The organism is Rhizobium sp. BR 362 (genome assembly GCF_036528765.1).
GTDB lineage: Bacteria > Pseudomonadota > Alphaproteobacteria > Rhizobiales > Rhizobiaceae > Rhizobium.
The window spans coordinates 1-57,671 of sequence record NZ_JARWGH010000007.1; the positions used below are offsets into that span (position 1 = coordinate 1).

At 59.2% G+C, this 57,671-nt stretch carries 42 protein-coding genes (1 of these 42 running past the window's edge); 16 read left to right on the forward strand and 26 right to left on the reverse strand.

Annotated elements, in window-relative coordinates:
- From QDY28_RS12235 to QDY28_RS12250, 4 genes are all read left to right on the forward strand, one after another.
- Nucleotides 1-290 (forward strand): fatty acid desaturase (locus QDY28_RS12235; protein ID WP_331381954.1); only part of this gene is annotated, 290 nt, incomplete at its 5' end.
- 49 nt (nt 291-339) lie between these two features.
- A complete protein-coding gene (locus QDY28_RS12240; RefSeq protein WP_331381955.1) occupies nt 340-654 on the forward strand; it encodes a MocE family 2Fe-2S type ferredoxin in 315 nt (104 codons plus the stop codon).
- A 124-nt stretch (nt 655-778) separates the two neighbouring features.
- Nucleotides 779-1,339: an NADPH-dependent FMN reductase gene (locus QDY28_RS12245; RefSeq protein WP_331381956.1), complete on the forward strand. Its 561-nt coding sequence runs from the start codon at nt 779-781 to the stop codon at nt 1,337-1,339.
- Between the two features lie 121 nt (nt 1,340-1,460).
- Entirely contained in the window at nt 1,461-2,348 is an 888-nt protein-coding gene (locus tag QDY28_RS12250) for a DMT family transporter (protein WP_331381957.1), read from the forward strand.
- A gap of 5 nt (nt 2,349-2,353) precedes the next feature.
- On the opposite strand, the gene QDY28_RS12255 is transcribed toward QDY28_RS12250, so the two are convergent.
- The 8 genes from QDY28_RS12255 to QDY28_RS12290 form a co-directional block, all read right to left on the reverse strand.
- Entirely contained in the window at nt 2,354-4,690 is a 2,337-nt protein-coding gene (locus tag QDY28_RS12255; RefSeq protein WP_331381958.1) for a polysaccharide biosynthesis tyrosine autokinase, read from the reverse strand.
- An 84-nt stretch (nt 4,691-4,774) separates the two neighbouring features.
- Nucleotides 4,775-5,680, reverse strand: coding sequence for a UTP--glucose-1-phosphate uridylyltransferase (locus QDY28_RS12260; RefSeq protein ID WP_331381959.1), 906 nt, complete (start codon nt 5,678-5,680; stop codon nt 4,775-4,777).
- Nucleotides 5,681-5,684: 4 nt separating this feature from the next.
- Nucleotides 5,685-6,752 carry a glycosyltransferase family 2 protein gene (locus QDY28_RS12265; protein WP_331381960.1) on the reverse strand — a complete coding sequence of 356 codons (1,068 nt, stop codon included), beginning with the start codon at nt 6,750-6,752 and terminating at the stop codon, nt 5,685-5,687.
- Nucleotides 6,749-7,690: a glycosyltransferase gene (locus tag QDY28_RS12270; RefSeq protein ID WP_331381961.1), complete on the reverse strand. Its 942-nt coding sequence runs from the start codon at nt 7,688-7,690 to the stop codon at nt 6,749-6,751. The genes QDY28_RS12265 and QDY28_RS12270 overlap by 4 nt, the downstream gene beginning before the upstream one ends.
- Nucleotides 7,687-8,685, reverse strand: coding sequence for a glycosyltransferase family 2 protein (locus tag QDY28_RS12275; RefSeq protein ID WP_331381962.1), 999 nt, complete (start codon nt 8,683-8,685; stop codon nt 7,687-7,689). The genes QDY28_RS12270 and QDY28_RS12275 overlap by 4 nt, the downstream gene beginning before the upstream one ends.
- A complete protein-coding gene (locus tag QDY28_RS12280) occupies nt 8,682-9,887 on the reverse strand; it encodes a glycosyl transferase family 1 (RefSeq protein WP_331381963.1) in 1,206 nt (401 codons plus the stop codon). The genes QDY28_RS12275 and QDY28_RS12280 overlap by 4 nt, the downstream gene beginning before the upstream one ends.
- A gap of 107 nt (nt 9,888-9,994) precedes the next feature.
- The gene (locus QDY28_RS12285; protein WP_331381964.1) at nt 9,995-10,798 is read right to left on the reverse strand and encodes a glycoside hydrolase family 16 protein; all 804 of its coding nucleotides are present in this window, start codon (nt 10,796-10,798) and stop codon (nt 9,995-9,997) included.
- Nucleotides 10,799-10,818: 20 nt separating this feature from the next.
- Nucleotides 10,819-11,073 carry a hypothetical protein gene (locus tag QDY28_RS12290; RefSeq protein WP_331381965.1) on the reverse strand — a complete coding sequence of 85 codons (255 nt, stop codon included), beginning with the start codon at nt 11,071-11,073 and terminating at the stop codon, nt 10,819-10,821.
- A gap of 794 nt (nt 11,074-11,867) precedes the next feature.
- Between QDY28_RS12290 and QDY28_RS12295 the strand changes: the two genes are divergently transcribed.
- Both QDY28_RS12295 and QDY28_RS12300 read left to right on the forward strand, forming a co-directional pair.
- Nucleotides 11,868-12,827 (forward strand): glycosyltransferase family 2 protein, encoded by a 960-nt coding sequence (locus tag QDY28_RS12295; protein ID WP_331381966.1) that lies wholly within the window; start codon nt 11,868-11,870, stop codon nt 12,825-12,827.
- A gap of 89 nt (nt 12,828-12,916) precedes the next feature.
- Nucleotides 12,917-13,861: a polysaccharide pyruvyl transferase family protein gene (locus tag QDY28_RS12300; protein WP_331381967.1), complete on the forward strand. Its 945-nt coding sequence runs from the start codon at nt 12,917-12,919 to the stop codon at nt 13,859-13,861.
- A gap of 13 nt (nt 13,862-13,874) precedes the next feature.
- Here QDY28_RS12300 and QDY28_RS12305 read toward each other — a convergent pair whose 3' ends face one another.
- Complete coding sequence (locus QDY28_RS12305; protein ID WP_331381968.1) at nt 13,875-14,885, reverse strand: glycosyltransferase family 2 protein; 1,011 nt, start codon at nt 14,883-14,885, stop codon at nt 13,875-13,877.
- An 89-nt stretch (nt 14,886-14,974) separates the two neighbouring features.
- The gene (locus QDY28_RS12310) at nt 14,975-15,265 is read right to left on the reverse strand and encodes an exopolysaccharide production repressor protein (RefSeq protein ID WP_331381969.1); all 291 of its coding nucleotides are present in this window, start codon (nt 15,263-15,265) and stop codon (nt 14,975-14,977) included.
- A gap of 747 nt (nt 15,266-16,012) precedes the next feature.
- Here QDY28_RS12310 and QDY28_RS12315 point away from each other — a divergent pair.
- The 4 genes from QDY28_RS12315 (at nt 16,013) to QDY28_RS12330 (ending at nt 20,350) form a co-directional block, all read left to right on the forward strand.
- Nucleotides 16,013-16,693: a sugar transferase gene (locus QDY28_RS12315; protein WP_331381970.1), complete on the forward strand. Its 681-nt coding sequence runs from the start codon at nt 16,013-16,015 to the stop codon at nt 16,691-16,693.
- A gap of 82 nt (nt 16,694-16,775) precedes the next feature.
- Nucleotides 16,776-18,050: a polysaccharide biosynthesis/export family protein gene (locus tag QDY28_RS12320; RefSeq protein ID WP_442967507.1), complete on the forward strand. Its 1,275-nt coding sequence runs from the start codon at nt 16,776-16,778 to the stop codon at nt 18,048-18,050.
- A 9-nt stretch (nt 18,051-18,059) separates the two neighbouring features.
- Nucleotides 18,060-19,352, forward strand: a complete 1,293-nt coding sequence (locus tag QDY28_RS12325) for an O-antigen ligase family protein (RefSeq protein WP_331381971.1) — start codon at nt 18,060-18,062, stop codon at nt 19,350-19,352.
- Entirely contained in the window at nt 19,349-20,350 is a 1,002-nt protein-coding gene (locus tag QDY28_RS12330) for an acyltransferase family protein (protein WP_331381972.1), read from the forward strand. Before QDY28_RS12325 ends, QDY28_RS12330 begins: the two co-directional genes overlap by 4 nt.
- Before the next feature lie 100 nt (nt 20,351-20,450).
- Here the strand turns inward: QDY28_RS12330 and QDY28_RS12335 are convergent, their stop codons facing one another.
- From QDY28_RS12335 to QDY28_RS12355, 5 genes are all read right to left on the reverse strand, one after another.
- Entirely contained in the window at nt 20,451-21,422 is a 972-nt protein-coding gene (locus QDY28_RS12335; RefSeq protein ID WP_331381973.1) for an ABC transporter permease, read from the reverse strand.
- Nucleotides 21,423-21,456: 34 nt separating this feature from the next.
- Nucleotides 21,457-23,007, reverse strand: coding sequence for a sugar ABC transporter ATP-binding protein (locus tag QDY28_RS12340; RefSeq protein ID WP_331381974.1), 1,551 nt, complete (start codon nt 23,005-23,007; stop codon nt 21,457-21,459).
- 112 nt (nt 23,008-23,119) lie between these two features.
- Nucleotides 23,120-24,109: an ABC transporter substrate-binding protein gene (locus tag QDY28_RS12345; protein WP_331381975.1), complete on the reverse strand. Its 990-nt coding sequence runs from the start codon at nt 24,107-24,109 to the stop codon at nt 23,120-23,122.
- 234 nt (nt 24,110-24,343) lie between these two features.
- Complete coding sequence (locus QDY28_RS12350; RefSeq protein ID WP_331381976.1) at nt 24,344-25,363, reverse strand: aldo/keto reductase; 1,020 nt, start codon at nt 25,361-25,363, stop codon at nt 24,344-24,346.
- 91 nt (nt 25,364-25,454) lie between these two features.
- Entirely contained in the window at nt 25,455-26,960 is a 1,506-nt protein-coding gene (locus tag QDY28_RS12355; RefSeq protein WP_331381977.1) for a UxaA family hydrolase, read from the reverse strand.
- Nucleotides 26,961-27,200: 240 nt separating this feature from the next.
- On the opposite strand from QDY28_RS12355, the gene QDY28_RS12360 reads away from it, so the two are divergent.
- The gene (locus QDY28_RS12360; RefSeq protein ID WP_331381978.1) at nt 27,201-28,127 is read left to right on the forward strand and encodes a GntR family transcriptional regulator; all 927 of its coding nucleotides are present in this window, start codon (nt 27,201-27,203) and stop codon (nt 28,125-28,127) included.
- 64 nt (nt 28,128-28,191) lie between these two features.
- On the opposite strand, the gene QDY28_RS12365 is transcribed toward QDY28_RS12360, so the two are convergent.
- The 4 genes from QDY28_RS12365 to QDY28_RS12380 all read right to left on the reverse strand — a co-directional run bounded on the left by QDY28_RS12365 (nt 28,192) and on the right by QDY28_RS12380 (nt 32,873).
- On the reverse strand, nt 28,192-28,959 hold the full coding sequence (locus QDY28_RS12365; RefSeq protein ID WP_331381979.1) for a response regulator transcription factor: 768 nt from the start codon (nt 28,957-28,959) through the stop codon (nt 28,192-28,194).
- A 278-nt stretch (nt 28,960-29,237) separates the two neighbouring features.
- A complete protein-coding gene (locus tag QDY28_RS12370; RefSeq protein ID WP_331381980.1) occupies nt 29,238-29,945 on the reverse strand; it encodes a Crp/Fnr family transcriptional regulator in 708 nt (235 codons plus the stop codon).
- 232 nt (nt 29,946-30,177) lie between these two features.
- Nucleotides 30,178-31,440, reverse strand: a complete 1,263-nt coding sequence (locus QDY28_RS12375) for a polysaccharide pyruvyl transferase family protein (RefSeq protein WP_331381981.1) — start codon at nt 31,438-31,440, stop codon at nt 30,178-30,180.
- Nucleotides 31,437-32,873 (reverse strand): hypothetical protein, encoded by a 1,437-nt coding sequence (locus QDY28_RS12380; RefSeq protein ID WP_331381982.1) that lies wholly within the window; start codon nt 32,871-32,873, stop codon nt 31,437-31,439. Before QDY28_RS12380 ends, QDY28_RS12375 begins: the two co-directional genes overlap by 4 nt.
- Nucleotides 32,874-33,029: 156 nt before the next feature.
- Here QDY28_RS12380 and QDY28_RS12385 point away from each other — a divergent pair, with 156 nt between their 5' ends.
- The 5 genes from QDY28_RS12385 (at nt 33,030) to QDY28_RS12405 (ending at nt 48,372) form a co-directional block, all read left to right on the forward strand.
- Entirely contained in the window at nt 33,030-33,872 is an 843-nt protein-coding gene (locus QDY28_RS12385; protein ID WP_331381983.1) for a glycoside hydrolase family 16 protein, read from the forward strand.
- A 336-nt stretch (nt 33,873-34,208) separates the two neighbouring features.
- Nucleotides 34,209-36,119, forward strand: a complete 1,911-nt coding sequence (locus QDY28_RS12390; RefSeq protein WP_331381984.1) for a non-ribosomal peptide synthetase — start codon at nt 34,209-34,211, stop codon at nt 36,117-36,119.
- Nucleotides 36,116-44,248, forward strand: a complete 8,133-nt coding sequence (locus QDY28_RS12395) for a non-ribosomal peptide synthetase/type I polyketide synthase (protein WP_331381985.1) — start codon at nt 36,116-36,118, stop codon at nt 44,246-44,248. The genes QDY28_RS12390 and QDY28_RS12395 overlap by 4 nt, the downstream gene beginning before the upstream one ends.
- Entirely contained in the window at nt 44,245-46,722 is a 2,478-nt protein-coding gene (locus tag QDY28_RS12400) for a condensation domain-containing protein (RefSeq protein WP_331381986.1), read from the forward strand. The genes QDY28_RS12395 and QDY28_RS12400 overlap by 4 nt, the downstream gene beginning before the upstream one ends.
- Nucleotides 46,723-46,770: 48 nt before the next feature.
- On the forward strand, nt 46,771-48,372 hold the full coding sequence (locus tag QDY28_RS12405; protein ID WP_331381987.1) for a glucosamine inositolphosphorylceramide transferase family protein: 1,602 nt from the start codon (nt 46,771-46,773) through the stop codon (nt 48,370-48,372).
- A 124-nt stretch (nt 48,373-48,496) separates the two neighbouring features.
- Here the strand turns inward: QDY28_RS12405 and QDY28_RS12410 are convergent, their stop codons facing one another.
- From QDY28_RS12410 to QDY28_RS12440, 7 genes are all read right to left on the reverse strand, one after another.
- Nucleotides 48,497-49,267, reverse strand: coding sequence for a 4'-phosphopantetheinyl transferase family protein (locus QDY28_RS12410; RefSeq protein ID WP_331381988.1), 771 nt, complete (start codon nt 49,265-49,267; stop codon nt 48,497-48,499).
- Complete coding sequence (locus QDY28_RS12415; protein ID WP_331381989.1) at nt 49,254-50,438, reverse strand: DegT/DnrJ/EryC1/StrS family aminotransferase; 1,185 nt, start codon at nt 50,436-50,438, stop codon at nt 49,254-49,256. Before QDY28_RS12415 ends, QDY28_RS12410 begins: the two co-directional genes overlap by 14 nt.
- A 333-nt stretch (nt 50,439-50,771) precedes the next feature.
- Nucleotides 50,772-51,593: a methyltransferase, TIGR04325 family gene (locus tag QDY28_RS12420; protein ID WP_331381990.1), complete on the reverse strand. Its 822-nt coding sequence runs from the start codon at nt 51,591-51,593 to the stop codon at nt 50,772-50,774.
- A 52-nt stretch (nt 51,594-51,645) separates the two neighbouring features.
- Nucleotides 51,646-53,166 (reverse strand): oligosaccharide flippase family protein, encoded by a 1,521-nt coding sequence (locus QDY28_RS12425; protein ID WP_331381991.1) that lies wholly within the window; start codon nt 53,164-53,166, stop codon nt 51,646-51,648.
- A 436-nt stretch (nt 53,167-53,602) separates the two neighbouring features.
- Nucleotides 53,603-54,295: a sugar transferase gene (locus QDY28_RS12430; protein ID WP_331381992.1), complete on the reverse strand. Its 693-nt coding sequence runs from the start codon at nt 54,293-54,295 to the stop codon at nt 53,603-53,605.
- Nucleotides 54,296-54,443: 148 nt separating this feature from the next.
- Nucleotides 54,444-55,730: a glycosyltransferase family 4 protein gene (locus QDY28_RS12435; protein WP_331381993.1), complete on the reverse strand. Its 1,287-nt coding sequence runs from the start codon at nt 55,728-55,730 to the stop codon at nt 54,444-54,446.
- Between the two features lie 4 nt (nt 55,731-55,734).
- Nucleotides 55,735-57,671 carry the 3' portion of a nucleotide-binding protein gene (locus QDY28_RS12440; protein ID WP_331381994.1) on the reverse strand. Its footprint extends 1,330 nt past the window's final position, so the window shows 1,937 of its 3,267 coding nt (coding positions 1,331-3,267); the start codon falls outside the window, past its right edge; it ends in the stop codon at nt 55,735-55,737.

Sequence of the window (57,671 nt, forward strand, 5' to 3'; positions counted from 1 at the left end):
CGGTRCTGATGAACCCGGTCAGCCGCTTCATCTATTGGAACATGAACTACCATGTCGAGCACCACATGTTCCCGATGGTGCCCTATCATGCGCTGCCGAAGCTGCATGCGATGATCAAACACGATCTGCCGAAGCCCAATCCCTCGATCTGGTCGGGCTACCGCGAAATGATCCCGGCCTTCCTGCGGCAGTTGCGCAACGAGGATTATTTCCTGAAGCGAGAGCTGCCGGCGACAGCGCGGCCCTATCGCGAGGAATTCCACAATACGCTGACGCAAGCGGCGCAATAACGGCGGCCAAGCCAAACAGCAGATAAGAACGACATACAGGGAGGCAGGAATGAGCGGCAATTGGATCGAAGTCTGCGCGGCGGATGCGATCGACGAGGAGGACGTCATGCGCTTCGACCATGGTGGCAAAACCTTCGCCATCTATCGCAGTCCGGAAGACGACTATTTTGCCACCGACGGCCTTTGCACGCATGAGCAGGTCCATCTTGCCGACGGGCTGGTGATGGACAACATCATCGAATGTCCCAAGCACAACGGCCGCTTCGACTACAGAACCGGCGAGGCCAAGGGCGCTCCGGTCTGCATCAATCTCAAAACCTATCCGGTCAAGGTCGAAAACGGCACCGTGTTTATTGCACTTTGAGGGGCGGCGATATTCGTCTTGCCAAAATGCCTCGTGCCACGTGAACAGCGTCCAGACGATCATCAGCCCTTGACGTATCGCGCCGAACTATAAATTTCTCCCCATCCAATTTAAGGGGAACGCCATGAAAATTCTGGGCATATCGGGTAGCCTTCGCAAAGGTTCTTTCAACACGGCATTGCTGCACGCCGCCGTCGAACTGGCGCCACCAGGTGTCGAACTCATCGCCAGGACCGTCCATGGCGTTCCGCTTTACGATGGCGATCTCGAGGCGGCCGAAGGCGTTCCGGAGAAAGTGAGTGAGCTTAAGGAGCTTGCCGCAGCTTCCGATGGCTTGATCCTGTTCACGCCGGAATACAACAACTCGCTTCCCGGCGTCTTCAAGAACGCGGTCGACTGGATGAGCAGGCCGTCCAGCGATATTCCCCGTATCTTCCGGGCAAAACCCGTCGCCATTCTCGGCGCTTCGCCCGGCAATTTCGGCACGATCCTCAGCCAGAATGCCTGGCTGCCCGTATTTCGCACACTTGGCGCCGATCCCTGGTTCGGCGGGCGGCTGATGGTTTCGCGCGCCGGCAGCGTTTTCGATGCGGAAGGCAAAATCGTCGATGAGAAAGTGAAGCAGAACCTTGCCGCTTTCATCGAGGGTTTCGCCGCATTCGTGGAAAGCACGCAAAAGAGCTGATCGACACATTTCGTGTAGTGAGGCATGCGCGGAACTATGATTGAAAGATCGCACAACCTGTTGAATTGGCAGCGTCGCGTCGGCGCTTCCGGGCTGCATACCATCTTTCCTTCGAGCCGAAATGAAATCCAATACCGCCGGTTATATCTTCACGCTGTTGGCGATCAGCATATTCGCCATACAGGACGGGATCTCCAAACATCTGGTCAGTGCCTATCCGCCGCTCTTCGTGGCAATGATCCGTTATTGGGCATTCATGCTGTTTGCCGTCGCAATGGCGTCACGCTCTCCGGGCGGATTGCGTGCCGCCATCCGCACCAAACGGCCGCGGCTGCAGGTCGCGCGTGGGCTGCTGCTCGCCTCGCAGATCGTCGTCGCCATTTCATCCTTCGTCATTGTCGGCCTTGCCCGTTCGCAGGCAATCTTCTCATCCGGACCTTTGATAGTGGCATTGCTGTCCGTACCGATCCTCGGCGAAAAGGTGGGGTGGCGCCGCTGGCTAGCAATCTGCATCGGCTTTATCGGCGTTCTGCTGATCCTGAAGCCGGAAAGCGGCTTTTTCGACGTCCGTTTCCTGGTGCCGCTTGCCGGTGCCCTGTTGTTTTCGTTTTATGTCGTCATCACCCGCTATGTCAGCCGCGACGACCCCGCCATGACGAGCTTCTTTTACACCGGCGTCGTCGGCGCTGTGGCCATGAGCTGTATCGGACCGTTCTTCTGGACACCGGTTGCGCCGTATGACTGGGCTTTCCTGGGGGTACTCTGCCTTACCGGCATGTCGAGCCACTATTTCCTCATTCGCGCCTATGATCTTCTCGACGCGGTGGTCATTCAGCCGCTCACCTATCTGCAGCTCGTCTTCTCGGCGATCATCGGCATATCGATCTTCGGCGAGACCCTCAGTGTTAATACGGTCATTGGTGCGGTTATCGTCGTTGCCGCGGGCATCTTCACGATTTGGCGCGAACACGTCCTGGCACGCACTGGTGCCAGGACGTTGAAGACATAGGAAGGTTAGGCGTCGATCTCTGCCTTCGGCCGTTCCTCGGTGTAGTAGCTGGTGTATTTCTGCCGGTAGCGCTCCGTGCCGCCGAAGTCGCTGTAGCGCGACAGTTCCGACATGTCCGTCTTGTTGAGGATGACGCCGAGAACGCGCGAATTGATCTGCGGCTCCTGTTCCAAGAGGTCCCTGACGAGATTGGTCGGCGTCGCACCCCATTCGGCTACGAACAAAAACGCATCCACCTGCGGCGCGAACGCCTTGGCATCAATGACCGGTGCCAGCGGCGCAAGGTCGACGACGATGTAGTCGAACATCTTCCGCGCGCTTTCCATCAGGTTCAGCATGCCCTGCGAAGACAGGAGTTCGCTGGTGTGCAGAAGATGATCGCGCAGGACCACCGGCAGAATGGCAAGCTTGGTACGCGGATCGACCCTGACCGCACTTGCCCAGGGTATTTCGCCGAGAGCCGCCTCGATAAGGCCGGTCTGCGGCGGCGACTTCAGCATCCGGCTCAAACCGGGATTGCGCAAGTCAGCGTCGATCAGCAGCGTGCGCTTGCCGCTGCTTGCGAGCAGGGCGGCAAAATTGGCGGCCGTCGTCGACTTGCCTTCGCCGGGAAGCGCCGAGATGACGCCGATCACCCGGTCGGCGCGTCCCTGCAGCATGACATCGCTGGCAAGCTTGGCATTGCGCAAGGTTTCGGCGAATATCGAGCGCGGAGCCTCGACCGAGACACGCATGATCCGCTCGAAAGCGACGCCGTTTTCGGCCTCTTCGGCGGTTGCCGGCCCGGCCTTTTGTCTGCGGCTCTTTTTCTTCTTGTCGAATGTCTGTTGGCCGAGGAGCGGCAGATAACCCAGGAACTTGAGGCCGAGCGCCGTGCGCACATCGCTTTCCACCCGGAAGTAGCGATCGCGGAATTCCTGAAGTGCGGCAAAGGCACCACCGGCCATCAAGCCGAGCACGATCGAAAGCGCCATGACGAGCGTCTTCTTCGGGCTCGACGGCGCGGTCGGAACGCCGGCGGCGGAGATGACGCGCGCCTTGGCGATCGGGAAGGAACGCTGCTGCGATGCCTCCTCATAGCGGCTGAGATAGGATTCGTATAGCGTCTTCAGGGCTGTCGCTTTCTGGTTGAGCTCATTCAATCGCACCAGAGATTTATTGGCTTCGGAATTCTTGCCGACCACCCCTTCGATGCTATTGCGCAGCGACACGGCACGCGACTGTGCAACGTCGAACTCATTTTTGTAGCTCGCCGTCAGTTGCTGGAGCTCCTGGTAAATTTGCCGCGTAATGTCTTCGCGCTCCGCCCGAAGCGCGACGGCCTGGGGATGATCGGCGCCGAAATTCTGCGTGACGTCCTGCTCGCGCTTCTGCACATTGAGATAGCGCGTCTTCAGATCCTGCAGCACGCTGTTGTCGGTCTGGCTGGACGAGATCGTCGCGTTTTTCACCGCATTGTCCGGCCCCTGGTCGATGATCGACTTATATTGATAGTAACGTGCCGAGGCGCTGGCCGTGTCGGCCTGGGCGATGATCAGTTGCTTGTTAAGATCGGAAATCTGCTGCTCCGACATCAGCTCGCCGCCGGTCGAGGTCAAACCATTGTCGGCCTTGTATTTTTCGACATCGAGCGCAGCCTGTTGCGAACGCTCGCGCAGATCGTTCAGCCGCTCCTGCAGCCAGACAGATGCCCGCTCGGTCGCATCGAAATTGGCGTTGAGCTGATCCGTCAAATAGGCGTCGGCATAGGCGGCCGTGACCTTGGCGGCCAATTGCGGATCGGTTGAATCGAACGATACGGCGACGACGGAACTGCGGGTGACGCGCTCCACCTTCAGATCGGTCTGCAATGCTGCGGCGACTTGCTGACGTTGCGCTTCACGCGCCTGATCGGGCGTCAGCGGCGGCGTTGCCGGTTTAAAGGCGCTGACGATCAGCTTTACGCCGGACTTGATCAGAGCCAGCGGCGACTGTGGCGGGTTGAGGATCTCGTCATTGTTGACAAGACCGGCCGCATCGACGACGCGCAATGCCATCTCGTTGGATTTTAGGATTTCGACGGCGCTGGCGATTTCCATATCGGCTTGCTGACTGCTTGCCGGCGGCGGCTGATCCTCCGCATATTTCGTCATATTTTCATCGAGCAGTATCTGCGTCATCGACGTATAGCTCGAAGGCGCCGTCAACAGATACGCGACCGCCAGTGCGAGGAAGATGGCCACTCCGGCAATGATCGTGCGGATGCGACGGGTGATGACCGCCATCAGCCGGTCTAGGTCAATGAAACCATCCTGCTCCTCAGTTGGAAGAGCGCTGTGGACGGTGAAATTCTTCTGATGCATGGCGACCACCTTGTCGGAGAAGCCTGAATGAATGACGGCTCTGGCCTGCGGCCAGCAAGGCCGCAGGCGAAAGTATGAAGCGGCTTAAGCTGCGGTCATCTGCGCTTCGTGCGAGAGAACCAGGTTTCGGATCGAGTCGTAGACGAGACCGCCAATATCCGCGCGTGCCAATGCGAAGGCGACGTTCGCCTCGATGAAGCCCTGCTTCGATCCGCAATCGAAAGTCCGTCCGCTATAGGCCTGGGCATGGAAGTCCTGCGTTTGAGACAGGCGCAACATGCCGTCGGTCAGTTGGATCTCGTTGCCGGCGCCGCGCTCCTGCCGGGCCAGAATGTCGAAGATCTCAGGCTGGAGAATATAGCGCCCATTGAGGTAAAAGTTAGAAGGCGCCTCGGACGGGTGCGGTTTCTCAACCATTTTGGTCACGCTGAAGCCATGTCGCACCGGCGCGCCCCGGCCGATGATGCCGTATTTCGATGTCTCTTCTGGCGCACATTCCTCGACTGCGACGATATTGCCGCCGACTTCGTCGTAGAGCTCCATCAGCCCCGCCATGCAGCCGCGCAGGCCGTGGCAGACCATGTCGGGAAGCAGCAGCGCGAACGGCTCGTTGCCGATCAGGTCGCGGGCGCACCATACGGCATGGCCGAGACCAAGCGGCGATTGCTGACGGGTGAAGCTGATGGAGCCAGCCCGCGGCAGAAGACGTTCCAGTTCGGAGACCTGCTTAGTTTTGCCCGCCCTATGCAGCGAGGAGATAAGCTCCGGCGTGTCGTCGAAATGATCTTCGATGGCCGACTTGTTGCGGCTTGTGACGAAGACGATGTGCTCGATGCCGGCTTCGATGGCCTCATCGACAGCGTATTGCACTACCGGACGATCGACGATCGTCAGCATTTCCTTAGGCATCGCCTTGGTGGCCGGCAGGAAACGGGTTCCGTTGCCGGCAACCGGAATGATCGCTTTTCTCACAGGATGCTTAGGGTCCATTGCTCTATCCTTTGTTAGAGTGAGGGCCTGCGCCCAAACTAGGGAGGGAGGGGGAGATTTGAGGCGTCGCAGCCACTTCGCCGCCTGCCGGCAGAACGGGTGCCGGCAGGACGCTTGCCTCACCGCTGCCGCTAAGAGGGGCGGCAAGACGACGAAGGCGAGCTGCGATCGGCATGCGCAAATGACGGACTGCGCGTGGGTTGCGGCAGACTATTTTCAGGGCGTTCGGCAGGGCGCCGTCCTTGATGCTTTCGACAAGCATCAGGAAGGACAGTGTTTCTTTCAGGTTCCGCGTGCGCCGCCGTTGAGCGGCTAGAGCGGCGGCACCGAAAGGATGTTCAGCAAAAAACTTCCGGTCGGCAGCGATCATCGCCTCGACGTCTTGCCGCTTCAGCACCCGCGAGATTGAGCCCTCACGAATGTAGTAGAGATAACCAGCCGTAGGTTCGACGGCGCAGACGCCGCCGTTGGCCAATGCGGAGGCGAGAAAGATATAGTCTTCACCGATCCTGAGGGTCTCGTCGAAACGCAGGTGGTGTTTTTCGATGAAAGCCCGCTCAAAGACGGGTTTCATGTAACCGAAATTATGCTCCGAGCGGAAAATCATGTTTGACGAGATGAATTTTGCCAGCGTCAGAACCGGCAGGCGCGAAAGCACGGCTTCGGGAAACATGGTGCCTGCAGTCTCATCCTGTCCTCTGATGATATCGAGATTGTCGACCACGATCTGCGCCTCGGCCTTTTCGGCCCGCGCAATCAGCCGGGCCATACGATCCGGGCGCAACGCATCGTCGGAATCGAGCACGGCAACCCAACGACCGCGAGCGGCGTCCAAGCCGGCATTGCGTGCCGCAGCGGGACCGCCGTTGCGGGGCATGGCAACCAGCCGTACACGCGGATCGGTGTGATTGCCTGCGATCGTCGGCGTGTTGTCGGTGGAACAATCGTCGACGACGATGACTTCCATGCTGACGGCGCCCTGCGCGAGCGCGCTGTCTATGGCGCGCTCCAGCGTATCTTCGGCATTGTAGGCTGCGATGACGAAGCTGACATCGGGGATGAAATCCGTCATTGCGGTGCTTTCTCCAAACTTCCGTATTGTTCGATTTCTCGGACACCGAACAGGCCGCTGACGACGCCGGCGTGCATGATGCCGCGCAGGCCATAGCGATGGCGCTGCAAAGGCAGAGCGGCAAAAAGCGCAGCGGCTGCAAAGCAATAGCCGGATTTGGTCGCGGCTAGCGCAATTGCCTTCCACCGGCGAGGGCCAGCCGATGTCTCCAGCAATATCCGTCCATGCGTCTGACCCATGCGAAAACGCCGCTTCGTGAGCCAGGCGAGCGTTGCCCTACCGTTCGGCACCGGTTCGTAGACCAGGGCGTCCTTGGCAAAGGCAATTCGCCCGCCCGCCTGATGCATGTGGGTGAAGAATTCGGTATCCTCGCCACCGCTGCGTCCCAGCGCGAGATCGAAGCGACGGCCGGCAAGCGACGGCGCATTGCGTCGCAGCAGCGCATTGCAGGTATAGCCGGTACGGATATCGCCAGAGACCCAGACCGGCAATGTGGAATGGAAGTCGCCACGGCGCATCCAGCCCGGCGCAATGTTCGGATAGACGGCGCGCACCGGGCCGAGAACGGCGTCAGCGCCGGTGGCATCCGCGGTAACCAGCAACTCCGAGAGCCAATCCTCCGACGCTGTCTCGTCGTCATCGATGAAAGCCACGAAATCGCCGGTAGCATGGTCGAGGCAAGCATTGCGGGCGATCGAAATGTTCGACGCAGGGCAATGTACATAAGTGATCTCGAAGGGCACCGCCGACCGCATGGCGTCAACCCGGTCGCGCGCACTCGGCGTAACGTCATTATCCGCAATGATGATGCGGACGAGAGTGTCGGCAGGCACGGTCAAAACCGCCAGCGACAACAGCGTCTGGTCCAATTCGAGACGACGATAGGTGCAGACGGCGATATCGATAATCACGGGCCGGCGCTCTCGGTTCCCTGTCATGATATCACCCTGCGTCCTCGGAAGCTAAGGACTTCCATCCAGAAGCCCATCGACCACGCAAAATGCATGACCATAGCCGAGATGGCGGCAAGCGGTCCGTACGGGTTCTTTTCTCCAAGAGCGATCCAGAAGCCGTAGGCGACGCAGGCGAAAGCCCAAAGGCTGATGGGAACGACCGCGATCCAATTGAGGATCGCCAGAAAGGCGCCGACGAAAATCGGCACCACGGCCAGCGGCAGCATCTGGCGGATGCTCGGCATGCTGCGATGCTTAAGAATATTGCGCGCCCGGCCGCGGCCATAGCCGAGATACTGCCGGAAGAGCGTTGGAATGCTGGAACGCGGATAATAGGTCATCGCCGTCTTGTCGGTGAGCCAGATGCAATAGCCGGCTTTGCGCAGACGATAGTCGAGTTCCGCATCCTCGTTATGGCTGAAGGCTTCGTCGTAGCCGCCGACGGCGCGGAACGCAGCGATGCGCATCAGCGCATGATGGCCGTGATCGGCCCAATGCCCCTTGGCGCCTTCGCGATGCTTCGAGCCGCCATTGCCGAGCTTTGAATTTTGCGCCACTGCGGTTGCCTTCTGGAAAGCGCTGAAGCCCATGGTGCGCATGGCGACGACAACGGAATCCGCGCCGGTCGCATCGGCTTCCTGCGCCAGTATTTGGCAGTAATCCCGGGGGTAGTCCCCATGGGCGTCGATGCGGATGAGATAGTCGTAGTCATCGCCCAAAGTTTCGACCGCAAGATTGATCGCAGCACTTTGCAGCCGCTTCGGATTGTCGAGCAGGAGAATGCGCGGATCGGCCGCCGCGACCTCCCTCACAATATCGCGGGTTCTATCGGTGCTGCCGCCATCGGCAACCACGATCCGGGCATCAAGTTCGTCCAGAGCACGGCCGAGCTTGGCAAGCAGCGGCTCGATATGCTTCTCCTCGTTGAGGCATGGGATAACGATCAAACAACGCATATCCATGGGAATTCCGGTCTTCATTGCAATCCACCTCTATTGCGATGCAGTTTTGGGAGGGTCTGTAACTCGGCGTTTTGCTGGCCGGCGCCGGTAAGGGAGGTCAGCCGCTGCACCAATCCTCGGCATTCAGCGCGATCGGTCATCCATTGCCTGCGGTCCTGCGCGGCCAAGGCGTTGAAGGCGGCGAGGTAGCGTTCACTGTTCATATCGCCCAGGAGAGCGACCAAGTTGGCAGCGTTTGCCTTTTCGAGCGTCAGCCCGATTTTCCGGTTTGCCAGGAACCGTGCAGTCTCGGTACCGTCGAAGGCAATCGGCACGGCGCCGTGCAGGCCGCCTTCATAGAGGCGGTTCGGCAATAGCCAACTGGAATTCAGTCCCTCTTCAAAAAAGTCGATCGCCCAGGAGAATTGCACCTCGCCGTAGATCGCCGCGAGGTCCTCGGGATTCTTGTAAGGACCGCCGAAGTGCATGAAAGGCGCATTGCGCACGAACCCGTCGAAATCACTGAACTCCGAATGGGCCGGCCGGCCACGCAAGATGATCTCGAAGCGGCCTTCCATCCGGCGTGAAAAGTCAGCCAGTAATTCTAGTGACTGGCGGCAGCGAAGCGCGCCGAACCAGCCGATCTTCCAGGGCTCTCCGCTGCCCGGCAAGCGGGGTAGGGCGATCTCAGCCCCGGTGCCGTCTACTGCCATGACCTTGTTCTCGAGAAGGACGATCGGCAAATCGAGACCGGAACGAGAGCGGAAATAATGCTCGACGAAGGCCGGCGAACTGGTCAGCAGCAGCGCCGCATCCGTACCGAAATGACGCTCCGCGCTACGAAGAGCACCGCCAAAGACATCCTTGCGCAGCAGCAGCCGGTGAATGTCGAGGCACTCATAGACAACGGGCATATCGCCGCCGAGAATGGACTTGGCGCGGTTAGCCACGGCCAGCATTTCGAGGTTGCGGCCAATGATGACGTCCGGCTTTTCGACCGAGCGCAGCAGGCCGCGCAGTTGCAGAGCCGACTTGGCAACGGCAGCGATACGCTGCCCGAAATGGGCGTCGCGTGTCCGGCCGAGTTCGATCGGTTCAATGCCGTGAATGGCAGCCAGCGTATTGTCATCGCGCCGAAAGCCCGCCAGCGTCACCTTCGCCCCACCCGCCTGCAGCATCAGCACCCGCCTGCGAATGGCGGGATCGGCGAGATCATGGACGAAATAAAGAATATGCAGCATGAAAACTTTCGCTTTCGTGCCTGGCGGGAAGCCGGGCGCCTCGTTTCGTTCGTATTGCATCGGGTTCATTGCTCCGGCTGAGGAATCCGCTTCGCAGCCGGAACGTCTCAGTTGAGCTTGCAGGCGATCGATTCCGGGAATTGGCACTTGTCGCCCGCCGCCGTGAAGGCAACCCGATCGATCTGCATGGTCGCCGGCCCGCCGCCATAGGCGAACTTGCCCATCCAGTCGTTCAGCGTGTCCGTGCCCCAGAGGCTGAAGAAGATCTTCTGGGCATGTGTCGGCACTTTCGAAGGATCGGTGACCTCCCGAACGAGCTGGCCGTTCACGTAATAGCGCAGCCGGTCCTTTTCCCAGACGAACGCGTAATCGTTGAAGCCTTGATCGGCACCACCGGCGACCGGAACATATTTTTCATTGCCGCCTTTGGCGCCGACATATTGATTGAGCTGAACCTGCGCGGGGTTTTTGCCAAGGACTTCGAAATCAATCTCATCATGCGGTTTCTTGTCGGTCGGACCGATATAGGTGAAGAAAGCCGAATTAAGGCCAGAGCCTGTTGCGGTGCGATAACGCGCTTCGTAGGTGCCGTAGCCATAGGTCTTCGTCGTCTGGATTTCGCCGCAGGCATAGTCGCGGGCACCGGTTTTGGCCTGGATGAATTTAAGCTGCAGAATGCCGTTCTCGACACCGATCTGCTTCTTGGACCAGGTGCAGTTCTGGTGCGGGCCGTTGTTCCAGCCATCCGAAATGTACCACCGGGCACTGTCGATCTTGTCGAAGTTGTCGACGAAAGACCTTCCGCTCGGCTGGTCCTCCTGTGCGAAAACTGCAGAGGGAATAAGGCCGCTGCTCAAAACGGCGAAGGAAACGAGGCTGAGTTTTAGCGCATGAAAGATCGGTTTCGTCATGTGTCACCTTTACTCGTTTACTAGGAGGTCACCCGCCGGCCACCGGCGGTCAGGACTTCAAGGCGCGGCCGCGTGCGGCTGCCGGTCAGTAGATCGCAAAAGGAGGGCAGGGCGCCGGAAATCGCGCGCAGGCGGAGAAAGCCCACGCGAAACAGGCTGTCGCGTAGGAAAATTCGAAACCAGTCAAAGGGGCCATAGGCGCCGTTGAATGGGCTGGAATCGGTATCGAACGGGATATGTACAAACATGGTGCCCCAGATGGGCACAATGCGCATGCGATTGATCCGCGAAGACACGTTGGCAGTCACATTCACGATATCTGTCACCCTTTTTCAGACCGCTCCCCCCTTGCAGCCGTTTCGACCAGAGCAGACTAGAGCCCGCAGACGTAAGCTAGGGCGATCTCTCGAAAGGAAATATGGCGATGCAGCAAAAAACCGGGGTGTGCGACCCGGAAGCCCCTCGTCTTCCTATGAAAATTGATGGGAACACATCTAATCCAATTGGGTTAGTGCCCATATAGGTATTTGGTATTAAATGGATTTAAGAAAGGTATCATATTCTGAAGGCGGCATGGAATTACACGCTGCAGCGGCACTAAATTTTTTTCCACCGTCCGAGGATTTTTTTGCGCTGCGGCAGAAATCCGAGGTCAATCGTGATCAAAATAGGGCAATGATACAATCTTACTGAGAAAATCAGAAAAAGGTGACTCGCCTGCAGATTGTTATTTTGCTCTGAACATCCTGCGTGAGCAGACGAGTTCTACGAATGGGCAGATAAGCGTCCCCAGCGTCTGCAGTGCGGCGCTCGGCAGCGAACGACAAAGGCTAATTGTCCGCCGTTTCTAAAAGGCGGGACACGAAACCCCCCAAGGCAATGCGCGGGTCTTTGATAAAACACACTGTTCGACATTGTTCGTAATCGAACGGGCGCTAACTGTGGGGCCACGGCGACATTCTGTCTCTCGGAGCCGACGGAAAAATCGGCGATGGAAATGTCGAAAAATTCATAACCCGCTCCTGCGAAGGGGCCGCAAATTCTTTGTTGAAATCACAAGGGCGAGAAAATGGCGTCAATTACAATAGTTATTCCCTTCTACCAGCGGCAGACGGGCATTCTGCAGCGTGCATTGACGTCCATATTCAAGCAGGTATTTCAGGATTTCGATATTGTCATCGTCGACGATGAATCGCCGCTGCGAGCGGAAAGCGAGTTGCAATCGCTTAGTGATGAAGATCGGGCGCGAATTAGAGTGATCCGTCAGGCCAATGCAGGACCGGGCGGCGCCCGCAACACGGGCCTCGACAATGTGCCAGCTTCGAGCCGCTTTGTCGCCTTCCTTGATTCCGACGATGAATGGGCACCGCTACATCTCAGCAACGCGTTCGAGGCGCTGACGCGCCATAACGCCGATTGCTATTGGGACTCGATCGAAGGCGGTGAGGGATTTTCCTATCATTTCGGCATCGCGGAATTGGTTAAATCGGCGGATGCCACGCGCCTTTCGGTTCGTCCTTCGCTGATCGAAGTTCCCGATGTCGCTAGCGTCATGCTGAAAGACTGGGCCTTCTTGCACCTTTCCTGCATGGTGATCGGACGGTCGTTGTTTGAGAAAATCCGTTTCGAGGCCAAGCTGCGGCTGGCGGCCGAGGATGTGCTGTTCTTTTGCGATTGCATACTGGCTGCCAAGCGCGTGTTGCTCTGCGAAGACGCTGGTGCCCTGCGCGGGGAGGGAATGAATATTTTTCACAGCATCGACAGCGCCTCGCCGGAGTTCCTGCGGCAGCAGTTCAACACCTGGACGGCGCTCGATACGCTGGAGCAGCGGTTTTTGCAGCGACCCCAAGATATTGCATCAATTCGTTCCTACAAAAATCGCGCCCGAAAACAGGCGATATGGAGCCAAGTGGGGCAGCTACGCCGGCGGCAATTGCCGCAATTTGGGCTGCTGATGAAGTGGGCATGGCACGATCCTGCGATATTGCAGAGTGCGGTGCAGCTTGCCGTGAGTAAATTTACGCCCTAGTTTTCGCACCGCAGCAAAGCCGACATGCCGCACATTCCTAAAGAGCCAGCGCGTGTTCGGCTAATAGCGAAATTACCAAGGAGACCTGTATGAAGCCGTTCCACTGGGAATCCACCCATGGCAATTTCGGTGACGATCTCAATCTCTGGCTCTGGGATTTTTTGCTCCCGGGCTTGCGCGACGTGCATAGAGAAACCCTGCTCGTCGGGGTTGGCACCGTTCTCAACACCCTGATCCTGCCGCTCGACGGTCATAAGCTCGTGATCGGCAGCGGCTTCGGCTACGGCTCGCTACCGGAGATGGGCGACAAGACCAAATGGGATATCCGCAGCGTGCGCGGCCCGCTGACGGCGGAAAAAGTTGGCCTTCCGCAGGACATGGGCATCATCGATCCGGCAGTGATGGTAACTGAAATGCCGGAATTCAAAAACCTGCCGAAAACCAATCGCCGCACTTTCGTTCCGCATTGGGAGTCGGCGGCCGCCGGGCTCTGGCCGGAGATATGCAAGACTGTCGGGCTCTCCTGTCTCGACCCTCGCGGCGAGGCGAAGGCTGTGATCCGCGAGATCGCAACGTCCGAGCTGATTGTCGCGGAGTCCATGCATGGCGCGATCCTTGCCGACGCCTTCCGCGTGCCGTGGATTGCCGTCAGTACCTCACGCGCAATCAACAGCTTCAAGTGGAACGACTGGGCCCGTTCTCTCGGCGTAACCTATGCGCCAAAACAAATTCCGGTTTCCACCCGGGCAGAAGCGATCGCCAAGGGTGCTAAGTTCTGGGGCGTTGGTTTCGAACGTGACGAGCAGGCCGTCGAAGAGCTGGAGAAGGACGGGCACGGGGGGGCGGCGGTACTCGTCGATCCGCAACAGACCCGCCTAAGGACGATGGCGAAACAGGCGCTTGCCGTACCCTCGGCCTTGGCGCTTTGGCAGGCGAGCAAGGCGAAACCGCAACTCAGCGCCGACGCTGCACTTGCCAATCGCAAGCAGCGCCTTTTTGAAGTCATCGAAGGCGTCCGGCGCGACTATTTCTGATATCGACAAAAATTTACTCAGGAGCGGCCTGCAGCAGGTAGCGCAGGCCGTTCGCTCCAGAATGCGCAATCGGCACCCCGGCGCCTTTGCGAAAACGTTCCGTCTTGTCGGCAAGAATGCCGCGGGCAATGGCCGGAATGGCTGCGGGGTTGCCCAATGCATAAGAGGCCGCTGCCGCAAGGCCCGATTGTCCCTTGATATCGAGAAACCGACGCAGCTCATAGCGGCCGCGAACATGCTGCTCATGGCGGCGGATGGCGGCTGCGTCGGCCGGGGAGAGGCCGCCGCCCGCGAGGATTGCCCGATCGGCTTCATAAAGCCTATGCAGATCTTCGGTGCGATGCTGGCCGCTCAGCGAGTTGCTGCGCACCACGGCGCCATAACCGCAGCTATGAATGATCTTATAGCGCGCACCGCTGGCTAGGGCCCGCACGTAGAGATCGTAATCCTCTCCCAGACGGAGGGCCTGGTTATAACGCAGGTCTTGAGCGTCCAAAAATGACCGGCGCATCAGCGGCTTTAGAAAACCGATCTCGCCGCGTCGCACCCCTGGCTTAGAGATATTACCTTCGACAAAGGCGATTAGATCGAGAAAGCGCGGTTGTGGCTCGAAACGATCGAGCATTGTAAGAGCGACGGAAACCGCATCGGCGTTGACGAACGCTATGTTGTCGGCGACGAAATCCCAATCATCGCTGGCGAGCAAAGGCTTGAATCGCCCTGGAAAGAAGAAATCGTCGGCATCGAGGATGCTGATCAGGGGGGCACGCGAGATCTCGATCGCGTGGTTGCGTGCTGCGGCCGGGCCGCGGGTTTCCTCGAATGCATGGATGGTAAGCCGCCCACTACCATCGTCGGCGAGGCTGGCGGAGGCGGAGGTACCGTCTATCGAGCCGTCGTCAATGACGACGACTTCAGCCACCTCTGGCTCGCGGAGGGCGGAAGCGACAGCAAGGCCAATGGTGTCGCTGGCATTCTTCGCGGCAATAATTACACAGACATTGTTTTCGGCACTGTCGGTCACATCAGCCTCCATGAATTCTGCCGGAGACTTAGGACGGCGTCAGCCATCGGCAACCATGCGAGCGCCAAAAGATCCGCCTTACAGCGACCTTACGGATTGAAGGGCTCGGAGCGATTGAGATTTGAAGCGGGCAGGCCGGTGATTTTATCGTCATCGCGCAACGGCATTGCAGCCAAGTCTTGGTTCAGCGACGACTCTCGCGCGCTCCGCTCCTTCCAGACCAGGAATAGAACACCGACAAAATAACCGATCTGCAGTAGCACTGCACAAATCACCGTTTCGATGAAGGTGGTCGAAACTGATTGCGTGAGAAAATAGGTGGCAATGGCAAATACAGCCAACGTACCTAGCATGCTGATGAAAACGCGTGGCGCATACATGACGTCACCTCCGGCGCATAGTCATCAGGAAAAGAGCGATCAAGGTCTTACCTCCCTAAATAGACCCACAAGTCAAATATATTTAATGAATCCTTGAGATTCAACCAAATGACTGGCGATCCATTACGATTACGGAACGAATACGACTTTAACGCATCACCCGTTAAAACTACTCCTCCATAATACGTGCAATTGCAGTCGATTTTGTCTTTCTTTTTCCATCTTTCTCACATGGGTTGTCGCGTGACAGTTTTCGCAACCCTTATGAGCATACCTTGTCGCCGTGCACGTTCTCGAATTGAGTCCAATCAATCAACTTTTATTACATAGTTTGCCTATCGCGATGCCCACCATGTGCATTGCAATATGGTGTTGCAGCGCAATATTTTTCACGTAAAATCAAGTTTGCGCATAAACGTTCAAGAGTGCGCAAAGCGTAGTTTCAAAAAGAGCGCATGAATAAACCGGCCATGTAACCGTTAACATTCTCTCTGATCTCGATCCTTCACGTAATTAGCGCTTTTCTGGCCGCTTATACAATACGTTCTTTAGTACACCTGTTATATAAGAAATATCTAAACCTAAGAAATCTACCGCTCGCGGGGTAAAACCCTGTCGCGATTTTGCGCCGCCACAAAAATTTGGCTTAAAAAATCATAATCGCCACCTACACTCCCCACTGCATAGCCCTAACTAGGCGCCCGAGACATTTCCGACCAATTCGCCAACATGAATGGAGTCATCTCTATGAAGTCTGCGACGAGATCGGCCACATCGGCTTTTTTCAGCGCTCCGGAAAGCGACGTCTTTCCCCCGACAGGTGGATTCCTTAAAAGGACGTTCGACGTCACCGCCGCATTAATGGCGCTGATTTTCATCAGCCCCATTTTCGTTATGCTTATGCTCCTGGTTAAGCTCTCGGATCGGGGTCCCGTTTTTTACGGCCATCGCCGCATCGGACATAACGGCAAGACCTTCCGTTGCCTGAAGTTCCGTACCATGGTCGTCGATGGCGACAGGGTTTTGAAGGCTTATCTGCAGGCCAACCCCCGGGCAATGGAAGAATGGCGTGCAACACGCAAACTGCAGAATGATCCTCGCGTCACCCTTGTCGGCGCCGTGCTTCGCAAACTGAGCCTCGACGAGCTGCCGCAGCTCATCAATATCATTCGCGGTGAAATGAGCGTCGTCGGGCCGCGTCCCGTCGTCGAAGACGAGCTGGAACTCTACGAAAATGCGGCGATCTACTACCTCCAATCCCGCCCTGGCCTGACAGGCCTCTGGCAGGTCAGCGGTCGCAACGACGTGTCCTACGCCAGCCGGGTCGCTTTCGACACGCACTACGTCAAGAACTGGTCGCTCAGCAGCGACGTTGTCATCATCGCCAAAACCATTCCTGCGGTCTGCCTGTCGCGTGGCAGCTACTGATGGCGAACGCAGATACCGCAGGGAGACGCCTGCGGTTTCCCCGGAATGCGGGGCTGCACTCTAATAACAGGGAAGATCCTGCATGATTGAAATTCAGTCTCCTGGTAAGTCCGTTGGCACGGCCACACCTCTTCGTTGCGCAGCTCTTATTGCTCTTAGCCTGTGCATGCCGTTGGGGAGTGCGCACGCCGATAATCTTCCTGGATATCACTTGGGAGTCATGGATAAGCTGCACATTCGCGTTGCCGAATGGCAGACTGCGGAGGGCTCGGTTCGCGACTGGTCGACGATCTCTGGCGATTACACTGTCGGCCCGTCCGGCTCGGTTTCCATTCCCTTCATCGGTGATATGCCGGCAAGCGGTAAGACGACGGACGAAATTGCCGAAGCGATCGGCATCGGGCTGCAGAAACAATTCGGCCTGCGCGACCGGCCCTCGGCTTCCGTCGAGCTTTCGCAATTCCGGCCCATCTATCTCACCGGCGAGGTTCAGAATCCCGGACAATTTCCTTTTGTGCCCAACCTCACCGTTCTCAAGGCAGTCAGCCTCGGCGGCGGGCTGCGGCGCGCCGATGCCGGCCAGCGCTTTGCTCGTGACTACATCAATGCCAAGGGAGATGCCGTCGTCCTGATGGCGGAGCGCGGACGCTTGCTGATGCGCAAGGCGCGTCTGCTGGCGGAACTCGCGGGTAAAGATCAGATCGATGTTCCGCCGGAGCTGCAGAAATTGCCGCAGTCGGCCGACCTGCTCGCCAGCGAAGACGCCCTGATGAAAACGCGCAGCGAGCGGCTGAAAACGCAATTGCAGGCGCTGGCGGACCTGAAAGTGCTGCTGCAAAGCGAGGTGGAGGCGTTGGCGAAGAAGACGGACACGCTGAGCCACCAGCTCGACCTTGCCAAAGCGGACCGCGACAAGGTCGAGAGTTTGGCGGAAAGAGGATTGGAACTTGCATCCCGCAGGATCTCGGCCGAGCAGCGCGCTTCCGACGTGGAGACCAATCTGCTGGATACCGACACGGCATCGCTGAACGCCAAGCAGAGCATCAGCAAAGCCAACCAGGATGAAAATACGCTGCGCAACGACTGGCAGAACTCGCTTGCGCAGGACTTGCAGGATACGGACACCCAGTTGGAAACCCTGCAGCTTAAGCTCTCCACCAGCCAGGCCTTGATGCAGGAAGCGGTCGCGCAATCGGCCGATGCCAGCAACCTTGATCCCAGCGGACAGAGCGTCAACATCTCTTATACGATCGTGCGCGATGACAACGGTCAGACGAAGGAAATTCCGGCTCAAGAGAACACCCAGGTCCTGCCGGGCGATCTCATCAAGGTCAGCAGCGCGCTTGCCATGCGTTAAGGAGGGTCGATGCAGATCGCGAAATCGACCTTCATTCGTCCAGGGAACAACGCCACCTACGGGGCGGTGGCCGTTGCGCTCTCCTTTTTCGTCTTCGCTTATTCCTCCCGCTTCGGGCAGGTCTCCATCCTTCTCTATTATGGCCTCTGGTTTCCGCTGGTGCTGATCGGCTATCGCAGCACGCTTGGGAACTACCAAAAGCAGCTCTGGCTGTTCGCCTTCGGAGCCTTTACCTGCCTCTCAATCTTTTGGTCGGCGGCGCCCTCGGTTACGGCCCGTGCGGCGATCCAGTACATGACGCATATTTTCTGCGCACTGATCGCCATGCGCACGATCGATATCCGAACGCTCACGCGCGGCGCGATTGCCGGTACGGTGCTCGTGCTGCTCTATTCGATCCTATTCGGCTATTACGCCTATGACCCGCTCGACAGTACATATAGTTTCGTCGGCGCCTTCGATTCAAAGAACCAGCTCGGCTTCTATGCCTCGCTCGGCATATATTTCGCCTTTGCCGCCGTCGTCATTCTTGGCGAGCGCCGCATCTGGATGGTGGGCGGTGGCATTGCCGGTCTGCTGTCCGCCTACTGCCTGCTCGCCTCGCAATCGGCGACGTCGGTATTGACCACCGGGTTGGTCGTCGCACTAGGCATTGGCATGCGGGCGATCCTGTTCCTGTCGCCTCGGCAGCGAAAAAGGCTGTTTATCGTCTTGGCGATAACCGGTCTGGCGGTCGCAGTCGCCGGTGTCAATTTCGGCGGCGTCGATCTTGTGCTCGGAGCCTTCGGCAAGGATTCGACACTGACAGGCCGCACCTATCTATGGCAGCAAGGCATCGAAGCCGCCGCGCAGCGTCCTTTCTTCGGCGTCGGTTATCAGGGCTATTGGGTACAGGGTTTTTCGGAGCCGGAGCGGTTGTGGGATGAATTCTACATCGCCTCTCGGACCGGCTTCCATTTCCACAACACCTTCATCGAAACAACCGTAGAAACCGGCCTGATCGGCGTCAGCCTCCTGGTCGCGATCCTGCTTACCGGCGTCATCGTTCATCTCAAGCGGTTTTTGACCGACATCAGAAATGATGAGTCCTATGTGCTGCTCGGCATTGCGACGCTGCTTCTCACTCGTGCCTTCGTGGAGATTGACATTCTCAATCCCTATCAGATCGGCTCTTTCCTGTTTTATTTCACGGCAGGCAAGCTGACGATGAAAACGCGAGCGCCAAAGCTCGTTCCGCTTGCTCCCGACGATCGAATGGAGTTTGCGCCATCGAGGAACTGGGAGTCGCGGATCAGCAGATGAAGACTCTTTATGGCATTCAATATCTCCGCGGCTTTGCAGCTCTCGCCGTGGTCCTGTTCCACGCCGCTGAGCGCACCGGCAACCCTTTCCGCATCGGAGCGGCCGGCGTCGACGTCTTTTTTGTCATCAGCGGCTTCATCATGTGGACAATGAGCGAGCGCCGTCCGGTGACGCCGATGCGCTTCTTACTCGATCGCCTGCAGCGCATCGCCCCGTCTTACTGGATCGTCACCAGCATCATGATTGCCGGTGCGCTCGCCGGCCTGTTTCCGAGCATGAAGCTGACGGCTGCCCATATCTTCGGCTCGCTGTTTTTCATTCCCGTGCGCTCGCCGAGCAACGGCGAAATCTGGCCGGTTCTCGTGCAGGGCTGGACGTTGAATTTCGAAATGTTCTTCTACGTCATCTTCGCCGCGACGTTGCTTTTGCCACGCCGTCTGCAGCTTGTAAGCATGGCCGGTATCTTCCTTGCCTTCGTCATCGCCAGCAACATCTTCAATCCGCAATCCTCTCTGCTGCTCACCTACGCGCAGCCGATCATCCTCGAGTTCGTGGCCGGCGCGGTTCTCGGCCGGTTGTGGCTGGCCGGGAGCATACCGGGCGCCGGTCTCGGTCTTGCCCTGGTCCTTGCCGCTTTGTCGGGATTTACTGCCATCGAGCTTATCGGCCTCGACTTCAACGAAGTGACCTGCGGACCACTCGCCGTCACACTGGTGCTTGGCATCGTATCGCTGGAACGAAGCGGAAAGCTGCCAAATATTCCGCTGCTCACCTACCTCGGCAACAGCTCCTATTCGATCTATCTCTGGCACACGCTGGCGATTTCGGTGGTCATAAAAGTGGTAGCATCCACACAGATGCCCTCCGACGTCGCGACATTCCTCAGCGTCATCTCCGGCACTTTGCTCGGTATCTGCGCTTACGAAGCAGTCGAAAAGCCTCTTCGCAACCTGTTGAGAAGCTTGAGCTGGCAAAGGTCACGCCCGTCGCCCGCGTGACCTGTGATCAAACTTGGTCCCGATCTGATGGCGCATGTCGTTTGCCAAAAGGGGCTGATATCGGCGAAGTCGCGGCCTCCGCGACTATTGTCGAATGCCTTCAGAGACGACGGCGGCGTAGCTGATCGAAATAGACGATCACGATGATCAATACGCCGGTGATGATGCGTTGCCAGAAGGAGTTCAGGTTCAGGAGGTTGGCGCCGTTGTTTATGGTCGCGAGGATGAAGGCGCCGATCAGGGGACCGTAGACGGAGCCGACCGCGCCGAAAAGGCTGGTGCCACCGATGACGGAGGAGGCGATGGCCTGCAATTCCCAGCCATCCGCCTGCGTCGCATTGCCGATGGCGATGCGCGAGGCGAGCAGGACGCCGACGAAGGCGGCGCAGGTGCCCGACAGGATATAGGCGAGATAGATCATCCAGGTGACGTTGACGCCGGAGAGACGCGCGGCCTCGCGGTTCGAACCGACAGCAAAAAGATAGCGACCCCAGCGGCTAAGATGCAGGAAAATGAAAGCCGGTATCGCGACCAGGATCACCATCCAGAAGAGGCTCGGAATGCCCAGGAAATCGGCGACGGCGAAATTGGTGAACTCGTCGTTGACGATGTTGATCGTCGAGCCATTGGTGATGAGCAGGCCGATGCCGCGCAGGGATGTCAGCGTCGCCAACGTGATGATGAAGGGCGGCAGGCCCATGCGCACGATGCCGAAGGCATGGAATGCGCCGATCAGCACGCCGAACAGCAAGGTTATGAGAATGGCGGCCGAAACCGGAAATCCGGCCTGCAGCAGCCACGCGATGATAACGGTGCAGAAGCCGACGATGGCGCCGACGGACAGATCGATGCCCGCCGTAATGATGACGAAGGTCTGACCGAGAGCCAGGATCGCCGTCATCGAGCCCTGTCGCATCAGATTGGTGATGTTGAGCGGCGTCCAGAACTTGTCCGTCCAAAAGCCGAGGACGACCCAAAGAGCAAGTAGAAGAAGGATCAGCGTCAAGCTGAAGAGGATGTTCATCTTGCGCCGCGGTGCAACTGTTGGGCCTTCTGTCGTATTTACGGCCATTGTTGTTCTCCCTCTTTCTTATCTTATGTGTCGTTCAGACGCCGATCGCCTCGCCGAGGACTTCCTCATGCGTGGCAGCGTGAAAATCATGGCTCGCGACGAGCTGGCCGCGGCGGAAAACATGCAGCCGGTCGGCGAGTTCGTAGACCTCAGGCAGATAGGATGAGATGACGATGATCCCCGCGCCGCCCCGCAAGAGCTTGGCAAACAGCCGGTAGATCTCCGCTTTGGTACCGACGTCGACGCCGACGGTCGGCTCGTCGAAAATGAAGAGCTTGGCGCCGTGGCTGAGCCACTTGCCAATAACGACCTTCTGCTGATTGCCGCCCGACATGGCCGAAACGAGAACCCGCCGGCTCGGCGTCTTGATGCTGAGATCGCGGATCTGCTTGTCGGCATTGGCCGCTTCGCCGCTATTGTTGATGATCGGCCCCTGGCTCAGCCGCTTGAACACCGGCAGGTTGATGTTGAGGCCGATCGGCAGATTGAGGCAGAGTCCCTGGTCGCGGCGGCTTTCCGGCGCCAGCGCAATGCCGAGGTCCATGGCGTCCCGCTCGCTGCGGATATTGACCTTGCGACCCTGCCAGTAAATCTCGCCTGCCGACAGCGGCTGACGGCCATAAAGCCCGAGCGCGAATTCGCTGCGGCCAGCGCCGATCAATCCGTAGAGGCCGACGATCTCGCCGGCTCGCACGCTCAGTGAGATATTTTCAAAACCGGGACCGGACAGGCCGCGGGCTTCCAGGATGGTCTCCCCGATCGGAATCTCTTCCTTGTGATAGATCTGCTCGATCGAGCGGTTGATCATCAGCTTGATCAACTCGTCCTCGTTGGTCTCGCCGATCGTACGCGTGCCGACATGGGTTCCGTCGCGCAGGACCGAGACGCGGTCCGCCAGTTCGAAGACCTCTTCCATGCGATGGCTGATATAGACGATGGTAACGCCCTCGCTCTGGAGACGGCGGATCAGTTTGAAGAGCTGCGCCGATTCCTTGCGGGTAAGGTAGGCCGTCGGCTCGTCGAAGATCAGGAATTGGGTGCCGCGCATCGCGGCGCGGGCAGTGGCGACGAGCTGCTGCTGGCCGATGGTGAGCGAACTGAGCAGCGCGGCCGCCGGCAGGCCGAAGCCGAGATCGTCAAGCACGGTCTGCGCCATCTTCTCCATCTGCTTCTTGCGCATCAGCCCCAGGCGATTGACCTCATCGCCGAGAAAAAGATTGGCTGCAACGGTCAGATGAGGGCAGAGAACGACCTCCTGATGCACGGCATTGATGCCGCGCGCGATCGCTTCATTGGGATTGGAAAGTCCGACCGGATGGCCGCACCAGAATATTTCGCCCGCCGTTCTGGTGATGACGCCGGTCAGGAGCTTGATAAGGGTCGACTTGCCGGCGCCGTTTTCGCCGACGATGGCGTGGATCTCGCCCGCCAGGAAGGTGATCGTCGCGGGTTTCAGCGCCTCGACATAGCCATAGCGCTTCTGTAGCCCCCTGAGTTCGAGAATAGGCGAACCCGCCGGAACGCGGCTTGCTTCCGTCCGGATATTGTCATCGTGTCGATGACTGATCTCTTCGAGGTTCGTCATGGGTCTCCTCCTTAGGCGAGCATTCGCTCCGTTCGTCTCGGCGCGGAGCCGACCAAACGAAGCCGAAATGAAAACAGGCCGCGCCTGGTCTCCCAGGCGCGGCCTCAACTGGTTACTTGACCTTCGGATTGATCAGGGCGTCGATCTTCGGATCGCTCATATTCTCCTTGGTCACGAGGTTTGCACCGGTGTCGACGTTGGCCTCGACCTTTTCTTTCTTGGAGGCGGCGAGCGCGGTCTTGATGCCGTCATAACCCATGCGATAGGGGTCCTGCACCACGAGGCCGGCAAGAACACCGGACTTCAGGAATCCGACGGTCTTGTCATCATTGTCGAAGCCGATGACCTTGATCTTGTCGCCAAGCTTGTTTTCGGCAATCGCCTGGCCAACGCCCTGCGCCATGATCAGGTTCGAGGCGAAGACGCCGACGAGCTTCGGATTGGCCGTGATCAGGTCGGTCATGATGTTGAGGCCGGTCGTGGCCTGACCATCGGCATACTTGTCAGCAACAACCTTGAGGCCCGGATACTTGCTCTTGATCTCGTCCAGGAAGCCCTGGCGGCGCTGGTCGAGCGAGCCGACGCCCGGCAGGCTGGTGATGATGGCGACTTCGCCTTCTTCCTTGCCGGTCATGCCCTTGATCGCCGCGGCAAGACCGTCAGCAGCGATGCGGCCGCCGGCTGTGTTGTCGGTTGTTAGGAACGATACGAAGGCTTTGGAATCGGCGGCCGAGTCGATGCCGACGACCGGCACGGATTTGGCGGCTTCATCCACCGGCTTGCCAAGCGCTTTGCGTTCGGTTGGCGCGATCACGACGGCGGCCGGTTTGCCGGCAACGGCGTTTTCGAGAATGCTGATCTGGCCGTTGATGTCGGATTCCGATTGCGCGCCGAGTTCCGGCACGTTGACGCCAAGATCCTTGCCCGCCTTGCGAGCGCCGGCAAGAACGATCTGCCAGTAGAAGGATGTCGTGTCCTTGACGATGATCGGAATGGTCACATCGGCAGCAAAGGACTGCACCGGCATGGCGACTGCGATGATGGCCGCGCCGGCAAGGCCAGCAAAAGTGCGGCGGGACAGAAGGGATTTGGCGATTTTCATTGATTTCTCCTCTCAACGCGCTCTGCTCCTGCACACCGGCCGTTGAACGCTTGCGGCACGGTATCGTGAGCACCTGACGGGCTCACGCATCGCGAGATGTTTGTTGCGCATGATCTTATCCGAAACCGTTTCACTTACGTTTCGAGATCATGCCGTAACATCCACGCCAAAACAGGCTTTCCTCCTCTTCGAAGCCGCCTTTTCGCGACAGCTCGATAGCTCCTTATTTTCTGTTCAAACCCGGACGGCGTCATCACCCAAGGGCGGCGCGACCAGGGTCAATCCTTCGAATTCTTCGTAAAGGCTTGCCGCGAGCTCAGGCTCCACGAGCTGCATATTGCGGATAAGGCTTTCCGGTTTCGCCGTGCCGATCAGCACCGAAGCGACGGACGGATGGCGAAGCGGAAACTGCATTGCCGGTGCGGCGAGCGGCAGGCCGTGGCGGCGCGCGATATCCTCCATCGCCTGAACCTTGGCCAAAACATCCGCCGTCGCCGGAAGATAATCGAAATGCGCGCCGGGGAGGGGACCGGTCGCGAGAATGCCGGAATTGAAGACGCCGCCCACCACAAGCGACGTGCCCTTCTTCTCGCAGAGCGGCAGGAGCTCGGCCACCGCCGAACGGTCGAGCAGTGTATAGCGACCGGCAAGCAGAATGCAGTCGATGTCGGCTTCACGCATGACGTCGAGACAGACAGGCACCTCGTTGACGCCGAGGCCATAGGCCTTGATCGCTCCCGACGATTTCAGCTCCTCCAATGCCTTCAGGCCGGAGCCCAGGAGCTGACCAAGATAATGCTCGTTCAGCGCCTTGCCGTGGGTGTAGCCGCCGATATCGTGAACGTAGAGGATGTCGGTCCGATTGAGCCCCAGGCGGGCATAGCTAAAGTCGACCGACCGCATGATGCCGTCGTAGGAATAGTCGTAATCCGCATCGAAGGGCAGGGGGTCGACATAGCCGTAGTTCGGCACCTTGTCGCTCGCCACAGGCCGCATCAGCCGGCCGACCTTGGTCGAAAGGACATAACTGTCTTCCGGCTGGTCGCGCAGAAAATCGCCGACGCGGCGTTCGCCGAGACCGAAGCCATACCAGGGCGCAACATCGAAATAGCGGATGCCGCTATCCCATGCCGCTTGCAGGGTGTTCATGGCCTGGTCGCGAGGGCAGGCGCGGTAAAGACCGCCGAGCGCTGCGGCCCCGAAACTGAATTCGGTGACCTCCAGGCTTGTCCTGCCGATTCTTCTCCTCTTCATCACCTCTCCCTTGTGATGATTGGTCAGTCGGTTCCGCCGTACATGGGTCATCGGAGAGCCCGGGCACTGCGGCATGGCATGCACTGCCTATCTAAAGCGTTGCTCCGAGATGCCAAGGCACGAATTCATTGTCGCCATAGCCGAAGGCTTCGCTTTTTGTCTTCTTGCCCGATGCGATCTCGATAATCAGTTCGAAGATCTCGCGGCCCTTGCCCGATATCGTCGCCACGCCGGTGGCAATGGTGCCGCAGTCGATATCCATGTCCTCTTCCATGCTTTGGTAAAGCGCCGAATTGCTCGACAGCTTGAATGAAGGCGCCGGACGGGAGCCGAAACAACTGCCGCGGCCGGTCGTGAAGGCAATCATATTCGCGCCGCCTGCCACCTGGCCGGTTGCTGAAACTGGATCATAACCGGGCGTGTCCATAAAAACGAGCCCGTGGTCCGTTACCCGTTCGGCGTAGCTGTAGACGGCGGTCAGCGGTGAGCGCCCGCCCTTGGCAACGGCGCCCAATGATTTTTCCAGAATGGTCGTCAGCCCGCCGCGCTTGTTGCCGGGCGAGGGATTGTTGTCGAGCGAGGCGCCATGCATGGCGACATATTTTTCCCACCACTCGATTTTCGCGTCGAGCTTGGCGGCAACCGCGTCGTTGATCGCACGGCTGCGCAGCAAATGCTCGGCGCCATAGATTTCCGAGGTTTCCGACAGGATCACCGTGCCGCCGGCAGCGGCGAGCAGGTCGGCGGCCGCTCCTAGTGCCGGATTGGCGGTGATGCCGGAAAAACCATCGGAGCCGCCGCATTGCAGGCCGACGATGATTTCGCTGATCGGGATCGGCTCGCGACGGGCCTGACCCACTTCCTCGGCGATCTCCTTCAGCACACCCATGGCAAGCGCCACGGCGCGGCGCGAACCGCCGGCATCCTGAATGTTGAAGTGCCGCTTGCTGGCACCGGCGCCGCTCTGGCCATAAAGCGTGAGCTGGTTGACCTCGCAGCCGAGGCCAATCATCAGCACGCCGCCGAAATTCACATGACGCGTATAGCCCGCAAGCGTGCGATGCAGCGTCTGCATACCGTCACCGGTCGAGCTCATGCCGCAGCCCTGGTCGTGGACGATTGGCACGAAACCGTCGATACCGTCATTGTGCGGCAGGAGCGTCCGGTTTGCCTCCTCCGCAATGGCACGGCAAACCGTGGTGGAACAGTTCACGCTGGCAATGATGCCGATATAGTTGCGCGTCGCGGCCCGGCCGTCGGCGCGGCGAAAGCCCATGAACGTGCGAGCCTTGTCGGCCTCTGTTGCTACCTCCGGCGCCGCATTGGTGGTCGCCGCCAGGCGATCGTTTTCGAAGTGCAGATTATGGCTGTGCACATGATCGCCAGCCTTGACCTCGGCCGTCGCGCGGCCAATCGCCTGGCCGTATTTCACGACAGGCATGCCCATGGCGATGTCGCGAATGGCGAACTTATGACCGGGATCGATCTTGTCTCGTGTCGAAACCCCGTTGGTGACCGTCGTCCCAGCCGCAATCGCCGCCGTCGCCACCGCGACATTGTCGCCTTCCGACAGAAGGATCCAAGGTTGGCTGTTCAACGTGCTCTCCCTGAACAATCTTGTTTTTTGGCGTCCGCTTGAGGGTCATCGCCGATTGATTTTGTTTTTTATCTACAATAAACATTTTGGTGTCAACGAGGAAATCGCTCACTAATCCGGGAGGAGGTCGTACGCGACAGGTGTGGACGGGATCGCGGCGCATCCGGGGAATTTAGCCGCCACCCGGGGATGGTTCAGACATCGCCGCCAACGCAGAGCTGCCGGCTCCGAGAGGGGGAAATGGCGAGACAAAACACGCTTTTCAAGGATGCGTACAATCGCTACGTTGCCGGCTTGAAGCCGGACGCCGCCTTGCCGACCGAACCTGAAATCGCGGCCGAGCTCGGCATCAGCCGCAGCACGGCGCGCGCTATTCTGCTGCGTCTAAGTGACGCTGGCATCATCCGCTGGAACAAGCGGCAAAAGACCGTGCTGCGCCAGCCGACCGAAGCCGATTTCTTTCCCGAGGAAGAGACCAATTCGCTGCACGACATCATCGAACGCAGCTTCATGCTGCGCATCCTTTCCGACGAAGCGCAGCCGGGCATGCAGATCAACGAGCTGGAACTGGCACGCGAAATCGGCACGGGAACCTCGGTCGTGCGCGAATTCCTCATCCGTTTCAGCCGTTTCGGTTTGATCGAAAAGCGGCCGAACAGCCACTGGATCCTGAAGGGTTTTACCAGCGAATTCGCTCTGGAGCTTGCCGAAGTGCGCGAAATGTTCGAACTGCATTCGGCCGCCGAATTTGGGCGCTTGCCGGCAGGACATTCGGCTTGGGCGGATCTGGCGGCCATCCAGCAGGAACATTATGACTTGCAGGATGATTTCGACGAGCGTTATCGCGATTTCTCGCAGCTCGACGAGCGCTTCCACCTTCTCATCCATCGCGCGTCGAACAACCGCTTCATCGCCGATTTCTACGACGCGATCGCCATCGTCTTTCACTATCACTATCAGTGGAACAAGGCTTTCGCCCGCGAGCGCAATGCGCGCGCCATCGTCGAACATCTCGACTATATCGAGGCATTGCAATCCCGCGATCCGGATCGGATCGACAGGGCGTGCCGTACACATCTTGCCTCGGCGCGGCAGACGCTGCTGCAATCCATTCCTCAGAACGGGAGCGAGCCTGCAGGTTCAAGCACGCAGAATATTCGAAGTTAAAACGTATTTCGCCAGCGCCGCGTTCAAGCGGCACCGGCGAAGCTTGCTGACACGAAGGTGCATATTATCTCACAAATTCCCTGATCTTATAGGCGACTTCCGTCCGGTTCGTCGCATTCAGTTTCTTCATGATGTTGCGGATATGAACTTTGACCGTGCTTTCGCAAAGGTCCATTTCATAGGCGATGATCTTGTTTGCCTTGCCACGCCGAAGAGCTTCGGCGACGACGACTTCACGCGGTGTAAACAGACTGTCGGCGCAGCGTGTTCCGCTGGTCACGGAAGCGATGACCTCCTTGGCTGCGAGAATGCTGCTGGCCGGGACAAACACGCCGCCTGCACGAGCGAGCGCTACGGCTTCGGCGGCGACATTGATGCCGACGCTGGTCGGAATGTAGCCGCGAGCGCCGCATTCCAGCGCTTTTAGAAGTTGCGCAAGCTCGTCGCTTTCAGCCCCGACGATAACAGGGCTTGCCTTGAATCTCTCCGCCAAGGCTGAGATTTTTTCGCAGACATCCGCGTCCGAAACCTTGCGGCCGCCGATCATGAAAAGAATTGCAGAGGGTTCGTTCTGCATCCGGCGCTTCTGCCATTCCTCGAACGATCCGACGGTGACGATGTTCATGTTCTCGTCATACTCGGTCAGGCTCCGCGACAGGCATTCCCTGTCTAAGGCGCGTGTATCGATGAGCAGAAGGTAGTCCTCACATTCGTCGGTGCTGACCGCGCCTGTCGCGGTGAAAGCCCGTAATGAATCCGACGAGCGTACTGAAATAAGACGGGTTGCTGTTTCTGTCCCAAACTTCTCATTCGCTAAAGACTGTCTGTCCATGGCCGTTACTCCTTACTCCACATTGGCCTCTATTCTTTCGAATTCATATGAATAGGTATTATTTCGAAGTGACTGAGTAGATATACCGAATCAAACTGATAACCCTCGTGTTGATTCATAGCATTCCTCCTGTCCTTGAAATGTAGTTTACCTGATCACAAGAAGGATAATCGCTGATTCTATTTATGTGGACATTAACATAAGTTAATAAACTCTAAAAATATTCGCCTCACGATTGTTATCAACTTGAAACAACACGAGTGCGCTCGCGCCGCACTTTAGATCATATGCGGCGCGAAATAAGTTTCATCGAAATCGACGAGTTCCGTGAGCTTCTGGCGGTCGAGAAATTCGACGATGCCATTGCGGAATGACAAAAGGCCAGCCATCCTCATATCCCTGAGAACGCGGTTGATATGTACGGTCGACAGACCGACCGCATCGCCGATATCGGCTTGGGTGAGCGGGCATTCGAACCCATCGAAGTTCGGTTTTAGCCGGGAAGGACCAAGCCTGGTGGCCAGTTCGAGCAGCAGGTGGCCGGTGCGCTCCAGCGCGTCGCGGCGGCCGATATTGGCGAGCCGCTCGGACATGCGCGCCTGCCGCCGCATCATCTCCGTGAGCACGATGCGATAAAGCCGCGAAGAAACATCCAGGCTCGCGTGTGAGGTGAAATCTGGGAATTCCATGACGGTGACTGTGGAGAGAGCCTGCACCGTCTCGCGCGCCATTTCCACGGAAGGCGTAGAAATCATGTCGCCACGCAAGGCAAACTCAACCACGATGCGCGTGCCGTTCGGCAGCATCTTGCTGGAAACGGCCCATCCGCTGACGAGAAAAAGAAGACGAGGGGTATTGTCGTCGTAGTCGTAGATGGTTTCACCGGGAGCATATGTGCGTGGAATGCCGCCCGTCAGCCCCGATTTCTGACGATACAAATCAGGACTGAATGCCTGCAGACGCCCTATGGAAACTTGCGTTGTCATACATGCCCCCGAACCAAATACCATATCGGGACGGTCACAATTAACCTGTCCTGGAAGGTATATCACGTTACGTATGGCGAGTATATAGCACGCAACCTTCGATGTGGCTCGTAGTCTATATTGCTTATGTGGATTCTTTTCGAAATCGCGCGGCGATTAATTTGATTGTCACATGATTAAATTGTCTAGCATCGCTCATTATACATGGTAATTACCCCGGAATTTCTTGGTATTAATTCGCCGCTGCCGCGCGCTGATCATTTCGTATTACGGATGACATTTCGGCGACATTATTCTGATCCCTCTGGGTGAGATTCCGACGCATATCGACAATACCCGCTTCAGCCTCGGCGAGAATGACCCGATGGCGGAATGATTCGATTCCTTCCGAATCGGCCGCCTTTAACAATACGGCGATATCGGACACGGACGTTCCGCTGCCGTTTGCGAAATAGGATTGCCGGCCAACCGAGCGGAAGAAACCCTCGACCTTTTTGTCCCAGCCCAGGCCGACATGGGGAATCCCGAGAGAATAAGCGGCAATGCAGGCATGCAGCCTATGAGCGAGGATGACATCGGTCGATCCGAGTATGCGGATCAGTTCTTCCGGCATGCGCGGGCGTGGCGCGAGCTGCAGCGCACCGGATTTAGCGAGACGCTGCATCGAGGCTTCATCCATTATTCGCTGGGCGAATACCTGGTCCTCGCTGGCACCGTTGCAGAACAAGCAAATGCGGTATCCATCCTGGACCAACAGTCGAATGAGATCCCGATATTCGGCAATGTCCTGCAGCGGAATGGCGGAGGCCTTCTGGCTCGCATGTCGCTGCAGGATGACCGGTTCGGTCACGCACAGGCCGATGGTCGGGTGATGCCTCGCCGACATTGCGCTGGGATCATCGCCGACGAGCGCGCGGGTCAGCAATCCCGGATCGTGAACGATCTTCGCCTCCGGTCCGTCAGGAAAGTGCTTGCGCCAACTGTCTTGGGCAAAGCTGTCGCGCACCGAGAGGTGCACGAGATTGGTCTGTTTCAGTCGTCCGAACAGGCGCGCCGCCGGCGCCGACCAATGACTGCTGACGCCGACCGCATAGATCGCGAGCGGCCGATTATGGCGCCGGACGCAATCAAGCACCGTGCCGACCTTCAAGGGAAAGTTCAGATCGTCATCCTGAAAGAGATTGCCGCCGCCAATCACCACCGCATCCGCGGCAGCGATCTTGGCGTCCCATTGGCCCCGCAATTTCCGCAGCGTGCGCCCGAGGATATGGGCCACCGCCCAGCGTCGTGCGAAGGGAGGCAGCCGGTGGAGCACCTTCAAGGCCTGCTGGCGCCGGCCGCTTGCGCCCGTGCCGAAACTCTTTCGCCCTGCCAGGTCGATTGTCTCCACTTCGACATGACCGGCCTCCTTGACGAGGCCTGCCTCGACGCATTGCGCCAGGAGACCGTCTCCTAAGTTTTCACTGTATTTGACGTTGAATACGATGATCTTCACTTTAATCTCCCCACAACACCGATTTGCCGCATGCGCGCCGCCGGTGCGTCGTTCACGCGAACCGGAGATGGAACAGTGAGAGCGGAGACGCTGCCTGCGAGAATGTAGAACATCAATCCGAGATCATAGACCGTGCCTGACGTTGCCGCGGACACCAGCACGGTGATGAAGCCGGCCTTGGCGGCCCTGGCGACGGCCGCCGCGTCCGGGTACGCCAGACGACCGGGTCTTGTATCGGCTTTCAGAATCAGCAGCACGAAGAGCGCAAAGATCAGCGCGCCAGGGATACCGAGGTTGGACAGCAACACGAGGCTGAAGCTCGAAGCGCGCGCGCTGCCCAAACCTGCGCCGAAGCCCTGGGTGTCGATAAACGTCTCGTAGGCCATTGAATTCCACATGAAGCGTTCGCGCCCGGACTGGCTGTTGGCTTTCGAGAACAGCATCTCATCGAGAAAGTCGTGCAAGCCGTTGGCAAGATCGGGCATGGCGATCAAGACGAAGAGAATGACAAGCGGCATGGCGGCCATGATGGCGACAATCATGACGGGACGCCCGGTACCCGGCTCGCTGCGAGAGGCCAGGAACGATTGCAGACAAAGAACCGGCAAGACCACGCCGAGACCGACGAGCGCCGTCGCCGAAGTCGAGAGGATCAGTGCCAGCAGAAGCAGGGCGGCAATGATGCCGGTGGCGCGGGATCGAACGCCGCTGAGCCAAAGGCTTGCGATCATCGCAAAGAGCACCAGCGTGAAATCGGCAAAGGCCGACGCCTCCGGAAATGTCCCGGAAATCCGCTTCAATCCGCCCTTTTCGGCATTGGTCAGCAGCGCGTAGTTGGCGGTTCGCACGAAGCCGAGAAGGAATTCCGTGTGGCTGAAGTAAGTAATAATGTCTGCAAGGGCGAAGCCGAGATTGACGCTGGCGACCACCAGCATTCCGTTGATCAAATTGGTGGGTGTGCCGCCTTTCCGAATGAAGGCGAAAGTGGTTGCAAAGCAAACAAGGCCACCGATCGCATAGACGGACTGGGTGATATTGTTCGACGAGAACTTCAAGGGCACGAGCGAAATGAAGTTGCGCCCGCCTACCGAGCGCTCGACGGTCATCGTCTCCGTCATGCCTTGAAACAGGCGCGGAAAGAAGACTGCTGTCATCAGTCCGAAGACGGTCAGCACCAGAAGGCAGAAACCGGGACGCGGCGGCGCCAGAGCTGCAAAGATCGGTCCTTCGCCATAGGCAAGGAACAAGCGCACGCCGAAGAACAGCAGAAAGAGGCTAGGCACCAGAACCGATGCGCCGCCAAGGCCGGGCACACTGAAAGCCGCAGCCGCGCCGAACACCGTGGACAGGATCATGACGGTAAACGACCATCGAACGGGCGCAGCCAGCATGGCAATGCCGACGACAAACGTTATTAAACCCATGAAATTCATAAGCCGTCCGCTCCGAAATATCGTCTATTTCACAAGAGCGAAAACTATCATGGTGCTGGCTGGCTTGTATTTCCGCCACGCTTAAGCCCTTTGGGGTACGGGATAAACCGAAATGGGTTCTGTACCGCATGGACATTGCCGCGATAGCGTCAGGGCATGGATCACACCTCGTTCAAACATAGACCATCATGGTCGGTCGGCCGCCGCGGGTTTCTCCGCGCCAGCTTCGGTGCAACGCTTGCGCTGCTCGGCAGCGACGTGGCCGCGCAAGCGGGCGACACGGGAGACGCGCTCGACACCAGCAAGATGACGCTCACCTTCGAAGACAACTTCGATAGTCTCAGCGTTTCACCCTGGGGGCCGGGCACTCGCTGGATCGCGCACACGCCCTGGAACGGCGATTTCGGCGGCGCGCGCTTTACCGACCCTAAGGGCGATTTCCCTTTCAAGACGGAAGACGGCATGTTGCGCATCACGGCGGCGCGTGACGGCAAGGGCGAGTGGCGCTCCGGTCTGCTCGCTTCCGTGGATGCAAAGGGCAACGGCTTTTCGCAGCAATACGGTTACTTCGAAATGCGCGCCCGGTTGCCGGACGGCCCCGGCGTCTGGCCCGCCTTCTGGCTGATCGGCAAAGACCGTTCGAAATCTACGGCCGAAATCGATGTCATAGAATATTATGGTGACAAGCCGGGCGCCTATTCCGCCACCGTGCACGTCTGGCATCGCGCCGGAAAACATGAGTCCGATTTTTCGCGCATCAACGTCTTTGAGACGGCAAGCCCGACGGACATGCACACTTACGGCGTGAAAATCGATACGGATTTCATACGCATGTATTTCGACGGCAAGTTCGTTTGGAAGACCAAAGTCCTGCCGGAACATCGTCAGCCGATGTATATTCTTTTGGATCTCGGCATCGTCGACAGCGTCACCAAAATGGTCGCACCGGATCCCAGCTTTATGTTTGTCGACTATGTCAGGGCCTATCAGTTCAAATAGGCGCCTGACAGCGAGGCTTTGTGCCTGCAGCGACACTCTTGCCTGCATTCCTTCCTAAGCGCGGAATGACACCTCCTCCTTTTAGGATGCGGGGTATTTTTCGCGCGCGGCGCGCTCGGTTTCCTCTACCCGTAATGCTTTTGGCTAGCTCGCGGCTGCCTTGGCGGTCGCTTCCGACGAAATGTCTACGTCGGCTAAGGCTTAAGACTTTCGTTGAGGACGGCAGTCATCCCAATGATCAACTGGTGATTTTCCGACAGCGTGAAATTCTGCTGACGACGATGAGGCACAGATGTCGTGCCGTCGCAGGCAGCAAACGTAGCCCGGAGCACAGCGATGATCGATTACGATGAAGAGAAAACCAACCCTGCCGTAGCCATGCACTACAACCGAGACCGTTGCCTTCACGACATGGTGCGTGAACAGGCCCAGGCTGCGCCGCACGCGACCGCTGTCGTTTTCGGGGATACGGCTCTCAGCTATCGCGAGCTAGATCGGCTCTCCGACGCATTGGCGGCCTACCTCGTAAAGCTCGGTATCCGCAAGGCCGATATCGTCGGCCTGTTCCTGCCACGCAGTCTCAATGCCATTGTCTGCAAGCTTGCCATCCTCAAGGCCGGCGGCGCCTATCTTCCCCTCGATCCCGCCTTTCCGATCGAACATCTCGACTATGTCATCGGCGAATGCGAGCCGAAGGTGGTCTTCGTCGATTCGGCCTATGGCGATAAGATCAGCGTCGTTCCCAGCATGCGCGGCCGGGTCATCGAGGCCAGCGCGATCATCGCGGAAATGACGATCAGCCCGCCTCAGCCGAGGCCCTCCGTCAAGATCGGCGGCGACGATCTGGCCTATGTCATGTACACGTCCGGTTCGACCGGCCGGCCGAAAGGCACCGCAATCGCGCATCGCAGCATCGCCCGGGTCGTCCTCGATCAGACCTATGTCGACTTTCAACCGGATGATGTGGTTCTCCACACCGCAACGATCGCCTTCGACGCGGCGACCCTCGAGATCTGGGGCGCATTGCTCAACGGCGCCATGCTTGTCGGCATGCCGGACACAAGCTTCTCCGTCGCTCGACTCAGCAACCTGGTACGCGAAGCCGGCGTCAGCATCATGTTCCTGACGACAGGGCTCTTCAACGTGTTTGCCGACCACGCGGACGGCAATTTGCCGAAGCTTCGCCATGTCCTGTTCGGCGGCGATGTCGGATCGGCGGTTCATGCGCGCCGCTTTCTCGACCGTCATCCTGGCTGCAAGCTCACGAACGCCTATGGCCCGACCGAAACGACGGTTTTTGCCACGGCCTTTGAAGTGCCCGCGGACTTTTCCGAGCCGGAATTGCCGATCGGCAGGGCGATCGCCCATACCGGCATTGCCGTTCTCGACGAGGAATTGCGGGAGGTTCCGCACGGGACCGAGGGGCAGTTGGCAATATCGGGCGACGGACTGGCCATCGGCTATTTCAAACGTCCGGACATGACCGCCGAGAAATTCGTGACGATCAATACCGACAGCGGCCAGAAACGGTACTATCTGACGGGCGATCTCGCCGTTCTGCATGCCGATGGCATGGTGGCCTTCAAGGGACGCCGCGACCGGCAGATCAAGATCAATGGAAAGCGTATCGAGCTCGATGAAATCGAGGCGACGCTGAGACGCGATCCACGCCTTGCCGACGGTATCGTCCTTTGCCACGTCCAAAGCCCGACGCTAAAGCGCATTGTCGCCTATCTGTGCCCCCGTCAGGGAAGCGCAGGTCCGGATTTCGTGCCGAGCGTCATGGCAGGGCTGCGTGCAGCACTTCCGGCCTACATGATCCCGAGCGCTGCGGTGGTCGTCGATGCCTTCCCGCTGACGCCGGCCGGCAAGGTCGATCGCTCCAAGCTTCTGCCACCGCCGATGGAGCCGATCGAGATTGCACCGGACGCGATCGCCAAGAGCCAGACGGAGACGCTTCTGACGAGGCTCTGGCAGGATGCGCTGGGCACGGCGAAAATCGATCTCGACAGAAACTTCTTCGACCTCGGCGGAACCTCGCTTCAGCTCATGGAGATCCATGCAGGCCTTGAGGCCGAGCTCGAACGTGCCGTCGACGTCGTTGCCTTGTTCAAGCATCCGACCATCCGCGAGCTGGCGCGCTACATCGACGGCAAGGCTTCGGGTTCAACGCGGGCGATCGCCGCCGCCCAGCGCGCCGCTCTCCAGAGAAAGACCATGTCCCAATTCCGCAGGAGTTCTTCATGACGAAAGATTACGACACCGGTCATGCCAATGGCGATGAAAGTGATTTCGATAGCAATCAGGATTGGGACAATCAGGGTTCAGGCGGTATCGCAATCATCGGCATGTCCGGTCGCTTTCCGGGAGCGCCTTCGGTAGAGGCGCTTTGGCAACTGATTTGCGAGGGGCGCAATGCCTTCTCGCAATTCTCGCCGGAAGAACTCGAAGATGCCTTTACCGACGAAGAGCGCGCGCAGCCGAATTTTGTACCGGCCAGGCCGCATCTTCGCGATGTCGAGATGTTCGATGCCGATTTCTTCGGCATGTATCCGCGTGAGGCGGCGCTGACCGATCCGCAGCATCGGGTCTTCCTGGAAATCTGCTGGGAAGCGCTCGAAAATGGCGGCTACGATCCGCAGCGTTATCCGGGGATGATCGGCGTCTTCGCCGGCTCCTCGATGCCGACCTACCTCATCAACAACGTTCTGGGCGATCGCGCCAAGGCGGAGGAATTCACCTCCAACTATCAGATCGGTTGTTTCCAACAGCTTGTCGGCGCACTCAACGACACGCTTGCCACACGCATCGCTTATAAATTCAATCTGCGCGGTCCTGCCTTTACGGTGCAATCGGCCTGCTCGACCTCGCTTCTTGCCGTGTCTCAGGCCTGCCAGAACCTGCTGACCTATGGCTGCGACATGGCGCTTGCCGGCGGCGTTTCGATTACCATTCCTCAACGGCGCGGCTACATCTATCAGGAAGGCGGCATGGCCTCGCCGGATGGGACCTGCCGTCCCTTCGACGCGAACGCCGCCGGCACGGTCTTCGCCAGCGGCGCCGGCGTCGTTCTTCTGAAGCGCCAAGAGGATGCAATCCGGGATGGCGACCATATCTATGCGGTCATCCGCGGCTATGGCGTCAACAATGATGGCTCCGACAAGGTCGGCTTCGTCGCGCCCAGCGTCGAGGGCCAGGCCGAAGCTATTTCCGCGGCCTTTGCGAATGCCGGCGTCTCGCCCGCAACGATCGGCTATGTCGAATGCCACGGCACCGCGACGCCGCTCGGCGACCCCATCGAATTCAGCGGCCTCAAGGGCGCTTTTTCGGACGATCCACCGCCGCCGGCAAGCTGTGCCCTGGGATCGGTGAAGGGCAATATCGGCCACACCGACGCCGCCGCCGGGGTTACCGGCCTCATCAAGACGGCGCTGGCGCTCGGTAAGGCGAAGATCCCGCCGATGCCCAACTACGAAAAACCGAACCCGCGCATCGACCTTGATGCCAGCCCCTTTTACATTCCGACCGAAATGATCGACTGGCCGGAAACGGAAGGTCCGCGCCGCGCCGGCGTCAGTGCATTCGGTGTCGGCGGCACGAACATTCACGTCATCGTCGAAGAAGCGCCGGCGCATCGCGCCGAGCCCGCGGATGAACAGGAAGGGCCATATCTTCTGCCGATTTCGGCATCCAATCCGGCCGCCTTGTCGGCGATGCGCGCCAATCTCGCCGACCATCTTGCCAACAATCCTGGGCTGCCTTTGGCGCAATTGGCGCACACGCTGCAGGCCGGCCGGCGCGAGTTCAATCATCGCCTTGCGATCGCCGCCAGCACCACGGAGGAAGCGATCGATCGCCTGACGGCGGAGCGCTACCAGCCGCGTGTCGCTGCCGATCAACCGCCGGTCGCCTTCATGTTTCCGGGGCAGGGCGCTCAATATCCCGGCATGGGCGCTGGTCTCTACAGCTCGGAGCCGGAATTTGCCCGCTGGATCGATCGCGGCGCCGAGATCCTGAAGATGACGCTCGGCGTCGATCTGCGCGATTATATCTGCCACACCGGCCCTGTGACGCAGTCGATGGCCGACGAGCAGCGCGAAACACGTATCGCCCAGCCTTGCCTCTATCTCGTCGAATATGCGCTGGCGCGACTGTGGTTGAGCCGCGGCGTCAAGCCCTATGCGATGATCGGCCATAGCGTCGGCGAATTCGTCGCCGCAACGCTCGCCAACGTCATCTCCTTCGAAGACGGCTTGCGGCTGGTCGCCAATCGCGGACGGCTGATGCAGAACCAGCCGCATGGTGCGATGGTCTCGGTTCGCGCCGACGCCGAAACGGTCTCCATGCATCTGCGCGGCAGGGTCGAAATTGCTGCGATCAACGCGCCAAAGCTCTCCGTCATCTCGGGGCCGTTCGAGGATATGGACACGGTCTGCGCCGTGCTCGAATCCGCCGGCATCGCCTTTAGCCGGCTGCATACCTCCCATGCCTTCCATTCGGCGATGATGGACGAGGCCGTCATTGCCCTGCGTGAAGAGACGGCAAAGACCACGTACGGCACCGCCACCATACCGTATATTTCCTGCGTCACCGGCGAGTGGCAGACCGGCGAACGCGGAACCTCGCCGGATTATTGGGCGACGCATTGCCGCGATGCGGTTCACTTTGCCGATGGGCTGATGACGCTCTGCCGTGGCCGGAAACCGGTGCTTCTCGAGGTCGGTCCCGGCCGAACGCTCTCCGTTTTTGCTGCGCAGACGATTGCCCGCGACGCCCTTGTCGCCGTCGTGCAGTCGTTGCCCGAGCATGACCGTGCCTTTGCCGCTTCCGAGACCCTGGCGGAAGCACATGGCAAACTCTGGATGGCCGGCTACCCGCTGGAATGGCCGGCTCTGCCTGCCAGCGCCCAGCATCGCCTCGCTTTGCCGACCTATCCGTTCCAGCGCCAGCGCCACTGGATCGACGCGCCGCAATCCTCCCGCCGCGCGTCGAGCCAACCGGCTCTGCCCGCTGAAGTTCCTGCGCCCGCTGCCTCTTTCGCAGCCGATGTCAACCTTGTCGATGAGAACAACGCCATGAACGTCGTAACACCACTCTCCCTTTCCGATCGCGTCCTCACACTTGAAACCTCCCTGTTGACCCTGCTCAGCGAAATGTCGGGGGAGACCCTGGGAACCAGCGAACGGGCCGTGACTTTCCTCGAACTCGGTTTCGACTCACTGTTCGTGGGCCAGTTCGCACAGCGCATCGAGAAAGAATACAAGGTTAAACTCTCTTTCCGTGAGCTGCTCAGCAACATTCCGTCGGTCGCTGATCTGGCAGTGCATCTTGACCAGCAGATGCCGCCGGATGCGGTGAAGCCGGCTGCGGCACCGCCGGTGGCACCGGTTCTCGCTGCTGCCGCACCGGTAGCCGTAGCACCCTCACCAGTCGCAATTCCGATGACGCTTCCGGTTGCCCCGATGCCGATGGCATCAGGCGCTTCGCCCGATTTGGCAGCCGTTCTGCAATCGCAGATCCAACTCGCACAGTCGCTGTTTGCCCAGCAATTGCTAATCCTGCAGGGCGGCACGGCGCTTGTCCCGCCCGCTGCTGCAGCGATACCAGCCCTTGCGCAACCGATACCGGCCGTCGCGGCTGCTCCCGCGCCCGCGCCCGCGCCCGCGCCTGCCGCTGCAGCCCCCGCCAAGCCGGCAACGGAGGCAACGGAAACCGAATTCGGCACCGAACGCATCAAGCTCTATCGCCCGGGCGCAAAGAGCCTCGCGCCGGAAATGTCCAACGCAAAACGGGCCTTCATCGCCGACCTGACCGCTGCCTATGAGGCGAAGAATCCCAAGTCCAAGGCATTCACCAAGGCTAATCGCCACTGGCTTGCCGACCCGCGCACGGCTTCCGGCTTCCGCGCCGACTGGAAGGAGATGGTCTTCCCGATCGTCTGCGACCATTCCAAAGGCGCGCACATCTGGGATGTCGACGGCAACAAATACGTCGATCTCGTCAACGGCTTCGGCCAGACCGCCTTCGGTCATGCTCCGGATTTCGTCATCGATGCAATCAAGGCCCAGGCAGACATCGGCTTTGCCATCGGTCCGCAGACGCCGCTTGCCGGCGACGTCGCGGGCATGATCGCCGAGGTGACCGGCCATGAGCGGGTCACCTTCTGCAATACCGGCTCGGAAGCTGTCATGGCCGCCATGCGTCTTGCCCGCGCCGTCACCGGCCGCGACCGCATCGTGGTCTTCGCCAACGACTATCACGGCCAGTTTGACGAAGTGCTGGTCAAGGGCCGCAACCGGGCAGACCGGCCGATCGCCTTGCCGATCGCGTCCGGCATCCCGATGGCCTCGGTATCCAACATGACGGTTCTGCGCTACGGCGCGCCGGAAAGCCTCGATTTCATCCGCAACAATGCCGATGAGATCGCGGCCGTTATCATTGAGCCTATCCAGAGCCGCCATCCCGAATTGCAGCCGATCGAATTCGTTCGTGAGCTGCGCGATGTCGCCACCAAATCTGAATTCGCCCTGGTCTTCGATGAAGTCGTCACCGGCTTCCGCGTCGATCCCGGCGGCATGCAGGCGGTTTGGGGCATCAAGGGCGACATGGCGACTTATGGCAAAGTTGTCGGCGGCGGCATGCCGATCGGAGTTCTGGTTGGAAGCGCGCGTTTCATGGATGCTCTCGACGGCGGCCATTGGAATTACGGCGATGACTCCGTTCCCATGACCGCCCCGACTTTTTTTGCCGGCACATTCGTACGTCACCCGCTGGTGCTTGCGGCGGCAAATGCCGTCCTGCATCACATCAAGGGTGAGGGTGCGGAACTTTATGGACGGGTAGCAGAACGAACCCAGGCGCTCGTCGCGGAGATGAAGGCGGAGCTTGCCAGGCGCGGCATTGCCGATGTCGTTCACGGCTACAAGAGCTGGTTCGCCGCCGACTTCAGCGGCCAGGATTCGCTGGGATCTCTGTTTTACGCTCTAATGCGCCTGAACGGCGTCCACATCCAGGAAGGCTATCCATGCTTCCTGACCACGGCCCATAGCGAAGAGGATTTCCAGACCATCGCCAAGGCCTTCCGCGACAGTCTCGACGCCTTGCAGTCGGTGGGCATCCTCGCGCCTGCCGAGGATAGGCCAACCCCAGCGGCCGAAACGAAAGTACCCGTGGTAGCGCGTGCTCCGCGGCCTCAATCCGCACCGCTGACGGAGGCGCAGACGGAAATCTGGCTCGCCGCCCAGGCCGGCGACGAAGCCTCGTGCTCATTCAACGAGTCCTTTTCGTTGAAGCTCGAAGGCGCTTTCGACGAGAAAGCGTTCCGCAAAGCCGTCGACACGGTCGTCGACCGCCACGACGCCTTCCACATCCGTTTTGACCGTGGCGGCCAGTTCTTCCACTTCATTCCGGATTTCAAGCTCGACCTGCCGCTGATCGATGGCGCCAGCGAAGCAGATCTGCGGCAGATCGTCGAAGACGAGGCGCTGACGCCCTTCGACCTCGTAAATGGTCCTCTGGCCCGGGCCAGCGTCGTAAAGCTTAGTGACGACAAGCATGTCTTGGTCTTCACCGCTCATCACATCGTCTGCGACGGCTGGTCGATCAACGTCTTCGTGGACGAGCTGTCGACCGCCTATGCCGCCTATCAACAGGGCGACGCGCCGAGCTTCGAACCGGCCCTGTCTTTTGCTACCTATTCGACCGACTTCGCACCGAAGCCGGAGAAGTCGGGCGCTACGGAACAATTCTGGCTCGACCAGTTCAAGACGGTTCCGGATCTGCCGGAAATGCCGCTTGACCGGCCGCGTCCGGAGTATCGCAGCTTTGCCGGCGGAACCTGCACCGGCTTCATTGGCGGAGACGTCTACAAGGCCCTGAAAAAGGCAGGGGCAAAATCGGGTGCGACACTATTTTCCACTCTGCTTGCTGCCCTGCAGGTGACGATCTCGCGGCTTTCCGGCCAGGAGGACATCGTCATCGCCATCCCATCGGCTGGGCAGAGCCTGATCGGCGACCAGATCCTCGTCGGCCACTGCGTCAATCTCCTGCCGCTGCGCCAGACCGTGACGCCGTCGGAATCCTTCGTGAACCACCTGAAGGCAACGCAGCAGTTGGTCTTCCAGGCCTTCGAGCACCAGGACTATACCTACGGCACGCTGGTGCGCAAACTCGGCATCAAGCGCGACTCACGGCGCCTGCCGCTCACCGAAATCCAGTTCAACCTGGAGCGGATCGCCGGCGGTTCGGCCTTCGGAAATCTCAAGCCGACGATCGAGCCGAATGCCAAGGCCTTCTCCAACTTCGACATGTTCTTCAACATGATCGAGGCAACGGATCACATTCGCATTGACGTCGACTACAATGCCGACGTCTTCGACCGCGCCACGATCGAGCGCTGGATCGGCCATTTCTCGACGCTGGCTGCAACACTGGCGAAGGACATGGATCACAAGGTCTCTGAGCTGTCGCTGCTGACGGCAGATGAGAAATCCTGGCTGATCGACAGCCTGAATCACACCGCGATGGAGTATAATCACGACGAGTTCGCCTTCTCGCTCTTCGCCCGCAAGGCAGCCGAAAACCCGAATGCTGTCGCCGCCGAACATGACGGCCACACGATCACCTACGGCGAACTCGAAACCCGCTCCAACCAGCTCGCCCTCTATCTACAGATGGCGATCCCTGAACCCGGCGAGCGCATCGCGCTTCTCGTCGAGCGCTCGCTGGAAATGATCGTTGCCCTGATCGCCATCATGAAGTCCGGGCACACCTATGTGCCCATGGACCCGGCCCATCCCGAGCCGCGGTTGCGTCAAACCCTGGATGTCGCCCGCGTCGGCGGCGTGATCTGCGACAGCGACGAAATGGCAAGGATTGCAGCTTCGGGCACGCCCGTCATCCGTATCGACAAGGACGCCAAGGCGATCGGCTCGATGTCGGGTGGCACGCTGAAGAGCCTGCCGACCGACACCACGGCACCGGCTTATATCATCTTTACTTCGGGCTCGACCGGCATGCCGAAGGGCGTCGAAGTGTCCCACCGGGCGCTGACGAACTTCCTCCTCTCCATGGCGAAGGAGCCGGGCTTCACCGCCAACGACACGCTGATCGCCGTGACGACGATTTCCTTCGATATTGCCGCGTTGGAAATATACCTGCCGCTGATATCGGGCGGAAAGGTCGTCATCGCCAGCCGCACGCAGGTCCAGGACGGTTTCGCGCTGGTGAAATTGGTCAACGACCACAATGCCACGGTGCTGCAGGCAACCCCGACGCTCTGGCAGATGCTGACGGAGGCCGGCCTTAAGGATCGGCCGAACCTGAAAATGCTTTGCGGCGGCGAACCGTTGCCGAAGGAGTTGGCGAAATCGCTGCTGACGATCGGGGGTGAACTCTGGAACATGTATGGCCCGACCGAGACGACGATCTGGTCTTCGTTGCAGCGGATCACCGATGCTGATCAGCCGATCACCATCGGCCACCCGATCGCTAATACCCAGCTCTATATCCTCGACCAGAACAATCGCATCGCGCCGATCGGCGTGACCGGCGAGCTGCATATCGGCGGCGACGGCCTGGCGAACGGGTATTTCGACCGGCTTGACCTGACGGAGAAAGCCTTCGTGCCGTTCTGCTTCGCCACCGGCAAGCCGAAGCGGCTCTACAAAACCGGCGATGTCGGCCGGCGCCTGGCCGACGGGTCGCTGCAACTGCTCGGCCGGCGCGACCAGCAGATCAAGCTGCGCGGCTTCCGCATAGAACTCGGCGACATCGAAGCCGTCGTTTCCAAAGCCGAAGGCGTTCGCCAATGCGCCGTGGTTGCGGCGGAAAACCAGAAGGGTGACCGCTCTCTGGTCTGCTATGTCATACCCACCGTCAGCGGCACCGAACTTTCGCCCGCCAATCTCGCGGCATATGCCAAGGCCAATCTGCCCGGCCATATGGTGCCGAGCTTCTGGGTAACAGAAAGCGAGCTGCCGCAGACCGCCAACGGCAAGCTCGACCGCAACACCCTGCAGTTGCGCGGTGTGCCGCAGCGCGAGGCTGTCACCGTCAAAGTTGAACCCAAGACAGAGACGGAGCGGCGGTTGCTGACGATCTGGCAGGAGGTGTTGAACCTCGGCGAGATCAGCGTCGATGACAATCTCTACGCGCTGGGCGCCGACTCGCTCACCATCTTCCGCATCGCCGCCCGCATGCTTGATACCGGCCTGCCGCTGGAGGCGAAGCATCTGCTGCGTCATCCCTCGGTGGCCGAACTGGCGGCCTTCGCCGACAGCCAAGGCGAGATCAAGGCTGACCCGGCTCAATACCACGTTCCATCCTTGAGAGATTTCCGTAACGGCGCACGCCGCGGATTGGAGAGGGCAATATGAGTACTGTTGAAAACAGCCCCGTAGGCCAGGTTGCCGATCTGGAGATCATCGGCGAGTTTCCCTGCACGCAGACGCAATTGCGATGCTGGATTCTCGACCAGTTGCTCCCCGGCAATCCAGCCCTCAATGTTGCGGTTCGCTGGGAAATTCGCGGTGCATTCAAAGCCGCCACCATCGAGCAGGCCTTCCGCAAGGTGATCCAGCGCCACGAGATCCTGCGGACACGGTTCATCGAAAGAGAGGGCCGCCCCTATCAGCAGGCGGTCGACAGGATCGATTTCAAAATGTCGGTGATCGACCTTCGCAGCATGGCGGCCGATCAGCGTCAGGCAAGAATTATGTCGATCGGCGAGGAGACGGCACAAGCTCCTTTCGACCTTAGCAAGCCCGGGCTCTTTCGTGTCTCCCTGCTGATGGCGGAGAATGACCGCGGGGTTCTCCTGATCACCGCCCACCAGAGCTGCTTCGACGGTTGGTCGATCCGCGTGCTCGGACGGGAAGTGGGGGAAATCGCCGCCGCGATCGATGCCGGCCGGCAGCCGGTTCTGCCGGAGTTGCCGCTGCAATATGGCGACTATGCGCTTTGGCAGCAGGAATATCTGCAGAGCTACGGTTTCGAGACGGAAAAGACCTTCTGGAAGGAAAAACTTACCGGCGCGCCTTACTTCGAAGTCACGCCGGATCATCCGCGCGGCCGGGTGAAGACCAATCACGGCAATATTCTCTCCGTCGCGCAGCCTCTTGCCTTCAGCGAGCGCATGGACGCTGCCGCACGCGCTCACCGCGTCTCGCAATATAGCTATGGCGCTGCCATCATCAGCGCCATGCTGCATCGGCTGACGAACGCCCAGACCGTGATGTTCGGTTCGCAGGTCGCGGGCCGCGAACATTCCGATCTCGAAGACCTGATCGGCGTCTTCATCAACAACCTCGTACTGCGCTTCGATTTTTCTTCCGACATTTCCTTCGCGCAGCATATCCATTCGGTCAGTGAGACGGTGGAGGGGGCGCTGAACCATCAGCGCATGCCGTTCAACAAGCTGGTGGAGCTGATCAACCCCGTCCGCGATCCCTCGCGCAATCCGCTGATCTCCGTGAACTTCAATCTGCAAAAGGCATTTTTAGAGGATCACCGCTATGGCGGCTTCGAGCTGATCAGCTCACCGTCGCAATCACCAGGCGTCATCTACGATCTGAGCTTCATCATGATCGGTCGGCCGACCGGCTGGCGCATGTCGATCGAATATAATGCCGATCTCTTCGATGCACGCACGATCGAAAGCCTGCTGCAGCTCTGGCAGAAAGCCTATGAGATCGCCCTCGATCATCCCGAGGCATTGTTGTCTTCGCTCACTGTGCCCGAACGGCAGGCGATCCCTGCCGCCAAGGACGCGGCGGCCGAACTTTCCGCAAGCCATGCCTTGACCGACACGCCGGTCGCGAAGAAGACGGCGGCGCTCGCGGCCCTCTGGCAGGACATTCTCCAGGTTCCGCAGGTACGGCCGCAGGATGATTTCTTCGCACTTGGCGGCCATTCGCTACTGGCGCTGCGGCTGCTATCGGCAGTGCGGGATAAATTCAACGTCAAACCGACGCTCGAACTTTTGTTCAAGGAGCCGACGCTCGAAGGCTTTGCCGCTGCAATCTTCGATACGCCGAAGACGCAGGAGCCCGCCACCGGGATCGTCAACCCTTGGGAGTTGCTCACCTGCAAACACGGCACAGGCCCGGCCTCGCTTTATACACTGAACCACCCCTTGCTATTTTACCGCCTGGCAAACGCATTGCCGGATACGATATCGGTTCATAACATCAACATGTTCAATCCCGATCTCAGAAAGGGTCTGGCTGATCTGCGTCTCGAAGACATCGCTCGCCATGCGGTCGACGCCATGCATATCGACGTCAACGCCGGACCTATCGCCCTCGCCGGGCTCTGCGTCAACGGCACGTTGGCCATGGAGGTGACCCGGCAGTTGCGGGAGAGGGGGGCTGATGTCAGCTTCACCGCCATTATCGACACATGGGCGCCGGGCTATTTCGCATCTCTGCCGAAAAGAGAGCAGAAGAAATGGAACAGGGAGCGGCGTGTTAAACGTCTCATCTATTTCACCAAAAAGGTACTGTCGGGCCGGATGCCGTTGATCGTCTACCTCAAGGAGTTCAACTTCTCGCTGGCACTTCTGAAAATCTTCGGCGTCAAAGCTGGGCAATATTCACCTGACGAAGAGGCCAATGCGGCGGTGACGGATCTGCTGGTGGCGGCTGCGCGCAGCTACAAGCCGGTGCAGAACAAGGATCCTTCTGTGATACTGTTGCGCAGCCAGGCCAATCATCCCCGCGCTCGCAAACTGCTGTTCGGCTGGGGCGATGCGGTGGCGGCAGATACGCCCGTTGTCGACATTCAAGGCTGGCATGAAGACTCGGTGGCCGAACTGGCATCGGTCATCTCCAAGAAGTTCGGCGGCGCCTAAGGCGCCGCTTCGAAAACTACCCGGCGAAACCGCATAGGAAACGCGATCATGGATATGACCAGACCTTTGAGGATCGGTATTCTTGCCGGGCACAAGGACGGATTCGAGAATTGGGAGCTGATGGTCCTCGACCGGATTGTCGCCGATCCGCGTTTCGAACTCGTCACGCTGATCATCCACCCGCGTGCTTTCGGTAACCGGAAGACCTCGTCGTTGTTTGCTTTGGGCGCGCGTCTGGAAGGCAAGCTCCTGGCCCGGCAGCCTGCCTATACTCCGAAGCATTTCGATGTCGGCCGGCAGCGGCTCGATTACCTCGAAGCCATTGGCGGCCGCAACACCGACAATGGCACCGTCGCACCCGCATCATTCAAGCGTCTCGATCTCGATCTGGTCATACGCACCACCCCGCAAGGTTTGCCCGACGATGTGATACAGGCGCTTCCCTTCGGCGAATGGGCCTTCAATTTCTCCGACCAGCGATCGGAACATACCGATTGGTTCAGCTACGGCAGCATCATCGCCAATGCACCGACGACGGAGCTAACGCTTTATGCCAAGCGTGGCGGTGAAATGCCCGTCGCCGAAATTGCCACCTCATCGTTCAACATCAAGTTCAGCGCAGCCCGCAATGCCGCCTTTGTGCGCGAGCGGGCCGTGACGCTTCTGATGCGCGAGCTCGCGCGTCTTGCAGACACCCGCAGGCTCGATGCTGCCCCGGCGGCCCGCATCGGGACGACATCAGCTCCATCATCCGGCGATCTTATCCGCTATGCCGGCGCGTTATCAGGTTATCTCTCAGCAAAGTCGCTTAAGGCTTTGAAAACAAAGCTGCGTTTTGGATCGTCCATCTGGACGCTTTACACTGGTCGCGGCCGGATCGATGATTTCGATCCCAAGCAGGCGATCGAAATTCCGCCGACCAAGGGCGACATCAAAGCCGATCCGTTCCTGTTCCAGCACAACGGCGAATGCTATCTGTTTTACGAAGCCTATGCCGATGGCGACCGAAAGGCGCATATAGCTGTCGGCCGCTTCAACGGCGACACGGTGGAGCGGATTGGTGTAGCACTGGACCGCCCGCACCATCTTTCCTATCCATTTGTCTTTCGTGAAGGCGACGATATTTTCATGATGCCGGAGACGCATCAGTCGGGCCGGCTTGAAATCTGGCGCTGCACCGAATTTCCGCTGAAATGGGAGCTCTATTCGACCGCCCTCGAGGGCCAGTCGGCCGCCGACAGCGTTCTGATGCGGCACGGCGGCAAATGGTGGCTCTTCACCAATCTCTCGGATTATCACGCCTATGAGGATCACTGCAGCGAACTCTATATCTTCGAGGTCGACGGTCCCGAGCTGAAGCGCGTCGTGCCGCACAAGCGCAATCCTGTCGTCATCGGCAGCACCGTGGCACGCAATGCCGGGCGCATCTTCGAGCGAGATGGCAGGATCTTCAGGCCATCCCAGCATAATGCTTACGGAATCTATGGCTACGGGCTGAACATCATGGAAATCGAGCACCTCACGCTCGATGATTATCGGGAGCGCTGCATCCGCACGATCACGCCCGATTTCAAGACCGGACTTCTCGGCTGTCATCATTTCGATGCCGCAGGCGGACGCTATATTATGGATGCGAGATTGAGCATCTAAAGCCTGGCGCGCAAAAGCGCCTGGCGGTGTTGCGATGACGACACGCGCAAAATCAATGGCTCTAGCTTGTTATTTTTACGCAATTCCCGACGGAAAACCGCTGCGCATATTTTCTGGAATTGCTTTAAAGCGCAGGGAGTGAACCCCAGAGGTCGCGATGTGCTTTGGGCATCTGGTCCTCATTGCGGCGATAGCGCAGGCCAACCGAACGGCCCTTCGTCAAAGCGACGACGGCGCCGGCGAACATCACCGGCGTTTCGACTTCCAGGATCCGCCAGTTGAAAGGCGCCTCTGGGTCACCGTCCAGCCGCTCCAGTCGTGGTTCGTTTGCCCAATCGAAGGTTACGTCGAAGCTATCGAGCGGCAGCGAGAGCCCTTCGCCATGCGCCTTGACGAAGGCCTCCTTGCGCGTCCAGCAGCGATAGAAACCCTCGAGATAGGCCTCCGGCGGCAGTGCCCGCAGGATCAGACACTCCTTATGGGAAAAGAAGCGGCCGGCGATATCTTCCTTGAGGAAGCGGATCTCCTCGATGTCGATACCGAGTTCGTAGTGGTCTGAGATCGCGAGCGCCGCGAGATCGGCGCTGTGGCTGAGATTGAAGTGTAACGGGCTGCCGTCAGCGAGGGCTACGGCAGGCTTGCCGTAGTCGTTATAGGTGAAGTCCACCTTCTGTGGCGGCAGGCGCAGATACTGCCCCAGGATGGACCGTAACCGTCCTCTGGCGACGATGAACCTTTGTCCGTCGCGCTCACGCACGAAGCGCTGAGCTCGTGTCAGCTCCTCGGCGGATAACAGCGCCGCGAATTCCTTGACGGAAGACGGCGGCGCATCGAGGCTCCAGGTCCAGACGTCGATGAGGTCGAGGCCGATGACGTCGAAACTAGGTTGTCGCATAGGAAAGCTTGCCGCTGGCGGTCGGACCTTGGCGAATCATGCGCCGAGCCAGATAGGCCATCAGCGCCGCCGGATAGTTTTCGCCGAGACTGATACGGCACGTGCGCTTCAGGATATCCAGCGTCTGTGCGCACATGTCGGGCGTGTACTCGATCTTCCGATCGGTCCAATTATAAGGGTTCATCGCCGGGTGCCCGCTGCGCTGCTGCAGCACCGGCTGCCAGTTCGTGTAGACATGGCGGCTGGAATCATAGAGCCGATAGACGCCACGCTTGTTCTCCTCGGCAAACTGCCTGGCGTCGTCGGGCGTTTCGAAAATGACATGCAGGCCGGCGGCATTGGCGACATCATTGTGCGGACCAATGCGCATCCTGTCGCTCTTCGACACGATCTCGGTCATCAGGTCGTAGCGCTTGCGCATACGCGCAATCATCGGATCGAGCCGCTTGAGCTGTACGTTCAGCATGGCGCCCTGGATCTGGCTCGCCTTGAAATTCACGCCGAGCATCGGCGGTTCGTTGGCATTGTCGAGATGGCCGCGAAACAGCGAACCGATGTCGTGATACATGCGCGCCCGGGCAAATAATTGCGGGTCGTTGGTGACGACGGCGCCGCCTTCGCCGATATTGATGTTCTTGAATTGATTGAAGCTGTAAGCGCCGAGATCGCCGATCGTGCCCGTGCGCTTGTCCTTGTAGGTAAGGCCAACGGCCTGGCAGGCATCTTCGATGACGATGAGATGATGCTCGCGGGCGATCTGCATGATGCTGTCCATGTCGCAGACCATGTTCGACATGTGCACGGGGATGATCGCCTTCGTCTGCGGGGTGATCTTCCGGAGAATATCGGCGGGGTCCATCGTCAGCGTCTGGTCGATGTCGACGAGAACCGGCACGGCGCCGGCGGCCAAGGGCGCGGCGGCGGTGGCAATCCAGGTATAGGCCGGCACCAGCACTTCGTCGCCTGGGCCGATGCCGGCTGCGACCAGCGCCGAAATCAGCGCGCCGGTACCGCTGCTCATCGTCAGCGCATGCTGCACGCCGAACTTGGCGCAGAAATCGGCCTCGAACCGCAGCAACGGACCGCCGGTGTCATCGCCATAGCGAGCCAATTTTCCCGAGGCAAACACCGGCGCAAGCGCCATCCATTCCCGCAATCCGACCTTAGCCATATCTTTCGCTCCCGATGAAAATCAGCGGCTCTCTTCTTTGAGACTAGCCCCCGTCGACGGCATTTTCAGCATGGCTTTCCGGCCAGAAAAGCATGTTACGGAGCCAAACGACCTATCCAAAATCGGTAGCTGAGATAAGCATCTATGCCGATCGGGCAATGAGCGTTGAAGTCAACATTCCCATAGAAAAACAACGAATTGGAAAAGAATATTATCAAACGTGATTCGCGAGCCAATCAGGCCAGGCAATAGGACATGCGGATATCGCCACGTCGGCGGCGGCCTCGATTAGGGGCCGGACGAAAACCGAGGCTCGTTGGTCCGGGGATGTCTCTAGCCAAGGCGGAAATAGAAACCAGCGCTTTCGCTTCGCCCCAATTCGGGATGGGTGTCGATAAGGTGAGACAGAGAGGGGATCGCCCAGCGGTCGACCTGCGTGTAGCCGAGCTGCATTACGTCGTTGAGAAAAGTGGCCTCATCGCGCATCTGATAGGGCACATAGGTGCCGCTTATTCGTTCCAGCGTCACAACGGTGCCCCTCCGGTGGAGAGCGACTTTGTTAAGGATCAGATGCTTCGGCAAAGCGGGCAGACGCTGCAGCAGGTTGGAGAGCGGCACATCCAGATACTGCATCAAGCCGGATCCTAAGAAAAGCGGTATGCCACCGGCATCTTCGATCCGGTCGACGAAGTTGAGGCCGGTGAGGCCATCGCGCTCTGCAGAGCGGCGCCCGGCGCGCACTATGGAGGGAAGGTCGTAAACGACCCAACGGAAGGAATTGTCGAACTGCAGCAGCGGCCGGAAAGCTCTGTATTTCGTCCCCATATGGCCTCCGGCGTCGATCACGCCGTCAACCTCGTGCATCAGGTTGCGCATCCAAAACATCACCGGATAGTCCCATGGCAAGACCTGGCACATTTTAGAAAAGCCGACGCTCGCGATTTCTTCATGATCGTAACCGGCCATCGGCATGGTCTTGGCCGCGGCGAAGGCGGCCTCGTAGGAACTGAAAGCTCCGGTAAATCGCCGTGGAAAAGGCGACAGATAGCGCAGGCGCCCGCCGACCGCGCGCAGCGGCGACAAAGACCGACCAAGGCTTCGAACCGTCCCGCCAATGATTGAGCGCGTGTTGTCTGACAATGATGCAGTCGCCATGATTATTTCCTCAATCGGCCCCGCACGGCCTATCTCGTTGGAATTCTCAGTGCTATCGCCGGCCGACCGCGAAGATCGGGATCGAGATGCCAATCACTTTTTGAAGGATCGCAAGGGTGAGCACATAGGCCGCTCCGCCGGATACGACTTGTATCGCCACTGTCACCAGGTGGCGCAGTGCAGACGCTTCGGCGAGATAGCCCAGCGAATAGACCGTTGCTGCCATGGCTGCGATAGCGATGGCGACGTAGGCGCAGTCACCGATCACCCGCCGCCATGCCAGACCGCCATAGTTGCGCTGCAGACGCACCGATATCGCAAAGGAGATCAGTGATGCCAGGCATTGGCCCAAAGCCGCCACCTCGACGCCGAAGGGTGCCAGGAGGACGATCAGACCGACCGAGATGGCGCCGTTAAACAGCAGCGCGGGAGGCATGCGCTTGATATTGCCGGATAGAGACAACAGCGGTTCGGTGACATAACCGGGCGTCAGCAGCACCTGCTTGGCCGACAGGATCGTCACGAGAATCGCCGCCGGCGCCCATTTGTCGCCGAGCACCACGTCGATCAGGCCGGATGAAATCAGCGACAGTCCGAGATAGATCGGGGCCGAGATTGCCATCAGAAGGGTCATGAAGGTGGTTGCGGGAGCGCCCACGTCGCGGAACGTTTTGCCGTTGGCATCGATCTTGACGGTTGCCCGGCGAAACAATGTCCAGGCGAGCATGCGCGCAGGCTCGCCGATGAGCTCGGAGAAGGCGGCGATGATCCGTTCGGCGACGCGATAGTAACCGGCTTCCGCAAGGCCGAGAAAGCTGCCGATCGCGAGCGTTCCGGAATAGGAGCGCAGGAAGATGATCAGGCGGTTCGCTAGAATATGTCGCGAGAACTCAAGGATTTCGCGTGCGAACGGCAAGGTCAGACGTGGCTTTGGATACCAGCGCGCGACGATCGCCGAGGCGAGCAGGCTGACGATCTGCGTGGCGAGCCGTCCGGCTACAAGCGAGAAGACATTCCAGCCGATCCATAGGCCGAGCATGGTGACAGCAAGCCCGGTGACCTCGGCTGCGATACGAATAGCCGCCTGCTTGCGTAGAAGGCCCCTTGCAACCAGCAATCCATCATAGACGACCAAAAGCGAGGAGGGCAGGAACCAGCAACTGAACAGGCCGAGGAGCTTGCCTTCCCAGGGCTGATTGAAGAAAAACCAAACGACCGCAGTAATGCACAGACCGACGATCGTCACCAGCATGCCGGTTATGATCGAGATCGTGCCGACCTGATCGAGCTCATCCTGCGTGCAGTCCGTCTTCATGACGAACTCGCCCCATCCTCCCTCGGACACGACGACGAGCAGGATCACGATGGCGGAACTATAGGCGTAGAGGCCAAATTCCGCCGACTCCAGCACACGCGCTGCGACGAGGAAAACGACGAGCTGCACGACCTGGGAGACGATTTTCGAAACCAAGGTCGAAGCACCGTCGCCGATAACGGATGGCATGCGCAGACGGAGCCATCGCGGCAAGCCGAAGCGACCGGACGATGAGGGCGGAAGGGGCAGTCCGTCCATCAGCGCACCGCCTCAGTCGGACGAAAGGACGGGAAAATCCCTCCATCTTTTCCGCACGAAAATGTTGCAGCTCCACAATATTGCAGGGGATTCTTTAAGAAAAACCAGACTTTCTTAAGATAAATCATGTAATGTTCCCATTCGGAACACAATCTTGCGCCAAGGGAAACGCTCCAAAAACCAAGCAACCTGGTATTGGAAGGCCTGACGTTACGAAAGTTGCGGCCCAGGCGCAGGAGGATGTTTTTGGTTGGTGTTCGCCCAAAAGAGGGTTTTTCGTAAACTGTCATGAGACAACACGCAGAACAGGTTATGAAGGACGTCGATGCCGATCGCGCCACAGCCGGGCGGCGGCGCTTTCCGCGCCGAAAGTTCGTGCTCCGTTGGCTGCTGATATTGTTTTGTCTCGCTATCTGGGCTGCGGTCGCCATCTTCTTCATTTGGTGAGTCGTTCCTTTTCATTGCGGGCAAGCAGCACGACGCCGACGGTTTTCCAGAGAATGGCGACGTCCGTCCAGAATGAGCAGGTGTGATAGTAGTCGACATCGAACTGTACCCGTTCCTCATAGGAGGTATCGGCGCAGCGGTTGACCTGCCACAGGCCGGTGATGCCGGGCTGCAATGCCAGATAGCAGTGGAGTTGCGATCCGTAGCGCTCCAGTTCTGCGGCCACCACCGGCCGCGGCCCGACCAGGCTCATCTCGCCACGCAGCACGTTGAAGAGCTGCGGCAGCTCATCGGCGCTGGTCATGCGCAGATATTTGCCAAGCCAATGCACGCGCGGATCGTTCATCAGCTTCTGAGTGGCCAGCCATTCCCTCTTCCGCTGCGGCTCGCGCTCCAGCAGTTCGGCCAGGCGCTTGTCGGCATCCCTTCGCATCGAGCGGAATTTCAAGCAGTGGAACGTGCGGCCCTCACGACCGACACGGGTGTGGCGGTAGATAATGGGCCGGCCATCGACCAACAGCAGAGCGATGGCGATGACGAGAAGTGCGGGGGCAAGAAACAGCAAGCCTGCGGCCGAAAGTAATATATCGACGGCACGCTTAGCGCGGCTGCGCCTTGCTGTCTGTTTTAAGTCATGAAGCGATTGCTCGTCATGAGCAAAGCCATCAAAAGCCGACAGCATCTCTTAGAACCTCTCGACGTTCCGAACCGTTCCATAAAGCTGCCAGTTGCACCGAAACTTGACAATTGACCCTGCGGGTATTGCCCTAGTCCCATTGACGTAAAGCCGGGAATGCACGGCTAGGTCAGCGGGTAATTCGTCTACTCGACTACCCGATTGGTGACTGTTCTGCAGCTTCTGGATACTCATCTGCGACGGCGGAGGAGGCTGCCGAGCGCTCGAGAATGCGGTTGTAGAGGGTTATCAGCGCATCCCGCCAGGAAGCCGGCGTATGGGCAAGCCCACTCGATCGGCGCATGCAGTTGACGCTCATTAAGCGGATCAGCATGTTATCGGCTGCAAGCCGGCGCATCGCACCGGCGAGCGTTTCCACCTTGCCGCTTTGGAAAGTCAGTCCGCAGCCAAGCTCGGCAAGCTCGTCGCCGAGTAGGGCCGCATCGGGGAGGATGACCGGAATACCGCTGGTCACTGCCTCCAGCGCCGCAAGCCCGAAAGGTTCCGGAACACGCGAGGAGACAACGAGGGCGCGGGCGTTGCCAATGATGCCGCGCATCTCGTCTTTGGATTTCCAGCCATGGATGACCACCTCGGGGTAGTCGCGTTCCAGCAACGCACGGCCCGCGCCGTCTCCGATGATGTGGAGGCTTATGCCGGCAAGCCTTGCTGCCATGGCGGCATCCTCGAATCCCTTTTCCGGTTCGAGCCGCCCGACGAAGAAGAAATCGTGTTTGTTCCAAGGACTCATCGGCTGCATCAGAAAGGGTTCGACCGGATTGCGGATGACTTCGATATTGTCTGTTTCGATACCGCTGCGGTCGAAATAGTCGCGCATCCGCTGGTGCACGATGACGATATTGGCCGGTATTTGACGCGTCGGATAAAAATGCTCGCGCAACACATGTCGCGCCGATCGCCAGACCTTTTCATGGTAGCCGCGCTTGTCGCACTGGGTCGTCAGGCACTGCATGGACATCGGCGTGAGACGACACACATCGTTTTTTCGATAATTCGCAAAACCGCCGTTCGGGCAGGACAGGAAATAGTCGTGCGCGTGCAGGACGACGCGCTCGCGCACGGGCCACAGGGCTCGAAAGATCGATGGTGACAGGATCTTCGACCACCCATGCACATGGTAGATCGTGGCTGCCGTATCTTTTCGGGCGATGAGATCCTGCAGCGCGGTATAGGCGCTCTTGCTGTAAAGCCCGGCTGCGAGGGCGCTGATACGGCCTTGTTGCGTCAGGGGTAGGCCATCGAGGTTGATGGTGTCTAATGCCGGCGGATTTTCGCCGGCGGTGTCGCCGGCGAAATAGGTGACTGGAATTCCAGCACGTTGCAACAGTTCGGCAGAAAGGATCGCCAGATTTGACGCTCCGCCAACTTTGATGGAGCGATCATTGATGATGACGACCCGATCGGGACGGGGTGGGCTCACGAGATTACTCCAGCGCTTCGACGTTTTGGGGCGCAAGCCTGCCCTTCAGAAGGTCGACGCAGGCCATCGCATTGCCCTTCAGCCGTCCCTTGCGGTCGACCCACGGCTCGGGACGCCAAGCTTTGATGAAATTGGCGAGCAGGTTGCGGCTGATCTGGATCGAGGCGTGACGGACGCTCATAGTCCGCTTGCGCATGAGATAGACGGGATTGGCAATTTGCGAATAGCCGAGCCGGACGCCGGCCGTACGGCCGACCTTCGTGCCGAGGTGCACGCCTTCCAACTGCTTGGCACTGACCACCTGGCCATAGCGGGCGACGATCCGGCTGAAATCGACATCCTCGAGCCAGCCATAGAAGGGCAGGTTCTCGTCAAAGCGCAGATTGCCGGCTTTGATGATCGTGGTGCGGATCGCCATATTGCAGCCATAGGCGTTGTAGACGGGTTGGAACTGTGCCGTCGCTTCCGACCGCCGCCGGCTCTTCGATTCGACCATTCGCAGTCCGTCGCGCACGGAGATACCGGGGCCGGTGATCCCGTCGGCGAGCACCTTGCCGGTGCACATGACGATATCGGGATGGAACTGGAACAACCGTTCCGTCTCCTCGAGATAGTTCGGCGTCATGAGGAAATCATCATCGACGAAGAGCACGACGTCTGCATCCGGAATATTGTCGAGAATGCGGTTGCGCTGGCGGCAGAGCCCCCGTTCCGAGATCAGCACGCGGACCGGAAAATCGAGGTCGCGCAGGCAGCTCGGATCGATGTCTTCGGGCGAGGCAAGGCAGACGACCACCTCGTCCGGCTTGCGCGTCTGGCGCGCCATATGCGGCAGGATCGAGGACAGGATGTCGCGCCGGCCGGCACTGGCGATACCAACGACCAGTTTGAGCGCACGGCTGGGCGGACGGCCCTCGAGCCGCTTGGAGGAAAGGCGGGTTTCGCGAGCCTGCGGCTTTTGCCACCAGTGACGGCGCTCATGACGTCTGCGCTTTTCGCTGCTGCGATTGGCAATAATGCCGAGGATGTTGATCGGCGAGGTACCGAAACTTGCAAGCGCGTCCGACAGCCGTTCGACCGTCATCTTGTTGGTATGGCCGACGACCACGATGATACCTTCGAGATAGCTGCAGATGACGCGCGTATCGGCGGAATCTTCGAAGGCCGACATGTCGACGATGACCACCTTGTATCGCCGGCGCAGCAGCTCGATTTCCGCCTTCAACGCCGGCAGATGGCCATAGCGCTGGTACGCGGTCACGGATTTTTCCGTCTCGTCGACCGTGACGACGGGAATGCCGTTGCCATAGGACTGCGATGACAGCCTGTCGGTCTCCAGATCATGGTCGATCGTCGCGACGGAGAGGCCGTTTTCATGCGCAACGGAATAACGTCGCGGCACCTCGTTCATGCGCAGCAGTTCCATGCCGAAGTCCGAGCCTGCTTCCATTGCCACGCCGCTGAGGCGGGAATTGAGGAAATCGGCGTCGACCAGAACTACGGATGCACCCTCGTTTTGATAGAGCTGCGCTAGGTTGGTCGCGATCGTCGTCTTGCCTTCGCCCGTGCCGACCGAAGTGATGCCGATCACCATCGGAGCATTCGGCTGGAAGGCAGAGTCGACCGAATGTTTTACCCCGCGCAAGGCTTCGGAAAATTGCGAATAGGGTGTGTCGAGCACGGATCTTAGCGGCGACATGGTTCGTCGCCATGTCGCACCGCCTCCTACGATATGGCCGGGCACGAAGGACGGACCGGCGTAGACGGGCACATGGCCGAGCGAGGTGATGCCGAGTTCGCGCCGCAGCTTTTCGCTGGAGCTGACGCGCCGATCCATGCCGTCACGCAGCAGCGCCATTCCAAGCCCGAAGGCAAGGCCCAGCATGGCGGAGAAGGGAATGACGATCGTTGATTTCGGCCAGCTCTTCGTCAGCGGCACGG

Coding starts and splice junctions, on each gene's coding strand:
- QDY28_RS12395 (WP_331381985.1), top strand. CDS start 36,116: ATGACGAAAGATTACGACACCGGTCATGCCAATGGCGATGAAAGTGAT.
- QDY28_RS12380 (WP_331381982.1), bottom strand. CDS start 32,873: ATGAATTTCATGGGTTTAATAACGTTTGTCGTCGGCATTGCCATGCTG.
- QDY28_RS12425 (WP_331381991.1), bottom strand. CDS start 53,166: ATGGACGGACTGCCCCTTCCGCCCTCATCGTCCGGTCGCTTCGGCTTG.
- QDY28_RS12415 (WP_331381989.1), bottom strand. CDS start 50,438: ATGGCTAAGGTCGGATTGCGGGAATGGATGGCGCTTGCGCCGGTGTTT.
- QDY28_RS12320 (WP_442967507.1), top strand. CDS start 16,776: ATGATTGAAATTCAGTCTCCTGGTAAGTCCGTTGGCACGGCCACACCT.
- QDY28_RS12420 (WP_331381990.1), bottom strand. CDS start 51,593: ATGGCGACTGCATCATTGTCAGACAACACGCGCTCAATCATTGGCGGG.
- QDY28_RS12335 (WP_331381973.1), bottom strand. CDS start 21,422: ATGGCCGTAAATACGACAGAAGGCCCAACAGTTGCACCGCGGCGCAAG.
- QDY28_RS12330 (WP_331381972.1), top strand. CDS start 19,349: ATGAAGACTCTTTATGGCATTCAATATCTCCGCGGCTTTGCAGCTCTC.
- QDY28_RS12285 (WP_331381964.1), bottom strand. CDS start 10,798: ATGACGAAACCGATCTTTCATGCGCTAAAACTCAGCCTCGTTTCCTTC.
- QDY28_RS12405 (WP_331381987.1), top strand. CDS start 46,771: ATGGATATGACCAGACCTTTGAGGATCGGTATTCTTGCCGGGCACAAG.
- QDY28_RS12280 (WP_331381963.1), bottom strand. CDS start 9,887: ATGCTGCATATTCTTTATTTCGTCCATGATCTCGCCGATCCCGCCATT.
- QDY28_RS12310 (WP_331381969.1), bottom strand. CDS start 15,265: ATGTATGCGCCACGCGTTTTCATCAGCATGCTAGGTACGTTGGCTGTA.
- QDY28_RS12350 (WP_331381976.1), bottom strand. CDS start 25,363: ATGAAGAGGAGAAGAATCGGCAGGACAAGCCTGGAGGTCACCGAATTC.
- QDY28_RS12275 (WP_331381962.1), bottom strand. CDS start 8,685: ATGAAGACCGGAATTCCCATGGATATGCGTTGTTTGATCGTTATCCCA.
- QDY28_RS12365 (WP_331381979.1), bottom strand. CDS start 28,959: ATGGACAGACAGTCTTTAGCGAATGAGAAGTTTGGGACAGAAACAGCA.
- QDY28_RS12270 (WP_331381961.1), bottom strand. CDS start 7,690: ATGACAGGGAACCGAGAGCGCCGGCCCGTGATTATCGATATCGCCGTC.
- QDY28_RS12315 (WP_331381970.1), top strand. CDS start 16,013: ATGAAGTCTGCGACGAGATCGGCCACATCGGCTTTTTTCAGCGCTCCG.
- QDY28_RS12340 (WP_331381974.1), bottom strand. CDS start 23,007: ATGACGAACCTCGAAGAGATCAGTCATCGACACGATGACAATATCCGG.
- QDY28_RS12385 (WP_331381983.1), top strand. CDS start 33,030: ATGGATCACACCTCGTTCAAACATAGACCATCATGGTCGGTCGGCCGC.
- QDY28_RS12390 (WP_331381984.1), top strand. CDS start 34,209: ATGATCGATTACGATGAAGAGAAAACCAACCCTGCCGTAGCCATGCAC.
- QDY28_RS12430 (WP_331381992.1), bottom strand. CDS start 54,295: ATGCTGTCGGCTTTTGATGGCTTTGCTCATGACGAGCAATCGCTTCAT.
- QDY28_RS12370 (WP_331381980.1), bottom strand. CDS start 29,945: ATGACAACGCAAGTTTCCATAGGGCGTCTGCAGGCATTCAGTCCTGAT.
- QDY28_RS12345 (WP_331381975.1), bottom strand. CDS start 24,109: ATGAAAATCGCCAAATCCCTTCTGTCCCGCCGCACTTTTGCTGGCCTT.
- QDY28_RS12325 (WP_331381971.1), top strand. CDS start 18,060: ATGCAGATCGCGAAATCGACCTTCATTCGTCCAGGGAACAACGCCACC.
- QDY28_RS12295 (WP_331381966.1), top strand. CDS start 11,868: ATGGCGTCAATTACAATAGTTATTCCCTTCTACCAGCGGCAGACGGGC.
- QDY28_RS12255 (WP_331381958.1), bottom strand. CDS start 4,690: ATGCATCAGAAGAATTTCACCGTCCACAGCGCTCTTCCAACTGAGGAG.
- QDY28_RS12245 (WP_331381956.1), top strand. CDS start 779: ATGAAAATTCTGGGCATATCGGGTAGCCTTCGCAAAGGTTCTTTCAAC.
- QDY28_RS12290 (WP_331381965.1), bottom strand. CDS start 11,073: ATGCGCATTGTGCCCATCTGGGGCACCATGTTTGTACATATCCCGTTC.
- QDY28_RS12410 (WP_331381988.1), bottom strand. CDS start 49,267: ATGCGACAACCTAGTTTCGACGTCATCGGCCTCGACCTCATCGACGTC.
- QDY28_RS12360 (WP_331381978.1), top strand. CDS start 27,201: ATGGCGAGACAAAACACGCTTTTCAAGGATGCGTACAATCGCTACGTT.
- QDY28_RS12240 (WP_331381955.1), top strand. CDS start 340: ATGAGCGGCAATTGGATCGAAGTCTGCGCGGCGGATGCGATCGACGAG.
- QDY28_RS12265 (WP_331381960.1), bottom strand. CDS start 6,752: ATGACGGATTTCATCCCCGATGTCAGCTTCGTCATCGCAGCCTACAAT.
- QDY28_RS12300 (WP_331381967.1), top strand. CDS start 12,917: ATGAAGCCGTTCCACTGGGAATCCACCCATGGCAATTTCGGTGACGAT.
- QDY28_RS12260 (WP_331381959.1), bottom strand. CDS start 5,680: ATGGACCCTAAGCATCCTGTGAGAAAAGCGATCATTCCGGTTGCCGGC.
- QDY28_RS12400 (WP_331381986.1), top strand. CDS start 44,245: ATGAGTACTGTTGAAAACAGCCCCGTAGGCCAGGTTGCCGATCTGGAG.
- QDY28_RS12250 (WP_331381957.1), top strand. CDS start 1,461: ATGAAATCCAATACCGCCGGTTATATCTTCACGCTGTTGGCGATCAGC.